52 protein-coding genes (1 of these 52 running past the window's edge) are annotated in these 57,671 nt (G+C 69.4%); 15 read left to right on the forward strand and 37 right to left on the reverse strand.

Annotated elements, in window-relative coordinates; all coding sequences use genetic code 11:
* Window positions 1–95: PHP domain-containing protein (locus AC1RIF_RS13520; protein ID WP_492602346.1), on the reverse strand; the 95-nt coding region annotated here is incomplete at its 3' end.
* A gap of 106 nt (window positions 96–201) precedes the next feature.
* Window positions 202–1,131 carry an EamA family transporter RarD gene (gene rarD, locus AC1RIF_RS13525; protein ID WP_492601895.1) on the reverse strand — a complete coding sequence of 310 codons (930 nt, stop codon included), beginning with the start codon at window positions 1,129–1,131 and terminating at the stop codon, window positions 202–204.
* A gap of 84 nt (window positions 1,132–1,215) precedes the next feature.
* On the opposite strand from rarD, the gene AC1RIF_RS13530 reads away from it, so the two are divergent.
* The gene (locus AC1RIF_RS13530) at window positions 1,216–2,292 is read left to right on the forward strand and encodes an alpha/beta hydrolase (protein ID WP_492601896.1); all 1,077 of its coding nucleotides are present in this window, start codon (window positions 1,216–1,218) and stop codon (window positions 2,290–2,292) included.
* A 79-nt stretch (window positions 2,293–2,371) separates the two neighbouring features.
* Here the strand turns inward: AC1RIF_RS13530 and AC1RIF_RS13535 are convergent, their stop codons facing one another.
* From AC1RIF_RS13535 to lspA, 3 genes are read right to left on the reverse strand one after another with little or no spacing between them, the layout of a single operon-like run.
* A complete protein-coding gene (locus tag AC1RIF_RS13535; RefSeq protein WP_492601897.1) occupies window positions 2,372–3,052 on the reverse strand; it encodes a hypothetical protein in 681 nt (226 codons plus the stop codon).
* Window position 3,053: 1 nt separating this feature from the next.
* Entirely contained in the window at window positions 3,054–3,980 is a 927-nt protein-coding gene (locus tag AC1RIF_RS13540; RefSeq protein WP_492601898.1) for an RluA family pseudouridine synthase, read from the reverse strand.
* The gene (lspA, locus tag AC1RIF_RS13545; RefSeq protein ID WP_492601899.1) at window positions 3,977–4,615 is read right to left on the reverse strand and encodes a signal peptidase II; all 639 of its coding nucleotides are present in this window, start codon (window positions 4,613–4,615) and stop codon (window positions 3,977–3,979) included. The genes AC1RIF_RS13540 and lspA overlap by 4 nt, the downstream gene beginning before the upstream one ends.
* Before the next feature lie 65 nt (window positions 4,616–4,680).
* Here lspA and AC1RIF_RS13550 point away from each other — a divergent pair, with 65 nt between their 5' ends.
* A complete protein-coding gene (locus tag AC1RIF_RS13550) occupies window positions 4,681–5,634 on the forward strand; it encodes a hypothetical protein (RefSeq protein ID WP_492601900.1) in 954 nt (317 codons plus the stop codon).
* A complete protein-coding gene (locus AC1RIF_RS13555) occupies window positions 5,631–6,389 on the forward strand; it encodes a hypothetical protein (protein WP_492601901.1) in 759 nt (252 codons plus the stop codon). The genes AC1RIF_RS13550 and AC1RIF_RS13555 overlap by 4 nt, the downstream gene beginning before the upstream one ends.
* Window positions 6,390–6,460: 71 nt before the next feature.
* Here AC1RIF_RS13555 and AC1RIF_RS13560 read toward each other — a convergent pair whose 3' ends face one another.
* The 4 genes from AC1RIF_RS13560 to AC1RIF_RS13575 form a co-directional block, all read right to left on the reverse strand.
* Window positions 6,461–6,949 (reverse strand): WKL family lipoprotein, encoded by a 489-nt coding sequence (locus AC1RIF_RS13560; RefSeq protein WP_492601902.1) that lies wholly within the window; start codon window positions 6,947–6,949, stop codon window positions 6,461–6,463.
* A gap of 113 nt (window positions 6,950–7,062) precedes the next feature.
* Window positions 7,063–8,409 carry a DNA polymerase IV gene (locus AC1RIF_RS13565; RefSeq protein ID WP_492601903.1) on the reverse strand — a complete coding sequence of 449 codons (1,347 nt, stop codon included), beginning with the start codon at window positions 8,407–8,409 and terminating at the stop codon, window positions 7,063–7,065.
* Between the two features lie 48 nt (window positions 8,410–8,457).
* On the reverse strand, window positions 8,458–9,618 hold the full coding sequence (locus tag AC1RIF_RS13570) for a hypothetical protein (protein ID WP_492601904.1): 1,161 nt from the start codon (window positions 9,616–9,618) through the stop codon (window positions 8,458–8,460).
* On the reverse strand, window positions 9,618–10,550 hold the full coding sequence (locus tag AC1RIF_RS13575; RefSeq protein ID WP_492601905.1) for a metal-dependent hydrolase: 933 nt from the start codon (window positions 10,548–10,550) through the stop codon (window positions 9,618–9,620). Before AC1RIF_RS13575 ends, AC1RIF_RS13570 begins: the two co-directional genes overlap by 1 nt.
* A 156-nt stretch (window positions 10,551–10,706) precedes the next feature.
* On the opposite strand from AC1RIF_RS13575, the gene AC1RIF_RS13580 reads away from it, so the two are divergent.
* Window positions 10,707–11,324, forward strand: coding sequence for a TetR/AcrR family transcriptional regulator (locus AC1RIF_RS13580; RefSeq protein WP_492601906.1), 618 nt, complete (start codon window positions 10,707–10,709; stop codon window positions 11,322–11,324).
* 47 nt (window positions 11,325–11,371) lie between these two features.
* Here the strand turns inward: AC1RIF_RS13580 and ileS are convergent, their stop codons facing one another.
* From ileS to AC1RIF_RS13690, 22 genes are all read right to left on the reverse strand, one after another.
* Window positions 11,372–14,560, reverse strand: coding sequence for an isoleucine--tRNA ligase (ileS, locus tag AC1RIF_RS13585; RefSeq protein ID WP_492601907.1), 3,189 nt, complete (start codon window positions 14,558–14,560; stop codon window positions 11,372–11,374).
* 254 nt (window positions 14,561–14,814) lie between these two features.
* Window positions 14,815–15,057: a hypothetical protein gene (locus AC1RIF_RS13590; protein WP_492601908.1), complete on the reverse strand. Its 243-nt coding sequence runs from the start codon at window positions 15,055–15,057 to the stop codon at window positions 14,815–14,817.
* Between the two features lie 41 nt (window positions 15,058–15,098).
* Complete coding sequence (gene wag31 / locus AC1RIF_RS13595; protein WP_492601909.1) at window positions 15,099–15,947, reverse strand: DivIVA-like cell division protein Wag31; 849 nt, start codon at window positions 15,945–15,947, stop codon at window positions 15,099–15,101.
* Between the two features lie 114 nt (window positions 15,948–16,061).
* Entirely contained in the window at window positions 16,062–16,364 is a 303-nt protein-coding gene (locus tag AC1RIF_RS13600) for a YggT family protein (RefSeq protein ID WP_174911002.1), read from the reverse strand.
* 123 nt (window positions 16,365–16,487) lie between these two features.
* The gene (locus AC1RIF_RS13605; RefSeq protein ID WP_492601910.1) at window positions 16,488–17,075 is read right to left on the reverse strand and encodes a cell division protein SepF; all 588 of its coding nucleotides are present in this window, start codon (window positions 17,073–17,075) and stop codon (window positions 16,488–16,490) included.
* A 91-nt stretch (window positions 17,076–17,166) separates the two neighbouring features.
* Window positions 17,167–17,895, reverse strand: coding sequence for a YggS family pyridoxal phosphate-dependent enzyme (locus AC1RIF_RS13610; protein ID WP_492601911.1), 729 nt, complete (start codon window positions 17,893–17,895; stop codon window positions 17,167–17,169).
* A 20-nt stretch (window positions 17,896–17,915) separates the two neighbouring features.
* Window positions 17,916–18,656, reverse strand: coding sequence for a peptidoglycan editing factor PgeF (gene pgeF, locus AC1RIF_RS13615; protein WP_492601912.1), 741 nt, complete (start codon window positions 18,654–18,656; stop codon window positions 17,916–17,918).
* Window positions 18,653–19,876 carry a cell division protein FtsZ gene (ftsZ, locus tag AC1RIF_RS13620; protein WP_492601913.1) on the reverse strand — a complete coding sequence of 408 codons (1,224 nt, stop codon included), beginning with the start codon at window positions 19,874–19,876 and terminating at the stop codon, window positions 18,653–18,655. The genes pgeF and ftsZ overlap by 4 nt, the downstream gene beginning before the upstream one ends.
* Window positions 19,877–20,096: 220 nt before the next feature.
* Window positions 20,097–20,939: a cell division protein FtsQ/DivIB gene (locus tag AC1RIF_RS13625; RefSeq protein ID WP_492601914.1), complete on the reverse strand. Its 843-nt coding sequence runs from the start codon at window positions 20,937–20,939 to the stop codon at window positions 20,097–20,099.
* On the reverse strand, window positions 20,936–22,426 hold the full coding sequence (gene murC / locus AC1RIF_RS13630) for a UDP-N-acetylmuramate--L-alanine ligase (RefSeq protein ID WP_492601915.1): 1,491 nt from the start codon (window positions 22,424–22,426) through the stop codon (window positions 20,936–20,938). The genes AC1RIF_RS13625 and murC overlap by 4 nt, the downstream gene beginning before the upstream one ends.
* Entirely contained in the window at window positions 22,423–23,559 is a 1,137-nt protein-coding gene (gene murG, locus AC1RIF_RS13635; RefSeq protein ID WP_492601916.1) for an undecaprenyldiphospho-muramoylpentapeptide beta-N-acetylglucosaminyltransferase, read from the reverse strand. Before murG ends, murC begins: the two co-directional genes overlap by 4 nt.
* The gene (gene ftsW / locus AC1RIF_RS13640; RefSeq protein WP_492601917.1) at window positions 23,556–25,022 is read right to left on the reverse strand and encodes a putative lipid II flippase FtsW; all 1,467 of its coding nucleotides are present in this window, start codon (window positions 25,020–25,022) and stop codon (window positions 23,556–23,558) included. The genes murG and ftsW overlap by 4 nt, the downstream gene beginning before the upstream one ends.
* On the reverse strand, window positions 25,019–26,548 hold the full coding sequence (murD, locus tag AC1RIF_RS13645; RefSeq protein WP_492601918.1) for a UDP-N-acetylmuramoyl-L-alanine--D-glutamate ligase: 1,530 nt from the start codon (window positions 26,546–26,548) through the stop codon (window positions 25,019–25,021). Before murD ends, ftsW begins: the two co-directional genes overlap by 4 nt.
* A gap of 3 nt (window positions 26,549–26,551) precedes the next feature.
* Window positions 26,552–27,643, reverse strand: a complete 1,092-nt coding sequence (gene mraY / locus AC1RIF_RS13650; protein ID WP_492601919.1) for a phospho-N-acetylmuramoyl-pentapeptide-transferase — start codon at window positions 27,641–27,643, stop codon at window positions 26,552–26,554.
* Window positions 27,640–29,166 carry a UDP-N-acetylmuramoyl-tripeptide--D-alanyl-D-alanine ligase gene (locus AC1RIF_RS13655; protein ID WP_492601920.1) on the reverse strand — a complete coding sequence of 509 codons (1,527 nt, stop codon included), beginning with the start codon at window positions 29,164–29,166 and terminating at the stop codon, window positions 27,640–27,642. The genes mraY and AC1RIF_RS13655 overlap by 4 nt, the downstream gene beginning before the upstream one ends.
* Entirely contained in the window at window positions 29,163–30,812 is a 1,650-nt protein-coding gene (locus AC1RIF_RS13660; protein ID WP_492601921.1) for a UDP-N-acetylmuramoyl-L-alanyl-D-glutamate--2,6-diaminopimelate ligase, read from the reverse strand. The genes AC1RIF_RS13655 and AC1RIF_RS13660 overlap by 4 nt, the downstream gene beginning before the upstream one ends.
* Window positions 30,813–31,022: 210 nt before the next feature.
* The gene (locus AC1RIF_RS13665; RefSeq protein ID WP_492601922.1) at window positions 31,023–32,834 is read right to left on the reverse strand and encodes a peptidoglycan D,D-transpeptidase FtsI family protein; all 1,812 of its coding nucleotides are present in this window, start codon (window positions 32,832–32,834) and stop codon (window positions 31,023–31,025) included.
* Window positions 32,835–32,914: 80 nt separating this feature from the next.
* Window positions 32,915–33,577, reverse strand: coding sequence for a cell division protein FtsL (gene ftsL, locus AC1RIF_RS13670; protein WP_492602347.1), 663 nt, complete (start codon window positions 33,575–33,577; stop codon window positions 32,915–32,917).
* Window positions 33,578–33,582: 5 nt separating this feature from the next.
* Entirely contained in the window at window positions 33,583–34,599 is a 1,017-nt protein-coding gene (rsmH, locus tag AC1RIF_RS13675; protein ID WP_492601923.1) for a 16S rRNA (cytosine(1402)-N(4))-methyltransferase RsmH, read from the reverse strand.
* A 275-nt stretch (window positions 34,600–34,874) separates the two neighbouring features.
* Window positions 34,875–35,306 (reverse strand): division/cell wall cluster transcriptional repressor MraZ, encoded by a 432-nt coding sequence (gene mraZ / locus AC1RIF_RS13680; RefSeq protein ID WP_492601924.1) that lies wholly within the window; start codon window positions 35,304–35,306, stop codon window positions 34,875–34,877.
* Window positions 35,307–35,778: 472 nt separating this feature from the next.
* Complete coding sequence (locus AC1RIF_RS13685; RefSeq protein WP_492601925.1) at window positions 35,779–36,219, reverse strand: SCO2097 family morphological protein; 441 nt, start codon at window positions 36,217–36,219, stop codon at window positions 35,779–35,781.
* A gap of 204 nt (window positions 36,220–36,423) precedes the next feature.
* Window positions 36,424–36,828 (reverse strand): SAV_6107 family HEPN domain-containing protein, encoded by a 405-nt coding sequence (locus tag AC1RIF_RS13690; protein WP_492602348.1) that lies wholly within the window; start codon window positions 36,826–36,828, stop codon window positions 36,424–36,426.
* 326 nt (window positions 36,829–37,154) lie between these two features.
* Between AC1RIF_RS13690 and AC1RIF_RS13695 the strand changes: the two genes are divergently transcribed.
* From AC1RIF_RS13695 to AC1RIF_RS13715, 5 genes are read left to right on the forward strand one after another with little or no spacing between them, the layout of a single operon-like run.
* The gene (locus AC1RIF_RS13695; RefSeq protein ID WP_492601926.1) at window positions 37,155–37,775 is read left to right on the forward strand and encodes a GNAT family N-acetyltransferase; all 621 of its coding nucleotides are present in this window, start codon (window positions 37,155–37,157) and stop codon (window positions 37,773–37,775) included.
* Window positions 37,775–39,400: a phytoene desaturase family protein gene (locus tag AC1RIF_RS13700; RefSeq protein ID WP_492601927.1), complete on the forward strand. Its 1,626-nt coding sequence runs from the start codon at window positions 37,775–37,777 to the stop codon at window positions 39,398–39,400. The genes AC1RIF_RS13695 and AC1RIF_RS13700 overlap by 1 nt, the downstream gene beginning before the upstream one ends.
* Window positions 39,397–40,236: a carotenoid biosynthesis protein gene (locus AC1RIF_RS13705; protein ID WP_492601928.1), complete on the forward strand. Its 840-nt coding sequence runs from the start codon at window positions 39,397–39,399 to the stop codon at window positions 40,234–40,236. The genes AC1RIF_RS13700 and AC1RIF_RS13705 overlap by 4 nt, the downstream gene beginning before the upstream one ends.
* Window positions 40,237–40,268: 32 nt before the next feature.
* Window positions 40,269–40,991 carry an LppM family (lipo)protein gene (locus AC1RIF_RS13710; protein ID WP_492601929.1) on the forward strand — a complete coding sequence of 241 codons (723 nt, stop codon included), beginning with the start codon at window positions 40,269–40,271 and terminating at the stop codon, window positions 40,989–40,991.
* 7 nt (window positions 40,992–40,998) lie between these two features.
* Window positions 40,999–42,171, forward strand: coding sequence for a glycosyltransferase family 2 protein (locus AC1RIF_RS13715; protein ID WP_492602349.1), 1,173 nt, complete (start codon window positions 40,999–41,001; stop codon window positions 42,169–42,171).
* Window positions 42,172–42,194: 23 nt separating this feature from the next.
* Here the strand turns inward: AC1RIF_RS13715 and AC1RIF_RS13720 are convergent, their stop codons facing one another.
* From AC1RIF_RS13720 to AC1RIF_RS13730, 3 genes are all read right to left on the reverse strand, one after another.
* The gene (locus AC1RIF_RS13720; protein WP_492601930.1) at window positions 42,195–43,079 is read right to left on the reverse strand and encodes an SGNH/GDSL hydrolase family protein; all 885 of its coding nucleotides are present in this window, start codon (window positions 43,077–43,079) and stop codon (window positions 42,195–42,197) included.
* Window positions 43,080–43,231: 152 nt separating this feature from the next.
* Window positions 43,232–45,673: a beta-glucosidase gene (locus AC1RIF_RS13725; protein WP_492601931.1), complete on the reverse strand. Its 2,442-nt coding sequence runs from the start codon at window positions 45,671–45,673 to the stop codon at window positions 43,232–43,234.
* Between the two features lie 242 nt (window positions 45,674–45,915).
* Window positions 45,916–46,533 carry a TetR/AcrR family transcriptional regulator gene (locus tag AC1RIF_RS13730; protein ID WP_492601932.1) on the reverse strand — a complete coding sequence of 206 codons (618 nt, stop codon included), beginning with the start codon at window positions 46,531–46,533 and terminating at the stop codon, window positions 45,916–45,918.
* Between the two features lie 119 nt (window positions 46,534–46,652).
* Here AC1RIF_RS13730 and AC1RIF_RS13735 point away from each other — a divergent pair, with 119 nt between their 5' ends.
* A complete protein-coding gene (locus AC1RIF_RS13735; protein WP_492601933.1) occupies window positions 46,653–47,657 on the forward strand; it encodes a poly(ethylene terephthalate) hydrolase family protein in 1,005 nt (334 codons plus the stop codon).
* Window positions 47,658–47,723: 66 nt separating this feature from the next.
* Here AC1RIF_RS13735 and metF read toward each other — a convergent pair whose 3' ends face one another.
* Window positions 47,724–48,704 (reverse strand): methylenetetrahydrofolate reductase [NAD(P)H], encoded by a 981-nt coding sequence (gene metF / locus AC1RIF_RS13740; protein ID WP_492601934.1) that lies wholly within the window; start codon window positions 48,702–48,704, stop codon window positions 47,724–47,726.
* Window positions 48,705–48,843: 139 nt separating this feature from the next.
* Here metF and AC1RIF_RS13745 point away from each other — a divergent pair, with 139 nt between their 5' ends.
* From AC1RIF_RS13745 to AC1RIF_RS13760, 4 genes are all read left to right on the forward strand, one after another.
* Entirely contained in the window at window positions 48,844–49,965 is a 1,122-nt protein-coding gene (locus AC1RIF_RS13745) for a polyprenyl synthetase family protein (protein WP_492602350.1), read from the forward strand.
* A gap of 11 nt (window positions 49,966–49,976) precedes the next feature.
* On the forward strand, window positions 49,977–51,524 hold the full coding sequence (crtI, locus tag AC1RIF_RS13750; protein WP_492601935.1) for a phytoene desaturase family protein: 1,548 nt from the start codon (window positions 49,977–49,979) through the stop codon (window positions 51,522–51,524).
* 103 nt (window positions 51,525–51,627) lie between these two features.
* Window positions 51,628–53,247, forward strand: a complete 1,620-nt coding sequence (locus tag AC1RIF_RS13755; protein WP_492601936.1) for an alpha-(1->6)-mannopyranosyltransferase A — start codon at window positions 51,628–51,630, stop codon at window positions 53,245–53,247.
* Window positions 53,248–53,263: 16 nt separating this feature from the next.
* Entirely contained in the window at window positions 53,264–54,199 is a 936-nt protein-coding gene (locus tag AC1RIF_RS13760; RefSeq protein WP_492602351.1) for a phytoene/squalene synthase family protein, read from the forward strand.
* A gap of 59 nt (window positions 54,200–54,258) precedes the next feature.
* On the opposite strand, the gene AC1RIF_RS13765 is transcribed toward AC1RIF_RS13760, so the two are convergent.
* Window positions 54,259–54,627 carry an Rv2175c family DNA-binding protein gene (locus AC1RIF_RS13765; RefSeq protein WP_492601937.1) on the reverse strand — a complete coding sequence of 123 codons (369 nt, stop codon included), beginning with the start codon at window positions 54,625–54,627 and terminating at the stop codon, window positions 54,259–54,261.
* A gap of 121 nt (window positions 54,628–54,748) precedes the next feature.
* Here AC1RIF_RS13765 and pknB point away from each other — a divergent pair, with 121 nt between their 5' ends.
* Entirely contained in the window at window positions 54,749–56,755 is a 2,007-nt protein-coding gene (gene pknB, locus AC1RIF_RS13770) for a Stk1 family PASTA domain-containing Ser/Thr kinase (RefSeq protein ID WP_492601938.1), read from the forward strand.
* 105 nt (window positions 56,756–56,860) lie between these two features.
* On the opposite strand, the gene AC1RIF_RS13775 is transcribed toward pknB, so the two are convergent.
* Window positions 56,861–57,671 carry the 3' portion of a class II 3-deoxy-7-phosphoheptulonate synthase gene (locus tag AC1RIF_RS13775; protein ID WP_114719430.1) on the reverse strand. 575 nt of this gene lie beyond the right edge of the window, so only the last 811 of its 1,386 coding nucleotides appear in the window; the start codon falls outside the window, past its right edge; the stop codon is at window positions 56,861–56,863.

Genomic DNA, 57,671 nt, shown 5'->3' on the forward strand with positions numbered 1-57,671 from the left:
CGCTCCGCCTCCTGGAACAGCGGGCCGACCTTTGCCGCACCGTCGAGCATCGAGTACTCGGTGTGATTGTGCAGGTGAACGAACGAGTCAGCCACGCGTGCCTCTCTGTCTACGGCCGGTGTGCGAGCACCGGCGGGTCCAGCAGCCCCTGAGTCTATGCCCTGGCACCGACGGCCCCGGACGGTCGCCGCCGAAGGTCCGTCACCGCACCGCGGCGGGCTCCCGCGCCGACCGGTCCGATCTGCGGGTCCGGCGCGCACGGGCCAACCCATCGGTGGTGAACACCACCAGCGCGGTCCAGATCAACGCGAAACCGATCCACCGCGACGGCGGCATCACCTCGTGCATGACGGCCACGCCCCAGGCCATCTGCAGGACCGGTGTGAGGTACTGCAGGATGCCGAGCGTCGTCAGCGGAATGCGATGCGCCGCGACCCCGAACAGGAGAAGTGGCACCGCGGTGACCGGCCCGGCCGCCATCAGCAGCAGGCTGTGGCCGACACCGTTGCCGAAGAACGAACCGGTCCCCGTGACCGCGAGCACCGTCAGATAGGCCACCGCGAACGGCGCCGCCACCACGCCCTCCGCAGTCAGGCTCGTGCGCGGATCGAGCGGGACCACCTTCTTGATCACGCCGTACAACGCGAACGACAGCGCCAGGCTGAGCGCGACGAGCGGCGGTCGACCGTAGTCGACGGTGATGATCACCACCGCGGCCGCCGCCAGCACCAACGCCACGATCTGCGCCCGGGACAGCTTCTCCCGGAAGATCAGGACACCCAGCAGGACACTGACCAGAGGATTGACGAAGTACCCGAGCGCCGCCTCGACGACGTGGCCCGACACCACCGCATAGATGTAGGTGGCCCAGTTGATCCCGATCGCGACGGTGGCCGCCGACACCAGCGCCCACGTCCGCACACCCAGCCCCCGCAGCGAACCCAGCTTGCCCAGCACGAGAAGCACACCGAGCATCAGCAGCACCGTCCACACCATGCGGTGGGCCAGCACCTCGAGCGAACCGGCGGGCGCGAGAAGCCCGAAGAAGATCGGGAACATGCCCCAGATCAGATAGGCGCCGACGCCCGACAGTAGTCCGGTGGAATCGTCGCTCGGGGCCCGCTGTGTCACGCCGTCCGACGATAGACTCCCGGCTAGTGTGACTCGTCACGCACCGGTTCCGACCGGCACCCGAGACGCAGGAGAAACGCCCCGGTGACGACGACCGCAGAGCCCGAGAACACGAATTCCGCGCGGCCGTCGGGTCATCCGTGGCGTCGACGCTCCGCGTGGGTCGCCGGCCTGCTGCTCGCCGTCGTCCTGATCTTCGGCGTCGCCTTCGTGACCACCCCGTGGCCCGGTTCGATGATCGTGCGTTTCGTCTTCGACAAGGGCGCGCAGAAGACGACGGAAGCTCTGGAGAAGCACGCCCCCACCGGCGTCACGTCGATCCCGAATCTGCAGTACCGGGCCGGCGACGACGACGCCTACCTCGACGTCTACTTCCCCGAGGAACTGGCGGGCACAACGCGGGTGCTGCCGACCGTGATCTGGACGCACGGCGGCGCCTGGATCTCGGGTCACCGCACCAACTATGCGCCGTACTTCCAACTGATCGCCGACGCCGGATTCACCGTCGTCTCGCTCGACTACTCGCTCGGACCCGAACACAAGTACCCGACCGCCGTCGAGCAACTGCGCGACGCCCACGCGTATGTCCTCGCGAACGCCGAACGCCTGCATGTCGATTCGAGTCGGATCGTGCTCGCCGGCGACTCGGCCGGCGCACAGCTGTCGAGCCAGCTCGCGACGATCGCGACCAATCCGGAGTATGCGCGGTCCCTCGGGATCGAGTCGGCACTGCAGCCCGAGCAGCTACGCGGTGTCGTACTCAACTGCGGCATCTACGACGTGCCGAACATGGTCGGCGGGCCCGGCATCATCGGATGGGGCACCACCGAGTCCATCTGGGCTTACACCGGCTCCAAGGATTTCGCGAACTCGGAGGCGGTGGCACAGATGTCCACGCTCCACCACGTCACCGACCTGTTCCCGCCGTCGTACATCTCCGGCGGCAACGCCGACGAGCTGACCGAGAAGCAGTCCAAGGCGCTCGCCGCGAAGCTGACCGGCCTCGGAGTGGACGTGACCACACTGTTCTACCCGGACGACCACGAGCCGGCGCTGGCGCACGAGTACCAGTTCGACCTCGACAACGCCGACGGCCTCAACGCGCTCGCGCAGACCATCGAGTTCATCCGCAAGCACACGGCGGACGCCCCCACGAACTAGGGCGCGAGCGGGACGCGTTGCGTGACCGCTTCGTTGTGCCCACTCCGGACGGTGTCGCTGCCGCCACGCCGCGTACCGGTCACGACAGCGCCGGCACCGGCCCGTCGTCCGGCCCCGGCACCACGACCGTGGTCTGGGACGGCAGGAGTGGGCTCACCGCGAACGCCCCGGCGACGGCATCTGCAGGCAGCGCCTCGACCGCGCGCGCGGGCGGTGTCGCAGCCAGTGCCCGCAGTTCCGCGAGCGAACCGCGGACGACTGCACCCACCACACACGTGCACCCGGTGGACAAGCGCGCCGCCGAGTACGCCATGACCTGCGACTGCCGGTCCGCGCCGGCCGCGGACATCGACAGGCGCGCCGACGCCACGGTCGACGCACGTTCGACGGCTTCCCGGTTCGCCGCGACCGGGATCGTGACGATCGGTGTCTGCACCCTCTCGACGGGCACCCGGAACAACACCTGCGACACCCGGAGGTCGCCCACGGTGTCGAGCAGGGCCGACGCCGTCACCGGCGCGTCCAACGACACCAGCGCCCAGTGCTCGGCATCGGCATCGGCATCGGCATCGAGCGCCACATCCGTGGCCAGAGACGCGGCCGCGCGGTCGAGATACTCGGCGACCTGCTCACCCGAGTCCGGGCCCAGCCTGTCGGTCGACACCCGGGCCGGCGGCACCGGGTTCGCCAACCCGAGTGCGACCACGGTCCCGGTGAGCGCGACCGCCGCGACGACGGTCGGCCACCTCCGCGAACTCATCTCACGTGCCCCGCAGAACTCCGAGCGCGTGCTGCAGATCCTTCGGGTACTCGCTGGTGATCTCCACCCAGTGACCGTCCGACGGATGGGCGAACCCGAGGGACCGCGCGTGCAGCCACTGACGTTCCAGACCCAGACGCTCGGCCAGACGCGGATCCGCGCCGTAGGTGAGATCGCCGCAGCACGGGTGCCGCAACGCCGAGAAGTGGACGCGGATCTGATGGGTCCGGCCCGTCTCGAGGTGGATGTCGAGCAGGCTGGCCGCCTGGAACGCCTCGACGGTGTCGTAGTGCGTGATGCTCGGCTTGCCGTCCGCGGTGACCGTGAACTTCCAGTCGTTGCTGCGATGCCGGCCGATCGGTGCGTCGATGGTGCCGCTCGACGGATCCGGATGGCCCTGCACGAGCGCGTGGTAGCGCTTGTCGATGGTGCGCTGCTTGAACGCCCGCTTGAGCACGGTGTACGCGCGCTCCGACGTCGCGACCACCATCACACCGGACGTGCCGACGTCGAGTCGGTGCACGATGCCCTGTCGCTCGTGCGCGCCGGACGTCGAGATCCGGAAGCCCGCCGCGGCGAGACCTCCGATCACCGTCGGGCCGGTCCAGCCGACACTCGCGTGCGCCGCGACCCCGACCGGCTTGTCGACCGCGACGATGTCGTCGTCGGCGTAGAGGATCTCCATCCCCTCGACCGGCTCCGCCTCGATCGTGAGCGGCCGCGGGGGCTCGGGCAACTCCACCTCGAGCCACGTGCCGGCCGAGAGCCGATCGGACTTCCCGACCGCGGCACCGTCGATCCGGACCGCGCCCTCCTCGGTGAGCAAGGCCACCGCGGTACGGGAGAGACCCAACAGGCGCGCCAGTCCGGCGTCGACCCGCATGCCCTCGAGTCCGTCGGGAACCGGCATCGATCGTGTCTCCCTCATGCCGCATCCCCCTTTCGCGAGGTCTCGTCGTCCGTTTCGGGTTTCGCCGGGTCGGGCTTGGTGCTGCTCGGTTCGATCCCGAACAGCGTGAGCGCCACCAGCAGGATCGCACCGCACACGATGGACGAGTCGGCGACGTTGAACACCGGCCACCAACCGACCGAGACGAAGTCGACGACGTGGCCCTGCAGCGGTCCCGGTGAACGGAAGAGCCGGTCGATCAGGTTGCCGAGCGCACCGCCGAGCACGAGGCCCAGGCCGAGTGCCCACCACGGCGAGCTGAGGGTGCGGCCGATCTTGATCACACCGATCACGACACCCACCGCGACCAGCGTGAGCAGCCACGTCATCCCGGTCGCCATCGAGAAGGCGGCGCCCGGGTTGCGGATCAGGGTCAGGGTCACCGTGTCGCCGATGATCCGGACCGGGTCCTTGGGATCGATCAGGGCGACGGCCAGGACCTTCGTCACAAGATCGAACGCGAAGATGCCGACCGCGACACTGATGAGCAGGCGCATCAGACGCGGGCCGCGCGGTGCAGCCTCGACGGGATTGTCGGGGTCCGGTACGGGCTGCTCGGGAATGGGTTTACCTTTCACGGCGCGGTCGTCGCTGTCGGTGCGGTCGTCACTCACCCCGCCATCATCCCCTACCCGGGAGACAGACCGGTCATGCCACCCGCGCCGACTAACCTGTTGGCGTGCCCTTGCCGTCGAAACTCCTTCGTCCCGGGACCGCGCTGATCGCGGCCACTCTCTCCCTCACCGTCCTCGTCAGCGGGTGTGGCAACGGTGGCGATGCCGCCCCCGTCAGCCCCGATGCGGTCGGTGCCGCTTCCGACGAGGTGACGGTCCCGGTGACGGCCGCCACCACGGAGGTCGTCGAAGCGGGAGCCGAGCCACGCAGCGTGGTGCAGATCCGTCCCGCACAGGGGACCCGGCAGGAGGCCCGCCTGGTCACCACCGGCACCGTCCAGCAGCAGATCGACGACCAGCCCGTCCAGGACTTCTCCAGCCCCGAGCTGACGATGCCGCTCACCGCCCTGGTGACGCAGAGCGCATCCGACGGCACGCCCGCCACCACCATCGATATGACGTTGGGCACGCTCACCACCGTGGACGACGCGACGAACGAACTCCTCGCGCCCGCAACCGATTCGCACGCAGGGTTCACCATGAACCCGTCGGGCGCGATCACCGCACTGCGGCTACGCCCCGACCCCGACGCCCAGAACAAGGCCCGGTCGATGATCGAGCAGGCGTTCTACCAGGCCGTCTACCGCACAGTCGTGTTTCCGGAGCAGCCGATCGGCGTGGGTGCGGTGTGGCAGATCCACCAGCAGGTGATGAGCGCCGTGGCCCTGAACCAGGTGACCACCGCGACCCTGACCGCACGGGACGGCGATCGACTCACGATCGAGGTCCGAGTAGAGCAGACTCCGCAGGCGCCCGTGTTCGAACTCCCGAACGGCGCGGGAACGCTGGACGTGGATTCGTACTCCCTGCAGGGCTCTGGCCGGGTGGTCGTCGACCTGAGCATGCCGCTCCCCGTCGACGGTTCGGTCGACATCGAGGGCACCCAGTCCTTCAGCGACCCCGCCGACTCGATGCGACTGCGGCAGAGCACCGGCGAGCGCGTCGAGTGGTCCGCGTGACGCGACGCCGCCACCTGTCCCGGACGGCCGCGACGATTGCGGCTGTCGCGACCGTCGGGGCCGCGCTGTCCGCGTGCGGATCACCGGACGATCCCGCGCCCGCACCGGTCGATCTGGGCCCCGTCGTGACCGCCCCGGCAGCGGCGCCCCCGTCCGCGCCGATCACGGACTCCACGGTGCTGCGGGCGGCGCTGCTCACGGCGGCGGATCTGCCGCCAGGATTCGCACCACTGCCCGATCCCGTCGAGGACCTCGGTCTCGAGCCCGACACCGACGACACGACCGATCGCTCACGGACCGATCCCACCGGGTGCGCGAACGTGCTCGACACCCTGTCCCGCCAGGTCGCCGGCGCTACCGCGTCCGCCGAGGAGAACTTCGCCGGCCCGGGATTCACCAGCGTCGACGTCGACGCGGCGGCCTACGCCGGCACGGGTGCCGCCGATGCCTTCGCGACCGTGCAGTCCACGTTCCGCGACTGCACGGCGTACACCGGTACGGACTTCGACGGCACCCCCGTCGAGTACCGGCTCGAGCCCCTGCAGCAGCCGACCGCCGGCGACGCGTCGGCCGCGGTCCGGCTCGTCACCACCAGCGAGGGGTTCACACTGGTGTCCGACGCAGTCGTCGCGGTGGTCGGCTCCACCGTCGTGCAGGTGGTCACGACCGGACCGGACGGCTCGGACGGCGACCTGCTCACCGCGACGGCACGCACGACGGCCGACCGCATTCGGGTGGCGTCGCAACCGAAGTAGGCACGCACGAACGCCGATGCCGGCGCCACCCGAGGAGGGTGACGCCGGCATCGGCGTGAGTGACGGAACTGCTACGCGGGGCAGGCCGGCGAGGTCAGGTTGGCCATCGTGACCAGCTGGCACGCGTACTGCTGCGACATCTTCCAGACACCGTCCTCGGCGACGAAGTCGACGGTGGCGGGGTTGGCCTGGCCGTTGACCGTCAACGTGACACCGGCAGTGACGGTCTCGTCACCGGTCGGCGTGACGTCGATGACCTCGATGCCCGCGTTGGCGTCCTTGGCGGCCTTCGCGACCTGGTTGATAAGTTCCGGATCCGCCTCGGCGCCCTGAACCAACTGGACCTTCTGGTCCAGCGGGACGCTCTCGTCGAACGCCTTCGCCAGAGCAGCATTGAGCTCGGCCGGCGTGGGCGGAGCCAACGTGGGCTCGGCGGAGGCGGTGGTCGTGGTGGCCTGAGCGGTGGTGCGCTCGCTGCTGCCGCCGTCGTCCGAGCACGCAGTCATGGTCAGGGCGGCCGCGATCGCCACACCCGCGATGGTCATCTTCCGAAGCTTCAAGTCTTCGTCCTTTTCTTCTCGGTCGAACATCGTTCACGGCTCAGCCGGGATGCACTTCCACTCTCCCAGCTATGACGCCGGTTCACAGCAAGCGTACCGGGATGAGGCGGAGCTCACCCGAGGCTGTCGAGCGGATCGGCCACAACCAAGTCCCCCGTGGTGTCTTCGAAGGTACGCGACGGACCAGGTCCGCTGCTACGCGTTTCGAATCGAACAGTCACCACACCGTGTCCTGCTCCCTGTACCCAGCCGTGGCCGTACTCCGGATGCGACACGTCCAGCCCGGGATGCCAGCGTGGCCGCGAGTCGGGCACCGCACGATCCGGCGACTCCTCCTCGACCCCAACACTTTCCGCCGACCCGCCGCCCTGGTCCAGCTCGGGGAACAGCGACCCCTGGACCACCGCGGACAGCCCACCGAATCCCACCCCCACCAGGCGAATCGGACCCAGTTCGAGCGGGTCGATCACCTGACGCTGCGCGGTCGCGGTGAGCGTCTGCAGATCGGTGGTCGCGTACGGCAGCGTGAGCGATCGGGTCACGATGCTCATGTCCGACTTGCGGAGCTTCAGGACGACCGTGCGTGCCGCGCGGCCGTCCCGCGCCAGCCGCCGATGCGCCGACGCGGCGCTCGCGTCGACGGCGCGTCGCAGTTCAGCCAGAGTGACGATGTCCTGAGCGAAAGTGGTTTCGGCACTGACTTGTTTGGCGTCGGCGCGTTCCGCGACGGGACGGTCGTCGATGCCCCGGGCCAGCCGCTGCAGACTCGGCCCGATCGTCGTCCCGAGAATGGATGCCACCTCGGCCTCCGGCAGAGCCGCGAGGGCACCGACGGTCTCGATGCCGAGCCGCTTGAGCTTCTCCTCCGCAACCGGCCCGATGCCCCACAGCTTCCGGACCGGCAGCGCCTCCAGCAACGCCTGCTGGACGTCCGGGGACACCACCGTGATCCCGTCCGGCTTCGCGAGGCCGGACGCGATCTTCGCGACCTGCTTCCCCGAGCCGGCGCCGATCGACGCCACCAGCCCCGTCTCGGAGAGGACCAACGCCCGCAACTCTTCGCAGTAGCGCTCCACCTCAGCGCGGCCGGCACCGGCGAGCTCGGCGGGTTCCCCGAACGCCTCGTCGAGCGAAAGCTGTTCCAGCACAGGCATCCGGACCCGCAGTGCCTCGAACACCTCCCGGCTCACGTGCCCGTACAGACCACCGCGGGGCGGCAACACGACGGCCGACGCCCCCACCAACCGCCGCGCCTGGTGCATCGGCATGGCCGAGCGCGCGCCGAAGACCCTCGCCTCGTAGCTGGCCCCCGCGACCACTCCCCGACCTCCGAGACCACCGACGAGCACCGGACGACCCCGCAACGTCGGACGGGTCAGCTGCTCGACGGACGCGAAGAACGCGTCCATGTCGAGATGCAGGACCCACCGGCGGCTGCGTGTGGGATCGGCGGTGTCCATGGATGAAAAGTACGCCGCACGGACGACCGCCTCCTCCGAGACCTCCGGCTATGCGGTGGACTCCGCCGGGCGCTGCCCTGCCGACGGCACGCCGCCCTCTCCCCCCGGGCCGCGCGGCACCGTGAACGTGGCGGTCACGCCCAAGATCGCGACGGCGAAACAGGCGATGGTGTACCAGAGGTTGCCGATGGGATCACCGTCCGTCGTGACACCGTCGACGGCACCGAAGAAGTCCGGCAGCGCCGTCACCCACAGCACTCCCATGACGACCAGATACACGACGCTGTAGATGCGGACGAAGTCGTTCGAGTACGCGGGAACCTCGGACGTCCCCCGACGCAGCCGGGACCACTGCTTGGCCAGGAGCGGAATCGCGACCACCGTGACGGCGACCAGTTCCGCCGCGTAGAGGATGCCACGGACCGTGTCGCTGCCCATGCCGAAGACCGTCGCCGGGAGCGGGAGGACGAACACACCGACCGACGCCGCGAGCCCGACCACGATTGTGCGCCAGACCAACTCGAGGCCCGCGAAATGGCGCCCGGCATCGACGTGGCGGCCGACGAAGAACTGGACGCACAGCGCCAGCGACATCGGCCACAGCGCGGCGAACACCACCACGCTCGGCAGCGGCACCGAGTCGAAGAACGGCAGGTTGACCTTGTTGTCGAGCGTCCACTCCCACCACCGCAGCTGCGGCCCGAGCTGGTCGAAGATCTCGTAGAACGCATGGTGGACGAAGCCCACGCACACCGCGCCGAGGAAAACCCCGTAGCGTCGGAACACGCCGAGCATCCGGACGATCTCGAACGCCAGCGTCGCCATCAGCGGATAGATCGCGATGATGTACAGGGGCAGTCTGCCCCAAAGGAATTCGACGGTGAACAGGTTGTGCGCGAACATCGTACCCAAGTATTCCTCGGTGCCGAACGTGGCCGGGAAGTAGATCGGCGGCTCGATCACGAACAGGAACGCGGTGGCGCCGAACCACAACACGAGGTTGGTGGGATCACCGTGCCGCCGCAACCGCAGAATCGCGTACACGAGCGCGAGCACCGAGCCGAGCACGATGGTGAGCTCGAGGACCGGCAGCGTCCAGTTCTCCAGCGCCGTCGGGCTGCGCAGCTCGAAGAGTCCGCCGGCCTCCTCGCACGAGAAGCCGAGCCGGGTCGCCAGATCCGCGAAGGTGGGCGTACACAGATCGGACATCAGTTCACCACCCCCGACGACACGGACGCGGCCGTGTACCAACGGGTGCAGTCGCGGCCGTCGTCGTAGCGGGTGAACCACTCGTCGGCGAGCACCGGCAGCTTCTCGTGGGTCGGGTTGTGACCGGGCATCTGGCTGCGGACGGCCCCGCGCAGCGCCGTGAGCTGCTCGCCGATCGGGAGGCCGTCGAACGCGCGCGGCATCGGCCCCTTGGTCAGATACGGCGCGAAGGTGGTGAGCACCTTCTGCTTGGCCCGGTGCCGGGCGAACATCGACAGCGAGTCGACCTTTCGCTCGGACAGTGGTACGTGCTGATTGAAGCCGGCGCACGCGATCCGGATCGACTTCATCACGTGCGCGAACACCGACGGCGCCATGCGCATCCGGTACAGCTCGTTGCCGACGATCGAGTTGTAGATGATCAGCGCGGAGCTGCGGTGCTCGACCTCTTCGACGAAGTGCCAGAGGAAGAGGGAGGCGACCCGGTCGTCGCCGGGCGCGAACAGGGTCGCCTCGTTGTCGAGCATCAGCTTGAACACCGGCGTGAAGGTCGCCTCGAGGTCGGCGGTGTACGCGAGCCGGTAGTCGATCGAGGTGCGCTCGGTGAGCAGGTCGAACTCGCCGATCACCGCGTCGAGCGTGTTCTGCAGTCCCGGGTAGCTCCGGATCAGACCGTTCACGTGCTGGCGGTGCGCGGTCGAGTGGTGACCCTCCTGCCGCATGAACGCCACCGCCTCCTCCGCCACCTCGGGGTCGGTGATGAGGGGCTTGGCCTGCAGGATCAGCTTCACGATCATCTTCTCGAAGCCGATGGCCAGGAACGACACTGCATTCGACATGCTCGACCATGCCGGGTTGTCGGGATTCCACAGGAACGGGACGTCCCCGTCGTCGAACCCGAAATCCATCTTTCGGGGCTTGAGATCCGTCATGCGCACTACCTCGTTCGTCGTCGGTGCGGGCCCCGTCAACGCAGGCCGGGGCCACGATCGCGGCAATCATACGATCGACGTCACAGTTGTATGATTACTTTCGCGAAATCGCCGCCACCTGCACGGAAAGCGCCGCGCTGCTGGTACCGTCCGCCCGTGGCACGCAGACGCGGATGGGGCGGCAAACCGCCGGCCGACGACGAAGAGGCCGTGCGGCGCATCGTTGCCGCCGCGGTCGAGACGATCTCCCGCACTGGATCGGCGGTCAGCATCGCCGATGTCGCCGAATCCCTCGGAGTGATCCGGCAGACGGTGTACCGCTACTTCCCCAGCTCCGACGCCCTCCTCCGCGCCGCGGCCATCGCCTCGGTCGACGGATTCCTCGACCGTCTGACCGCACACGTCCGGGGCCGAGCGGACCCGGCCGACGCACTGACCGAGGCCGTGGTCTACACGCTCGACGAACTCCCCCGCACCCCGCACCTGGGCATCATGCTGTCCGGCACGTACTCCCACGCCGAGGGAATCACGTCCGACGAGGCACTCGCCTTCGGCATGACGATGATCAGACGATTCGACGTCGACTGGGAACGGCACGGATACGACGAGACCTCCCTGCGCGAGCTCGTCGAGTACCTGCTGCGGACGATGCAGTCGTTCTTCGTCTCCCCCGGAAGCCCGCCGCGCAGCGAGGACGACCTGCGACGGTATCTGCGCCGCTGGATGGGCGCTTCGATCAGCGCCCAGGCGACCCCGCACACGACGAAGCCCTGAGAGACCCACGGTCCCTCAGGGCTTCGTCCGCGAGTGCGGCTACCCGATCACGCCTTGGTGACCGTAGCGCGCACACCCTCACCGAGATCGACGGCCGCGTCGCCGGCGACGGCACCGAGTTCGAGTGTCGTCGCGAGGATCTCACCCGCGATCAGCTCGCGGTGCCGCTGCGCCCAGGCGAGACGCTCGGCCGGAACCTGCAACGTCACCGAGATACGGTCGGAGACATCGAGGCCCGCGGCTCGGCGCGCGTCCTGCAGCTCACGGATGCGGTCCTTGGCCCAGCCCTCCGCCTCGAGTTCCTCGGTGACCTGCGAGTCGAGGACGACGAGTCCCGCACCGTCCGGGAGGGCCGCCGTGGACTCGGGCTCGGCGGCCACGAGCCGCTGCGTGTACTCCGTCGGCAGCAGGTCGATACCCGCGGCAGGAGCGGAGCCTGCGGAGCGACCCGGCCACACGGTGACCACGCCGTCCTTCTCGGACCAGTCGCCCGCCTTGACCGCCTTGATGACCGTCTGCACGTCCTTGCCCAGACGCGGACCCGCCGCACGCGCGTTGACGACCAGCTCGAAGCGCCCGTGCACGTCGACGTCCTCGGTGATGTCGACCTTCTTGACGTTCACCTCGTCGGCGATCAGGCCCAGGTACGGGCGCAGCCGCTCGGCGTCGGGGGCGGCGACGGTGACCTCGGGCAGCGGCAGCCGCACCCGGAGATTCTGCGCCTTGCGCAGTCCCAGCACCGTCGAACAGACACCACGGACGTCGTCCATCGCCGCGACCAGGTCGGCGTCGGCCGGCAGCTCGGATGCCGTCGGCCAGTCCGTCAGGTGCACCGAACGGCCGCCGGTCAGGCCCCGCCAGATCACCTCGGTCGCCATCGGCAACAACGGCGCCGCCAGACGACTGACGACCTCGAGCACGGTGTGCAGGGTGTCGATCGCGTCCCGGTCCTCGTCCCAGAACCGGCTGCGCGAACGACGCACGTACCAGTTGGTGAGCGCATCACAGAACGTGCGCAACTCGTCGCACGCGCCGGCGATGTCGGTGACCTCGAGCGCGTCCGTGATCGCGTCCCGCGTCGCCGCGAGCTTGGCGAGGATGTACCGGTCGAGCACGTTCGGCGAGTCGGTCCGCCACTGGCCGGGCTTCGACGCGTACAGCTGCAGGAAGCTCCACGCGTTCCACAGCGGCAGCAACGCCTGCCGGACACCCTCGCGGATGCCCTGCTCGGTGACGATCAGGTTGCCGCCGCGCAGGATCGGCGAGGACATGAGGAACCACCGCATGGCGTCCGAGCCGTCGCGGTCGAACACCTCCTTGACGTCCGGGTAGTTGCCCTTGGACTTGCTCATCTTCAGGCCGTCGTCGCCCAGCACGATGCCGTGTGCCGCAACGCACTTGAACGCCGGACGGTCGAACAGCGCAGTCGCCAGCACGTGCAGCGTGTAGAACCAGCCACGGGTCTGACCGTTGTACTCGACGATGAAGTCGCCCGGGTAGTGCGAGTCGAACCAGTCGCGGTTCTCGAACGGGTAGTGCACCTGCGCATACGGCATCGAGCCTGACTCGAACCAGCAGTCCAGCACCTCGGGGACACGGCGCATCATCGACTTGCCGGTCGGGTCGTCCGGATTCGGACGAACCAAATCGTCGATCATCGGACGGTGCAGGTCGGTCGGACGCACCCCGAAGTCACGCTCGAGCTCGTCGAGAGAGCCGTACACGTCCATCCGCGGGTACGACGGATCATCCGATACCCACACCGGGATCGGGCTGCCCCAGTAGCGGTTTCGGCTGATGTTCCAGTCGCGCGCACCCTCGAGCCACTTACCGAACTGGCCGTCCTTGATGTGCTCCGGCACCCAGGTGATCTCCTGGTTGAGCTCGACCATACGGTCGCGGAACTTGGTGACGGCGACGAACCACGACGGCACCGCCATGTAGATCAGCGGCTGGCCCGAGCGCCAGCTGTGCGGGTACGAGTGCTCGATCGTCTCGTGCCGCAACAGCTTTCCGGCAGCCTTGAGGTCCTTGATGATGACCGGGTTCGCATCGAAGACTTGCAGACCCTCGTACGGCGGCACCATCGACGTGAACTTGCCGCCAGGATCCAGCGGCTGCACGATCTCGATGCCGTTCGCCGTCGCGCAGTCCATGTCCTCCTCACCGAAGGCCGGTGCGAGGTGGACGACGCCGGTACCGGAATCGGTGGTGACGTAGTCGGCCGCGAGCACGCGGTGTGCTTCCTCGTGACCCTTGCCCGGACCGTGGAAGAAGTCGAACGGAGGCAGATACTTCAGGCCGACCAGGTCGGCACCCTTGTACTCACCGAGAACCTCGGGCGACTCACCGAGTTCACGCGCGTAATGCCCGACGCGGGCAGCGGCGAGCACGTAGCGCTTGCCGTCGGCGCCGAGCACCTGAACGTAATCGACATCGGGGTGCACCGCGATCGCCAGGTTGGACGGCAGCGTCCACGGTGTCGTGGTCCAGATCAGTGCGTTCGCGCCGTCGAGATCACTCCCGGGAGCTGTGAGGAGCATGTCGACGGTGACCGCCGGATCCTGACGCATCTTGTACGCGTCGTCGAGTCGGGTCTCCTGGTTCGACAGCGGCGTCTGCTCGTACCAGCTGTACGGCAGCACGCGGAAGCCCTGGTAGATCAGACCCTTGTCGTAGAGCTCCTTGAACGCCCACATGACGGACTCCATGAAGTCCAGATCCAGGGTCTTGTAGTCGTTGTCGAAGTCGACCCAGCGCGCCTGCCGGGTGACGTAGTCACGCCACTCGTCGGTGTAGCGCAGCACGGACTGCTTGCAGTAGGCATTGAACTCCGCGAGACCCATCGCATCGATCTGCGACTTGTCCTTGATCCCCAGCTGCTTCTCGGCCTCGAGTTCCGCGGGCAGACCGTGGCAGTCCCAGCCGAAGCGGCGGTCGACCTTCTTGCCGCGCATCGTCTGGAAACGCGGGACCAGATCCTTGACGTAGCCGGTGAGGAGGTGGCCGTAGTGCGGCAGGCCGTTCGCGAAGGGCGGGCCGTCGTAGAACACGAAGTCCTCGGCACCCTCACGGTTCTCGATGCTCGCCCGGAACGTGTCGTCCGCGTCCCACGCGGCGAGCACCTTCTGCTCGAGCTCCGGGAAGGAGACGGCCCCGGTGGCGCGGCCGCCGACGACATCGACGCGGGGATACCCGTCGTTCGTCTGGGGAGAGGTGGATTCGTTACTTGTCACCGCGTGGCTCCTCGTGCCCGACTTACCGGCACGGGGACGACACCGACGCCCTGTGCGCCGCTACCGCGGTACCACCCCGCTTGCTCGCCGCCACCTATGCGTGACGAGCCACTCGATCAAGGCTGTGACGGGCCCACCCGTTCGGTTCTACTGAGCCGGAACCGTTGTACGCGACCAACGCGAAACCTGAATCCCGACCGTTCTTCCGAAGACTCCCCGGTGATCGCCGGATCTGCGCCATGTGTGCGTTCAGTCTAACCCTGAGCCGAATTCCCGCCGGAATCACCGTGGTCGGACTCGATGTCGTCGGCCTGCCTGTCGGACGGACCGACGGCCGGTGCCGCCTTCCTGTTCGCCAGCGCACTGACGAGCAGGAGGACGGCACCCGCGACACAGACTGCGATGCATCCCCAGGCCCAGAGGACGGAACCCGTCATCAGGGCGATCACCAGCAGGGCGAAGCCCACTGCTGCGAGGACCAGCGTCATGACCAGCACGATTCACCCTCTACTCGAGAGCCGGCCGGGCGTCGGCTCAGTCAGTTGCTTCCCTTGGCGAACGACTGGCCGAAGCCGGACTGGTTGAATGCGTCCTGGCCACCGTCGACCGGCACGGCCGAGCCGCGCTGCTCCAGCTCCTCGAGCTGCGACTCCAGGTACGACTTGAGCCGCACCCGGTACTCGCGCTCGAACGTCTTCAGCTGCTCGATCCGGCCCTCGAGGACCGAACGCTGCTGGTTGATCGTCGCCATGATCTCGGTGTGCTTCTTCTCGGCATCCGCCTGCAGGGCGTCGGCCTTCTCCTTGGCCTGACGCAGCTGCGTCTCCGAGCGAGTCTGCGCGTCCGAGAGGAGCGACTCCGACTTCTGCTTCGCGTCCGAGACCATGGTCTCCGACTTCTGCTTCGCGTCCGAGACCATGGTCTCCGACTTGGTGCGCGCATCGGTGACCAGGCGCTCCGAGTTGGTGCGGGCATCGCTGAGCAGCTGCTCCGCCTCGACCTTGGCATCGCCCGTCAAGCGGTCGGCCATCTCCTGCGCGAGGCCGAGGACCTTCGCGGCCTGCATGTTGGCGTCCTCCGACGGACGCGGCGCTGCCGCGGGGGCCGGAGCAGGCTTGGGCTGCTCGACCACCCGAACCGGTTCCGGTGCGGGCGCCGGAGCCGGGGCCGGCGCGGCGGCCGAGCGCGGGGCCTTCTTCGCCTCGGCCAACTCCTGATCGAGCTCGCCTACGCGCTGACGGAGATCAGCATTCTCCTCGATGAGCCGGGACAGCTCCTGCTCGACCAGGTCGAGGAAGGCATCGACCTCGTCCTCGTTGTAGCCACGCTTCCCGATCGGAGGCTTGCTGAACGCGACGTTGTGCACATCAGCTGGAGTCAGCGGCATGGAAGGATCCCTTCACGCGTCAATTGTCGGTCTAGCACGCATTGAGTTCTAGGGCATTGCGCGTACTCGTTAACCATTTCGTTACCCGTCACACTGTAACTGCGGGCCATTCTGTCACACCAAACCCGAAGGTGACGCTAGTCCCGAGACCACCTGCATGAGGATGAAGAGCAGGAACAGCAGCACCATGATCGACAGGTCGAGTCGGACTCCGCCGAGCGAAATCGGTGGAATGAGCCGGCGAAGAAGCTTCACCGGTGGGTCTGTGACCGTGAAGATCGCTTCGAGCACGATCACGACGAAACCCGTCGGTCGCCAGTCACGGGCGAACACCCGGATGAACTCGACGATGATCCGTCCGATGAGCAACAACCAGAAGATGAACAGGATCACGTAGATCACCGAGAACACGGCCACACCTTCACTCTGCCTGACAACGACCGGCCGATCAAAACGATCTCGCTCCCCGAGTCACGCATCACACTCGCATGCGATCGACGACTCGGCCCCATGGACGGGATCGCCCGCTCGGACCGCGGACTACTTCTGGTTGTAGAACCCGGTCTCCGCGATGCGGCGACGCTCCTCCGCGGAAACATCGATGTCGGCGGGCGAGAGCAGGAACACCTTGGTCGCGACCTTGTCGAACGACCCCCGCAGCGCGAAGGCGAGCCCGGCAGCGAAGTCGACGAGTCGTTTGGCATCGGCGTTGCTCATCTCGACGAGATCCATGATCACCGGCGTGCCGTCACGGAAACGCTCACCGATGGTGCGGGCCTCGCCGTAGTCGCGCGGGCGCAGCGTCGTGATCTTGGACAACGGCCCGCCCTCGTCGACCACCGAGCGGCGGGGCTCGTGGCGCTCCATCCGCGGGTCGACGGCGAGCGCACCACGGGTGGTACCACGCGGCGCGGCACCCCGCGGCGCGATGGGCTCGACCCGCGCCGACGAGCGCGGAGCCGACTCGTAGCGATCGAAATCACTCTCGACCTCGTCACGGCGTGACGCCGCATAACCGGGCTCGGCGTACTCGCGGCGGCCCTGCCCGGGCTCGTCGATGTAGTCGTCCTCGAAATCCTCGAGGGGAACCATGCCGAAGTAAGCCTTGAACTTGTGCAGGCTGCTCATTGATCGACCTTCCTGGGCGCGGCGGACTGGTATGGACGAATCCTGCGGTCGACCGCAGAGATCATTTTTGTGTGACTGGTGTGACTGGTGATCATTTCGAGACTATCGGTCGGCGGCCGAGGAGGGCGGTTCCGACACGCACGCACGTCGACCCGTGCCGGACCGCGGCCTCGAGATCGCCCGTCATCCCGGCCGACAACGTCGTCGCCTCCGGGTACGTGCGCAGGAGGTTCTCGTGGATGGACGCGAGTTGCGCGAAGGCCTTGTCGGGATCCGCGCCCAGCGGCGGCACCCCCATGATTCCGCCGAGCACCAGATCCGACGACGCCGCGACGCGATCGGCCAGCTCGCCCAGATCCCCGACCGACACCCCGCCGCGGTCCGGATCGGCATCCAGGCTCACCTGGAGGAGGACCTCGAGCGGATCGGATCGGGCGCCGTCGTCGAGCGCACCGGCCACCGCGCGGTCGAGAGCGTCTGCGAGACGGACGCTGTCGAGCGAGTGGACCGTGTCGGCCCACCGGACGACCGACTTCACCTTGTTTCGCTGCAGCCGGCCGATCAGGTGCCAGCGCACCGGCTCGTCGGCACCCGGGGCGGACCTGAAGTCGGTCACCTTGCTGCCGGCCTCGGGCTCCCGCGACTCCCCGAACGCCCGGCAACCCAGGTCGTAGAGAATGCGGACATCCGTCACCGGGTAGAACTTCGTCACCGGGAGCAGCGCCACGTCGGAGCCTGCACGCCCGGCTTCCCGGCAGGCCGCGTCGAGTCTGGCCCGGACCGCCGCCAGCGCCGATGCGATTTCGTCGTGCCTACTCATCGGCCCTCAACTCGATCCCGTCACTCTTCTCCGAGTGGATCCATCCAGATCACCGCTGCCAGGCGGCCCGTGGGCGCTTCCCGGCGGTGGCTGAACAGCGTCGCATCCTCGATCGTGCACCGCGGATCCTCGGCAACACCCGAGATCCCCGCGGCCAGCAACTGCCGGCGGAGGCCGGCACGCAGATCGAGCCCCGGCGTGCCCTTCACTGTGCGGGTGGCACTGCCGGGCAGGAACTTCTCCACGTCGGCCTGCATCGCGGCCGGAACCTCGTACTGACGACCACTGGCCGCGGGGCCGAGGAACGCACCGATCCGCTCCGGCCGGGCGCCCTGCTCGATCATCGCGCCGATCACCCTGGGCACGATCCCGATCCGGGCACCGATCCGGCCCGCATGTACAGCGGCGATGACGCCGGCCTCGTCATCGGACAGCAGGATCGGGACGCAATCCGCGCTCAACGTCACCAGCGCGAGGCCGGGCACCTTGGTCACCAGTGCGTCCGTCGCGGGCACCGGACCATCCACCGGACCGTCGACGACCGTCACATTGCGGCTGTGGATCTGCTCCATCCACACCAGACGCTCGAAGGGCAGCCCGATGCCGTCGGCGAGCCGGCGGCGGTTGGTCTCCACCGCGGCCGGATCGTCGCCGACATGATCACCGAGATTGAACGACTCGTACGGCGCCGCGGACACACCACCGGACCGGGTCGTGACGACCCGCCGGACCCGGACACCCGTCACGGAGAGCCCGCTCAACGGCGCATGAAGGAAGGCACGTCGACGTCGTCGTCCTCGGCTTCCTCGTTGCTGACCGGTACTGCGCGGGAAGCACTGCTGCCCAGCGGCGGCAGCGTCGACCCCGTGGGCGCGCCGACCGGCTCGCGGGGGGTCGTCGGCGCCGTCGTCGTCGGTGCGGGCTCGCCGGCTGCGGCCGCGGTGCGCTCGGACTGACCGACCTCCCCGGCGCGTCCCGCGCCGATGTTCCCGCGACCGATGGCCGACTGGACCTCGAGCGGGCGCTTGGCCGGCGCCCCGCCGTCGAAGCCCGCCGCGATCACCGTCACGCGCACCTCGTCGCCGAGCGAATCGTCGATCACCGTGCCGAAGATGATGTTCGCGTCGATGTGCGCAGCCTCCTGGACCAGCGACGCCGCCTCGTTGATCTCGAACAGGCCGAGATCCGAACCACCGGCGATCGACAGCAGCACGCCGCGAGCGCCCTCCATCGACGCCTCCAGCAGCGGCGAGTTGATCGCGGTCTCGGCCGCCTTGATCGAGCGGCCCTCCCCGCGGGAGGAGCCGATTCCCATGAGCGCGCTGCCGGCACCGGACATGACGCTCTTCACGTCGGCGAAGTCCACGTTGATCAGGCCCGGCGTGGTGATGAGGTCGGTGATGCCCTGGACACCGTTGAGGAGCACCTCGTCGGCGCTGCGGAACGCGTCCATGAGGCTGACTGCGGCGTCGCCGAGCTGCAGCAGCCGATCGTTGGGGATCACGATCAGCGTGTCGCAGGACTCACGCAGGGCGGAGATCCCGGACTCGGCCTGCGATCCGCGGCGCTTGCCCTCGAAGGAGAACGGACGCGTGACGACACCGATGGTGAGGGCACCGAGCTTGCGGGCGATGCTCGCGACGACGGGGGCACCACCGGTACCGGTGCCACCTCCCTCGCCCGCGGTGACGAAGACCATGTCGGCCCCCTTCAGGACCTCCTCGATCTCGTCCTTGTGATCCTCGGCGGCCTTGCGGCCGACCTCCGGGTCGGCGCCGGCGCCGAGACCACGGGTCAGTTCACGGCCGACGTCGAGCTTGACGTCGGCGTCGGACATCAGCAGCGCCTGCGCGTCGGTGTTGACCGCGATGAACTCGACTCCCTTGAGTCCCTGCTCGATCATGCGGTTGACCGCGTTGACGCCGCCGCCGCCGATACCGACGACCTTGATTACGGCGAGGTAGTTGTGCGGGGGCGTCATGGGCTCTCGCCTTCCGTGAGTGGATTTCGCGCTCGTACTAGGGGTGAGTGTGGAAAACCCTCAACCTCAACCACAGGGTTAAGGTTATGTCAAGTAGTCCCTTGGAGCGAAACGCTATGCAGTGCCACAGCGATCCGCCAGCAGGCGCGCCGACACGCGCCAAGTTTTTGCGGGGCCGGAGCCCCCGATCCGCTCGTGGCGTGAGCCTCCGGACCACCCATCACTTTACTGTGGGCAGTTCGGGACTCGACACATCGAAGATCCGACCGGGCTGAGTCAACAGTGCGGAAACCACCGCCGACTTCCTCTCGGAATCGTCGACACCGCCCCACACCACGACACGGCCGTCCACCAGAGTAACCGAGACACTCGAAATCGTCGGTGCGGCAACCTCGGACACCTGGACCCGCAGCGCCTCCGGAAGCGACCCGAGCACCTCCAGCGCTGCCTGGGTGGCGTGGTCGGTCTCGGTCGGCGTCGGCGTCACGAGCCGAACCACACCGAACGGCGGCGGCTCGATCGCGTAGTCCACCCCGGTCTCGTCCATCAAGTGCGTTCCGTCCGGGGAATCGAAGAACACCACCGGAATCCGCTCCCGCACGGTCACCCGCACGGTCGACGGATACTCCCGTTGCACGCGCGCTTCGGCCACCCTGGGGATACCCGCCACCCGCCGGGCCGCGGCCGCCGTGTCGACACGCAACAGAGGAGTACCGTTCTCGATCCCCGCGACCGGGAGGACCTCCTCCGCGGTGAGAAACCCGTCACCGACGTACTCGACCTGGCGGACCGACATCAGCGGACTGAACCACAGCGCCGCACCAAGTCCGCCGAGCACCACCACGACGGCGGTCGCGATCAGGAAAACCTTGCGCCGCAACGAACGGGCGCGCGCCCGCTCCTCCGAGCCGCGGTCCGTGTTCTTCGCATCCGGATCCGCTCCACCGTCGTCACGCCGACCGGGCGGCGCCTGGCGCGAGGAACTCCGGCGTGTCCGGTCACTGCGCGACCGCCGCGCGTCGGGCCGGCCGCTGCGGGTTCGACCCCGACCATCCGCCGTCACTGCGGCTCCGAACCCGATCCCGTCGAACGATCACCGTGATTGGGCCGCGACCGCAGCGCATCGAGTATTTGCCCGCCGAGCATCGTCACATCGCCCGCGCCCATCGTGATCAGGACATCTCCCGGTTCGGCGAGTCCGGCAACCTGGCGCGGCACCTGCGACCGATCGGGCTGGTAGTGAACAGGTTTCGTGAGAGCCTGCGCGACCAGCGCACCACTGACCCCGGGGATCGGCTCCTCGCGAGCGCCGTACACGTCGAGCACCACCACCTCGTCCGCCAGGTCCAGCGCCTCACCGAACTCCTGCGCGAACGTCACCGTCCGCGAGTACAGGTGCGGCTGGAACACCACGACGACACGACCCTTCCGGCCGTCGTTGTCGACCAGTTCCCGTGCAGCGCCGAGCACGGCCCGGACCTCGGTCGGATGATGCGCGTAGTCGTCGAACACCCGCACCCCACGCTCGCGACCGGTGAGCTGGAACCGGCGGTGGACCCCGCCGAACCCGGCCAGCCCCTCGAGCAGTTCGTCCACCGATGCGCCGGCGTCCGCGCCCGCGAGCAACGCGGCAAGCGCGTTGAGCGCCATGTGCTTTCCGGGCACACCCAAACGCAACGTGCGCGTCTCGGATTCGCCGGCGAAGCGGATGTGCGCCACTCCCCCGACATCACGCGCCTCCCAGGACAGCAACTCCACACCCGCCGGAACCGGGCCGGCGGCCGCGGCCGCCTCCGCAGTTCCGTAGCCGACGACCCGCACGGCGCTGCCGGACTCCACCGTCCGCCGGGCGAGCGCCGCCGAACCGGGATCGTCGAGACACGCCACGAGCAGTCCGTCCGGCGCGATCCGTGCGATGAAATCGTCGAAGACCTGGACGTACGCCTCACTGGTGCCGAAGAAGTCGAGATGGTCGGCCTCGATGTTGGTGACCACCACGACGTCCGGGTCGTACTGCAGCAACGAGCCGTCGCTCTCGTCGGCCTCGGCGACGAAGACCTCGCCCGAGCCGTGATGGGCGTTGGTCCCGGCCTCGTTCAGCTCGCCGCCGACCGCGAAGGACGGGTCGAATCCGCAGTGCTGCAACGCGACCACGAGCATCGACGTCGTCGAGGTCTTGCCGTGTGTGCCCGACACCAGGAGCGTGCGATGCCCGTGCATCAGCGACGCGAGGACCGCGGGGCGCAGGATCACCGGAATGCCGCGCCTCGCGGCCTCGACGAGCTCCGGGTTGTCCTTCGGGATCGCGGCGTGGGTGGTGACGACGGCCGTCGGCCCGCCGGGCAACAGGTCGAGTGCAGTGGCATCGTGACCGATCCGGACGACCGCGCCGCGAGCCCGCAGCGCAAGCACACCGCGGCTCTCCTTGGCATCCGAGCCGGACACCTGCCCACCTCGGGAGAGCAGGATGCGCGCGATGCCGGACATTCCGGCACCTCCGATGCCGACCATGTGCACCCGCTCGAGACCCGCGGGTAGCTGCTCGTTCATCGGTTTCCCCTTGCTACATCGACAACGATCTGTGCGACGGTCGCCGCCGCACTGCGGTGGCCTGCACCGGCCGCGGCGCGGCCCATCTCGTCGAGCCGCTCCCGGTCGGCTAGCAGCGGCACCACGGTCTCCGACACGTAGTGCGGCGTCAGCTCCGCATCCGGAACGATCATCCCACCCCCGGCCGCGACGACGGGCCGGGCATTGAGTTCCTGCTCGCCGTTTCCATGTGGCAACGGCACGTACACGGCGGGCAGTCCGACCGCGGAGACCTCGGCGACGGTCAACGCGCCCGAACGACAGATCACGGCGTCGGCCGCCGAGTACGCCAGGTCCATGCGCGTCAGGTACGGAACCGCCACGTAGGGGGCGTCCGGATTCGACTCGACATCCACCGAATTCTTGGGCCCGTACGCGTGCAGCACCGAGATACCGGCCGCCGCCAACTGCGGGGCCGCGCCGACGACGGCCTCGTTGAGCGACCGCGCGCCCTGCGATCCGCCGAACACCAACAGCACCGGACCCTCCGCCGGCAGACCGAAATGCTCACGCGCCTGGGCGCGCAAGGCCGCCCGGTCGAGTCCGGTGATGGACGAGCGGACCGGGATACCCACGATCTCGGCATCCGCGGTGCCGCGTGCGGCCACCCCGGAACCCGGGACCGCGGCCAGGACGCGGCGGGCGGCACGAGCGCCGACCTTGTTCGCGATGCCCGCGCTCGCGTTGGCCTCGTGGATCACGATCGGGATCTTCCGGCGTCGTCTCGACAGACCCGCACCGGCAGCGAGATACGCGGGCAGCGCGACGTAGCCACCGAAGCCGACGATCACGTCCGCGTCGGTGCGATCGAGTACCGCGCGGGCAGCGGCGACGGAGCGGCGGATGCGGCCCGGCAGCCGGAACAGATCCATCGTGGGCTTGCGGGGCAACGGAACCGGCGGGATCAGCTCGAGCGGGTACCCCCGCTCTGGAACCAGTGTGGTCTCGAGACCTCGCTCGGTCCCGAGCGCCGTCACCACGGCCGACGGGTCGAGCGCACGGATCGCGTCCGCGACAGCCAATGCCGGCTCGATGTGCCCGGCCGTGCCACCGCCGGCCACCACCACGGACAGGCGTCTCTTGTCGCCGCTCACCTACGCGTTCCTCGCTCTCCTGCACGGGGGTCGCGCGGAATGCCCGCGCGGCCCCGATCTCTCGTGGGGCTGTCGAGCCCCCGCTTCTCGTTGTGTCGTCGACCGTCGTCCGCCGGCCGGCGTCGGGATCGGCCCTGTTGCAGGGCACGCGTGTCCTCGGCCCCCGGCCGTCCGCCACGGACGGGCTGGACCTTCCGGGCCTCCGTCCGGCGGACCACCGCCGCTCCGCGCGGGCGCGGCGGGATGTACGCCGCCGGCTTGGGCAGCCGCAGCAGTCGTGACATCCGTCCGTCCTGCCCGCTGTGCAGTGCGGCGACCGCCTCCGGCTCGTGCCGTGCCGCGTTCGCGACCAGACCGAACATCAACAGCGTGGTCGCCGTGGACGTGCCACCCGCCGAGACCAACGGTAACTGCAAACCGGTCACCGGCAGGATGCCCACGACATAGCCGATGTTGATGAACGCCTGACCGGTGATCCACGCGGTCGCGGTCGCGGTCAGCAACTGCAGGAACGGATCCGCCGAGCGCCGCGCGATGCGCAGGCCGGTGTACACGAACAGCGCGAACAGCCCGATCACCGCGCCCGCACCGATGAATCCGAGTTCCTCGCCGATGATCGCGAAGATGAAGTCGTTGTGGGCGTTCGGCAGGTAACTCCACTTGGCCCGGCTCTGACCGAGCCCCCCACCGAACACGCCGCCGTCGGCGAGCGCGTACTTGGCCTGCCGCGCCTGATAACCCGCCCCCTGGGCGTCGTCGCCCGGGTTCAGGAAGGACTGGACGCGCGCGGACCGGTAGCCCGCGGTCAGCGCGAGGGTGACAGCCGCCGCACCACCGGCCAGAAGCATGGTGAGGAAGATCTTCAGCGGCAGACCCGCGAACCACAGCAGCGCCAGCAGGATGATCGCGAGCGAGATGGTGGTTCCGAGGTCGGGCTGCAGCACGATCAGGACGAAGACCAGCAGCGCCGCCGGCACCAGCGGGATCAGCATCTCCTTGAGCGATGCGCCCTCCCGCCGCCGCGTGGCGAGCAGATGCGCACCCCACACGGCGAAGGCGATCTTCGCGAGTTCGGAGGGCTGCAACGAGATCGGCCCGATCACGAACCAACCGCGAGTTCCCTGCGACTTGGTGCCGATGCCGGGAATCAGCACCAGCGCCAACATCACGACCGTCACACCGAACGCCGGCAACGACCACGTCCGCAGCACCCGGATCGGGATCAGCAGCGCGACGTAGAAGATCACCAGACCCAGCGTCGCGAAGATCAGCTGCGAGACGAACTTCCCGTACGCGGATCCGTCCCGAGCCACCGACTCGACACTCGACGACGACAACACCATCACCAGCCCGAGCACGGTCAACAGCACCGCGATCGTGACGACGAGATGGAACGACGTCAGCGGTCGAGCCAGCCACGCACCGATCCGGGTGCGCGGCGCGCGCTCGGGGGCTCCGGTCATCCGTGGGTCCCGGACTCCGGCTCGATGTCGGCCAGTGCCGTGACCGCCACCGCGAAGCTACGTCCGCGGTGACCGTAGGAGTCGAACATGTCCAGCGACGCGGCGGCGGGTGCGAGCAGCACGGTGTCGCCGGGAGCGGCCATGGCCGCAGCGGCGCGCACGGCCTCCGCCATCACGGTGTCCGCGTCGGCCGCGGGAAGATCGAGGTGGAGCACGTCCGCTCCGGCGATCGGTTCGACCACCGGCCCATCGTCTCCCGCGCGCACGTGAACGACCGGGACGTCGGGGGCGTGTCGCGCGAGCGCGTCCGCGATCTGAGCGGCGTCACGGCCGATGAGCACCGCCCCTGCGAGCAGGTGCGCGACGTCGGCGACCAGGTCGTCGATGCGGGCGCCCTTGAGTAGACCACCGGCGATCCACACCACCGAGTCGTGCGCGACGATCGACGACCGCGCCGCGTGCGGATTGGTCGCCTTGGAGTCGTCGATGAACGTGACGTCGGTGAGCCGGCGGACGACCTCCGCCCGGTGCGGTCCCACCCGATGCGCGCGCAGCCCCGCATCCACCGCCGCCGGGGAGACACCGATCGCGCGGGCCAACGCGGCCGCGGCCAGCGCGTCGCACAGTCCCGCCGGTCCCGGCGGGCTGATCTCGTCGGCCGCGACCAGCGGAACCGAGTCCGCGAAGGCCCGGTCGATCAGCATCCCGCCGCGCACACCCAACTCGCCGACGTCGGGCGCGTCGAGCCGGAACCCGACGGTGCGCCCGTCACGCGGTCGACCGACCAACGTGGCCGCGACCGCGTCGTCGAGGCCGACGACCGCGACACCGCCGGTGAGAGCCTGCGCCTTGGCGTCCGTGTAGCCGGCCATGCCGCCGTGCCAGTCGAGATGATCTTCCGCGATGTTGAGGACGACACCGGCCGTGGGACGCACGGACGGCGCCCAGTGCAGCTGGAACGACGACAGCTCGACGGCGAGAACATCCACGCGGGGTTCCTGCGCTCGCAGTGCATCGAGCACCGGCAGGCCGATGTTGCCGCAGGCCGCCGACGACACGCCCGCGGCATCGAGGATCGAGTGCAGCATCGACGTCGTGGTGGTCTTGCCGTTGGTGCCGGTCACCACCAGCCACTGTCGCGGCGGGCCGTACACCCCGGCCCGATCGACATGCCACGTGAACTCGATGTCGCCCCAGACCGGGACGCCCGCGCCCGTGGCCGCGGCCAGAACCGGAGCGTCGGGCCGGAAGCCCGGGCTCGTGATCACCAGCGCGAACTCGGCCACCCGCTGCGGGTCGGCGACCAGGTCGTCGAGCGGGACCGTGGCGGCCCCGAGCTCGCCGCAGCGCGCGAGGGCGTCCGCATTGGTGTCGGTCACCGTCACCCGGGCACCGAGGTCGTGCAGCGGCGCGATGACCGCCCGGCCGGAGATGCCGGCACCGGTCACGAGGACGTTCGCGCCGCGCAGTCGCTCCAGATCCCCCGCGTCCACTCCCGCGCCGTGCCCGGTCCCGTCGAACTGCATGCGTCAGCCCCCGATCGCCGCGAGATACTCGCTGTAGAACAGGGCCAGACCGATCGCGGACGCGATCGCGGCCAGCAACCAGAATCTGATGATCACCTGGGTTTCGGCCCAGCCACCCAGCTCGAAGTGATGGTGGAACGGCGCCATCCGGAACACCCGCCGTCGACTCGACCGGAACACCGCCACCTGGATGACCACCGAGGCGGCCTCCGCCACGAACAGCGCGCCGATGACGACCATCAGCAGTTCGGTGCGGGTGGTGATCGACAGACCGGCCAGCATGCCACCGAGCGCGAGCGAACCGGTGTCGCCCATGAAGATCTTCGCGGGCGCGGCATTCCACCACAGGAAGCCGATGCACGCCGCGGCGCCGGCGGCGCACAGCAGCGCGAGGTCCAGCGGATCGCGGACGTCGTAGCAGCCCTTCGACGGGCCGAGGCTGCCCGGCCCGCTGCACGCGTTGCGGTACTGCCAGAACGTGATGATCACGTACGCGCCGAGCACGAGGCTCATCGAACCGGCCGCGAGACCGTCCAGACCGTCGGTGAGGTTCACCGCGTTCGACCACGCGCTGACGAGCAGATAGCAGAAGAGGATGAAGACGATCGATCCCATGCTGACGGTCGCGATGTCGCGCACGTAGGACAGGTGCACGCTGCCGGGCGTCAGCCCGTTGCCGCCCCGGAACTGCAGCGCCAGGATGCCGAACACGACCGCGGCCACCAATTGGCCGACCAGCTTGGCCGTCTTGTTCAGACCGAGGTTGCGCTGCTTGCGGATCTTGATGAAGTCGTCGAGGAACCCGACACCACCGAGCGCCGTGGTCAGGCCGAGCACCAGCAGACCCGACGCGGTCGGCCCCTCGGCGTCGTATCCGATGCCGATGAGATGCGAACCCCAGTAGCCGGCCCAGATTCCCGCAAGGATCGCGACGCCGCCCATCGTGGGTGTACCGCGCTTGGCCTGATGGCTCGCCGGGCCCTCGACCCGGATCTCCTGCCCGAAACCCTGCCTCGAGAAGACCTTGATCAGGACCGGCGTCAGAAGTATCGAAACCGCGAGCGCGATACCTGCGGCGAAGAGAATCTGCCTCACTGCGGCGCCTCCGAATCGGAGATCTGCGCAGCGTCCGTGACCGGTGCCGCCAGAACCGCGTCCGCAACCTCCCACAGGCCGATCGACTGAGAAGCCTTCACCAGCACGAGATCACCGGCCTCGAGTTCCCGCTCCAACAGCGCGATCGCGCTCGCACCGTCGGGTACGTGGACTGCCTCGTCACCCCAAGAACCTTCCATCACCGCTCCCTGGTACATCGCGCGGACGGGCCGGCCCGCTCCGACGAGGATCAGCTTGGTCACGTCCAGGCGCACCGCGAACCGTCCGATCGCGTCGTGCTCGACCACTGATTCTGGTCCGAGTTCCGCCATTTCGCCGAGGACTGCCCAACTCCGGCGTGCCGGGCCACGCCCGGACCGTGCCATCGACACGAGCGCCTTGATCGCCGCACGCATCGAATCCGGGTTCGCGTTGTACGAGTCGTTGACGACGGTGACGCCGTCGGCCCGGTCGCGGACCTCCATCCGGCGCGCCGAGACCGGGCGCGCGGAGCCGAGTGCAGCTGCGACCTGGTCGAGCGTCGCGCCGCACTCGAGCGCGACGGCAGCCGCCGCGAGCGCGTTTCCGACCTGGTGTTCGCCGTGCACCGCGAGTGTGACCGGAATGCTGCCGGCCGCGCAGGTCAGGGTGAAACTGGCACGCGCGTGATCGTCGAGGCGGATGTCGGTCGCGCGGACGTCGGCAGTGCCGGCCTGACCCACCAGGACGACCCGCGCCCGCGTCCGCTGCGCCATCGCTGCAACCAGCGGATCGTCGGCGTTGAGCACCGCGACGCCACCCTCGGCGGCCGACGGCAACGACGCCGGCAGCTCGCCCTTGGTGTCCGCGATGGCCTCGCGGGAACCGAACTCGCCGAGGTGCGCGGTGCCCACGTTGAGGACCACCCCGATGCGCGGCGGGGCGGACCTCGCGAGCGCCGCGATGTGCCCGCGGCCGCGGGCAGACAATTCCAGGACGAGGAAGCGGGTGTCGGCGTCGGCCCGCAGCGCCGTCCACGGGTGCCCGAGCTCGTTGTTGAACGAACCGGGCGGTGCCACGACGGAGCCGAGCGGCGAGAGCACCGCCGCCAGCAGATCCTTCGTGGAGGTCTTGCCCGACGATCCCGTCACCCCGACGACGGTCAGATCCGAGTCTGCGGTGAGCCGGTCGATGCTCGCGCGCGCCAGCTTCGCCAGCGCCTCGAGCACCGCGGCGCCGGAGCCGTCGGTGTCGTGTTCGAGGGCCAACGCCCCGCTGTCCGACGCCCCGAGCGGCTCGACCACGATGGCCGGGACACCGACCGGGCGGGCCGCGAGCACGGCCGCCGCGCCCGCCGCCACCGCGGCAGCCGCATGGTCGTGCCCGTCGGTCGTCGCGCCCGGCAGCGCCAGGAACAGCCCGCCCGGCGTGACCTTGCGGGAATCGAACTCCACCGTTCCCGAAACGGTCGCCGACGGATCGTCGACATCGTGGAGCGTCCCGCCGACCGCCTGGGCGATCTGGGCGAGCGTCATCGGGATCATGCGTTTCCTCCGTGTGCCGGGTCGTCGGAGGCGATCCGATCGATCGCCTCTCCCAGAACCTCGCGGTCGTCGAATGGGTACTTCACCCCGTGGATCTCCTGGCCGATCTCGTGTCCCTTGCCGGCCACCAGGACCACGTCGCCGGAGCGGGCCCAGTGGACCGCAGCCGCAATGGCCTCCCCGCGGTCCCCGATCTCGAGCACCTCACCGCGCTCGGTCTCGGGTACCGACAGCGCGCCCTGCATCAGCGCGGCCCGGATCGTCGCCGGATCCTCGGTGCGGGGATTGTCATCGGTGATCACCAGCAGGTCCGCTCCGCGGGCCCCGGCCTCGCCCATCAGCGCCCGCTTGCCGGTGTCGCGGTCTCCGCCGGCGCCGACGACGACCGCGATCCGGCCGTCCGTCTGCCCCCGCAGCGTCGCGATCACGGCCTCGACGGCAGCCGGCTTGTGGGCGTAGTCGACGACGGCCAGGAAGTCCTGCCCCCGTTCGACCCGCTGCACCCGGCCCGGCACGTCGACCCCGCCGATCCCGGCGATCGCCGCGTCCACGTCCGCGCCCGCCGCGGCACAGACCGCGACCGCCAGTACCGCGTTCGCAACGTTGTACTGCCCGGGCAGACGCAACGACACGGTGCGCGTCGCCCCGTCCGGACCGGTGAGTGCGAAATCCTGGCTGCCAGACGGCACCACCTCCGCCGGCCCCGCGGTCCAGTCGCCGGGCCCGCGGGTGGCGACCGTGGTGACGGCGTCCGGCCTGTCCGGGTGCGCCCGGTGGGCGATGTCCGCCATCCGAGCGCCCCACTCGTCGTCGGTGCAGATCACCGCGCGCTCCGCACGAACCGTCGAATCGGCCGCGAACAGGCGGCTCTTCGCGCTGAAGTAGTCGTCGAAGTCCCGGTGGAAGTCGAGATGGTCCTGGGACAGGTTGGTGAACGCGCCGATCGAGAACCGGACGCCGTCGACACGACCGAGCGCCAGCGCATGACTCGACACCTCCATCACGACGGTGTCGATTCCCCGCTCGAGCATCGCCGCGAACAGGGCATGCAACTGCGGCGCCTCCGGCGTCGTGAGCGCGCTCGGCACCCGATCCCCCGCGACGCGGGTCTCGATCGTGCCCACCAACCCGATACTGCGACCGGCTGCTGCCAGGCCCGCCTCGACCAGATATGCGGTCGTCGTCTTGCCCGAGGTTCCGGTGATGCCGACGACCTGCATCCGATCCGACGGACGGCCGTAGATCGTGGCCGACACCTCGCCGAGCACCCGCCGCGGTTCGGGGTGCACCAGAACCGGCAACGCGGGGACGTCGGTGGACGCACGGAAGTGTCCGACGACCAGCGCGAGACCGGCGTCGTCGGTGAACACCGCCGTCGCGCCGGCGTCCAGCGCCGAGCCCACGAACTCGGCACCGTGATTGCGGGCTCCCGGCAGCGCGGCGAACAGATCGCCCGGCAGTACCGCCTGCGCCCGCAATTCGACACCGGTGACGGAGCTCGGCCCGGGGGCCTCCACCCCGTCCCGATCCGCTCGATCGGATCCGAGCCATTCGATCCGGGCGCCGACCTTGTCGGCCAGGTCCGCCAGGTCGGTCAGCGGCGGGTTCGTCGGGCGAAGACCGCTCCCCGGCGCCGCACCCGGCATGGATGGCTGCGGACTCGGATGCACAGGCAGTGGGTCCTCTCGGAATCAGGAATCGGTTCGGTGTCTCGTTCGGTCGTATCCATCCTCGCGGACGGAGACCGACGTGTCAGATTACCGGCGGCGGCACCCCGGGCACGACCCACCACGTCCGGTACACACCGGTTACGTGGGAATCGTCACCCCGACAGGCAGAACGCGGCCCGGTCGGTGTCAATCGGCCTGCAACACCAACCGCCGACCCGGGTCCGGCGACAGCGGAACACTGTCCCGCTGCAGGAGCCACGACGCGATGTTGTGGAACAGCGGCGCGGCCGACTGCCCACCGCCGCCGTCGATGCCGCGGACGGGCGCGTCGAGCATGATCCCGATGACATAACGCGGATCGTCCGAGGGCGCGATGCCCGCGAAGGTGATCCAGTAGTTGGAGTTCGAGTAGCACCCGCAGGCCGGGTCGACCTGCTGCGCGGTGCCGGTCTTGCCACTGATCTGGTAGCCTTCGACACCCGCCTGCGGCCCGGTGCCCTGCTGATATCCCATCGGATCCTTCTGGGTGACCGACCGGAACATGTCACGGGTGGTGCGGGCAGTCTCCTCGCTCACGACCCGCACCGGCTCCGGGCGTTCGGTCTCGATCCGGGAACCGTCCGGCGCGAGGGTCGACTTGACGATTCGTGGGGCGATCCGCTCGCCGTCGTTGGCGATGGCCTGGTACATACCGGTCATCTGCAGGAGCGTCATCGACAGGCCCTGACCGATCGGCAGGTTCGCGAACGTGCCGCCCGACCAGTCGTCGATGTGCGGGACGTTGCCGGCGCTCTCGCCCGGCAACCCGACATCGGTGCGCTGACCGAGACCGAACTTGTGCAGCATCTCGGCGAAGCGCTCCTCCCCGACCCGCTCCGCGAGCATCAGCGTGCCCACGTTCGACGACTTACCGAAGACGCCGGTCGAGGTGAACGGCACGACGCCGTGCGCCCACGCGTCCTTGACCGACACTCCGGCCATCTGGATCGACCCGGGAACCTGGAGCACCTCTTCGGGCGTGGTCAGCCCGTACTCGAGCGCCGCGGCCGCGGTCACGATCTTGTTGACCGATCCCGGTTCGAACGGCGAACTCACCGGCAGATTGCCCATCTGCGCGGTCCGCGGGTTGTTCCCGACACCGATCGCCGGGTTGAACGTGCCGTCGTTGGTCATCGCGAGAACCTCGGACGTCTTCGCGTCGAGCACCACGACGGACGCGTTCTTCGCACCCGACAGGTCCTTCGCCTGCTGTGTCTGCTGCTGCACGTAGTACTGCAGGTCGGAATCGATGGTCAGTTCCACGTTGGAGCCGTCCACCGCCGGCTGCAGATCCCGACGGCTGCCGGGGATGACGGCACCGTCGGACCCACGGTCGTGGGTCTCGGAACCGTCGGTACCCGCCAGCGTGGAATCCATCGACGCCTCGAGCCCGAGCAGTCCGTGCCCGTCCCACCCGGTGGCACCGACGATGTTCGCCGCGAGCGAACCACCGGGATACTCGCGAATGTCCTGCCGCTCGAGTCCCACTTCCTCGAACTCGTCGGCGATGTCCGCGGCCACGGCGGGATCGACGCTGCGCGCCAGGTAGACGAATGTCTCGTTGCTGCGCAGCTTCTCGAGCAGGGCACTCTCGGAGACCGTGTCACCCAAGTGCTCGTGGATCCCCTTCGCGATCTCCTTCACCCGGGTGTCGGGATCGGGAGCGGTCTCGTCCTTGGCACGCTCCTCCTCCATCCTCTTGCGTTCGCGCACCGGCTGGAAGGTCAACGCCTTGGCATCGAGGGTGTAGGCGAGCTTGTCGCCGTTCCTGTCGAGGATCGCGCCCCGAACGGCCGGAAGGGTGACAGTCGTGGTGCGCTGATTTGCGGCCTCGGCCGACAACCTCGGCGCGTCGATTCCCTGAACCCACAGCAGCTGCACCGCGGCGACCCCGAGTGCAACCAGCATCGTCGCCCGGCCGTACTTGAGACGGAACCCGAATCCGTCGGTACGCCTCACCGGGGACTTACGCCCCCGCGATCGCCGCGGCGGCGCGGGCCGACGCGGCCGCGAGGCGGGAGTGCGTCCACCCACCGGTGTCACTGCCGAGCACCCGCCGGGGGTTGGGTGATCACCGTCACAGGCGTCAATTGTTCACCACGGGCCTGGATCCGGCCGTCATTGACGGGCGGCGGCGTGGCTGCGGGTGGGGCGGTGGTGGGAGCGGGCTGCGTCGCCCGGGACGGAGCCGGCTCGGCCACAGGCGGCGGCGTCCGATCCAGCGGAGCGACCGGCTTGCCCTCAGCGGGCTTCGGAGTACCGATCACCTCGACGCTGCCGTCCGCGGACACGACCAGTCGCGCAGGATCCTTCGCGGGGATCAGCCCCTGCTCGGCCGCCTTCTCGGCGAGAACCGGCGCCGAGTTGCCCGCCGCGACATCCCGCTGCAACGCGGCCGTCCGCTCGCGCAGACTCTGGTTGTGGGCGCGCGCGTCCGCGAGCTGGTACGAGTCCTCCGCGGCCCGCGTCGTGAGCAGCAGAGTCGTCGCAAGGCCGAGGCAGAGCAGGCCGATGATGGTGGCCACGAACGGGATCCGGGCCACGATCCTCCGCGGCGACGCCGAAGTCGACGCCGTCGAGGACGGTCGGGTTCCGCCGCCGACCGAAGCCCGCTGCTGGCGGCGCTCGTAGGCCTTCTGCGCCGCACTGGACCGCCGGACACGCGCGGACCCGATACCGGTGGACGTCATCCGAACCGTCATGTCAGTCACGCTCCAGCCCTCCTGGCGATTCGTTCGGCTGCTCGCAGACGCACGGGCGCCGCTCTCGGGTTGTCTTCGATCTCCTGTTCGGACGCACGTTCCGCACCTCGCGTGAGGATCCGGAACTCCGGCCCCATGCCCGGCAGCTCCACCGGCAGGCCCTCGGGCGTCTTCGACTTCGACAGTGGCGTCAGCTCCTGCTTGACCACGCGGTCCTCGAGCGACTGGTACGACATGAACACGACCCGCCCGCCGACCGCGAGCGCGTCGAGGGCAGCGGGGATTGCGTCACGCAGCGAATCGAGCTCGCCGTTGACCTCGACCCGCAGCGCCTGGAACGTGCGCTTCGCGGGATGGCCGCCCGTGCGACGCGTCGCTGCCGGAATGGCGTCGTAGATGAGTTCGACCAGGGCGGCACTGGTGGTGAACGGCTGCTTCTGACGACGGCGGACCACCTCGGAGGCGATCCGCCCCGCGAAGCGCTCCTCGCCGTACGTGCTCAGAATCCGCGCCAGCTCGCCGTGGCTGTAGGTGTTGAGCACCTCGGCCGCGGTGATCCCGGTCGTCGGGTTCATCCGCATGTCCAACGGCGCGTCGATCGAGTAGGCGAATCCGCGCTCGGCCTCATCCAGCTGCATCGACGAGACACCCAGATCGAACAGGATGCCGTGCACGGTTCCGATCGAGTCCAGACCGGCCTGCTCGAGCGCGTGGACGATGCCGTCGTAGCGCGTGTGCACGAAGGTGGTGCGGTCCGCGTAGGCGGCCAGGCGCTCGGACGCGATCCGCAACGCCTCGGGGTCGCGATCCAGCCCGATGAGGTGCAGACCGGGATAGGTCCGGAGGAAGTGCTCCGAATGCCCGCCGAGACCGAGGGTCGCGTCGATCATGACCGCGCCCTCGCCGTGCGGGTCGTGGGCGGTCAGTGCCGGCCCGAGAAGGTCGTCCGCTCGGTGCAGCAGCACCGGGACATGACCGAACTCGCCGGGGACCGACCGGGTGTCGTCCTCGCCGTCGACCATGATTCCTCCGGCTCCTGCTCGATGCTGTGGGGCTTGCACGTGGTTGGGGCTCCGAAGAGGTGATTCGGCGGGCTCTCGTCGATCGATCTGCGCTGCAACGAAACTCGCGAACGTCCACTCTCCGGGAGAGCGAATGCCTCGAGGTCCCTGTCCGATCGAGGAACCTGGCGCTGGGGAAGTGCGTCAGGGTCCCGCCGTGAACCTGGCGCTGGGGAAGTGCGTCAGGGTCACACTCGGGCAGAGGCCTCGCGGCACTCGCCTGTGGCGTCGGTGGGCTAGAAGATCCCCTCGAGCGCCTCGTCTCTGGCTTGTGAGTAGCTTTCCTCGTGCTCCGCGACGTAGGACTCCCATGCCTGGGCGTCCCAAATCTCGAGGAAGTCGACCGATCCGATCACCACGCACTCCTTCGACAACCCCGCATAGCGACGATGGTCGGAGGACAGCGTGATCCGTCCCTGGGCATCGGGATGCTGCTCGTCGGTTCCCGACGCAAGCGCACGCACGAACGCGCGGGCCTGCGGATTGCTTCGGGAAGCCGCTGCCGCACGACGCGCAAGCGCGGTGAACTCCTCACGGGGGTACACCGCAAGGCTGTGGTCCTGCCCTTTCGTGACCATCAACCCTCCCGCCAACGCGTCCCGGAACTTCGCAGGCAACGTGAGTCGCCCCTTGTCGTCGAGCTTCGGCGTATAGGTACCGAGAAACATCTCGACACCTCCCGCCGGGGCCCTGTGGCGAACGTGTGGCCGATACCGGCCGGTATCGCCCTGCATTCTGGCGGGTCACTCACGTGATCCGCTGCGCACCACATTACCCCACTTTCCTCCACTTCGAATCCGATCGGGGGGCCGATTTGACAAGTGGCCGTGAATAACCGCAGATCATCGGGCATGGCCCGAAGTGGGGCGTTTTCGTCGGCGTGACCCCGAACACGACCACCCCGGCCGCGCCGACGCTCCCCCGACCGAGGAATCTCCAGTTCAAGGCCCTGGCACCACACGACAACAAACCCCCGGCTCACGCCCGTTACCGGCGGGAGCCGGCAGTGGGGACATGTGGGGACAGCGGTGGGGACAGGTGGGGAGGGCCTGAGAGTGGCGACACGAAAACGGCGATGGCGCGACCGTGGTGGTCGCGCCATCGCCGTTTCGAGAGCGTCGGTGTTTCGAACGCCGGAAGCTACTCCTGTTCGAACCTCCTGCGGAAACGGTCCTCCATCCGGGACGAGAATCCGCCCCCGGACTTCTTACCTCCATGGGGCTTGCGCGGATGCGATCCACGCGCGCCCGACCCTTCACCGGACGGGGTGTCCCCGTCGGGTACCGCTGCCAGATGGCCCTTCCCTCCACCGAAGAGGAAGAGCACGCCGGCACCGAACATCACGACGAATCCGATCACACTGACGATCGGGAATCCGCCCAACCACAACACGTCCAGAGCTACGCCCGCGATGAGAAGGACGAGACCCAACGCGAAGAGGGCCACCGCCTGCAATCGACGTTTTCCAGCGGGGGCACGCATTCGCCCGCCCCTCACCGTGGACGCGAACTTGGGATCCTCGGCGTAGAGAGCGCTCTCGATTTGATCGAGCATGCGCTGCTCGTGCTCGGAGAGTGGCACGGTACCTCCCCCGGCACTAAGAGTTGGCACCTCGCCGCGGTGCGGAGAGGTGGGTAACTGACTGGCGGTTACCTGAATTCAATAATACGAGGAGAGTCCTCCCCTGACCACCTAGTCCGTCGACAAGTTGCCACCGAATCGGCGACAATCCGGTATGCCCCACCAGAAGGGGCGGCGAACGTGTCCGGAATCACCGGGCCGGCGCTACGCCGAGAGCCCCGAGCCGGCACCCCGACCCGCCGCTCCGAGGCGATCCTCGACCGCCGTCAGGAACCGTCCCACCTCGAAGTAGAACGCATCCGCATCGACGTCGGTCACCGTCCGAGTCACGCCGGCTTCGATCGAGGCCCGGAGCGCGGAGTGCTGCGCGAAGTAGTCGGCCCACTCCACGAAATCCGGTGCCGCGCGTGCCATGAGGACCCAGGCACTGCGGGAACGAGTCCGCCTCGCCCGACCGCCGTCCGCTTTCCCCTCCGTGTCGGCGAGGACGGCCGCGGCCCCGCGAAGGGCTCCGAGGTACGCACAGCGGAATCGCTCGGCGGCCTCGACGGCACCCGCCGCCTCCGACAACAGGCCGTCGGCGCGACGCAGCAACATGACCGCGGACATCGGCGACGACGACGGGCCCGACAGCACCTCCGCTCCAGCAGCACGACCGGGCGATCCGCAACCGGACGTCGCGATCCGCGACGGTCCGGACATCGACCGCCGCGTCGGCACCGCCTCGCGTGCGACAGCGACACCCTGCACACCTTCAGGCACGACCTTCGACATGCTTCGAGCACCTCCCAACGCTCCGAGGTTCGGGACCACCGATCCGGCGATGTTCGCTTCCCTCGAACATCGCCGGATCGGCCATATCGAACATGCGTTCGACCTATTCAATATAACTGGCCCCACCGACATGTCGTCAAGAGAGAAGGGTGAGCCCGCGCATGGATGCGAGCACCGGCGAGAGCCCCGACCCGAATCCGGAGTCCGCTCCGGCCGTCGTGGACCTGTCGGTATCCGATATGCGGGCCCGGCTCCCCGAAGCACTGTCGATCTACGTGGCGGCCATGGGGTACCCCCGCGGAACCGAGTACCACCGCGCACCCATGTGGACCGAGCACATGCAGCGACCGGGCTGGCGCGCCGTCGGCGCTGTACAGGCCGATCCCGGACACGCCGACCACCCGGCGCCGCTGGTCGCGATCGCATACGGGTACCGCGGCGCCCCCGACCAGTGGTGGCAGCAGCAGGTGCGGCACGGGATGCAGGCAACCGGATGGAGCCGGGACCAGATCACCTATGTCCTCGGTAGCTACTTCGAGCTGACCGAACTGCACGTCCACCCGGACGCGCAGGGGCACCGCCTGGGCGAGCAACTGCTCCGCCGTCTACTCGACGGCCGTCCGGAACGGGGCGTACTGCTGTCCACCCCCGAGGTGGACGACGAGGACAACCGAGCATGGCGCCTGTACCGGCGCACCGGATTCCGGGACGTCGTCCGTCACTTCACCTTCGCGGGCGATCGCCGCCCGTTCGCCGTTCTCGGACGGGGGTTGCCGCTGTGATGCCGGAGTTCACGAGAGCCGCTGACGCCCGACTCGACGCGGTCGTGGTCGGTTCGGGCCACAACGCCCTGGTATCGGCCTGCTACCTCGCCCGGTCGGGATGGTCGGTGGAGGTTCTCGAGCGGGACACGGTCCTGGGTGGCGCGGTCTCGACGGTCGAGCGGTTCCCCGGACACAAGGTGGATCGTGGGTCGTCGGCGCACATCATGATCCGGCACACCGGAATCATCGAAGAGCTCGATCTCGCCGCGCACGGACTGCGCTACATCGACTGCGACCCGTGGGCGTTCGCCCCGGCGCCGGCGGGATCGGACCGACCGGGCATCGTCTTCCACCGCAGCCTCGAACGGACGTGCCGGTCCATCGAGGAGTCGTGCGGTGCGGCCGATGCGGACGCCTACCGGCGCTTCGTCGAGACGTGGGGGCCGCGGACCGAGCGCGTGATGCGCGCGTTCTCGGCGCCACCCACCGGAGGCCATCTGCTGCGGTCGTTCTGGGGCCTCGACACGTCCGGCGGCGCCGGCGAGATCTCCCGGGAGTTCCTGACGACGGGCGACGCCCTGCTCGACGAGTACTTCGACAGCGAACCGCTCAAGGCGGCGCTCGCGTGGTTCGGTGCACAGTCCGGTCCGCCGATGTCGGAGCCGGGAACCGCGCCGATGGTCGGGTTCGCGGCGCTGATGCACACGCTGCCGCCGGGGCGTGCGGTCGGCGGCAGCGGCGCGCTCACCGCGGCGCTCGCCGCCCGGCTCACCTCCGACGGCGGCGCGGTCACCCTCGGCGACGGCGCAACCGAGCTGCGCCGGGATGCCGACGGCTGGACCGTGGTGACGGAGTCCGGACGCCGGGTGCGCGCGCGCCGCGTCATCGCCGGCTGTCACGTGCTGACCACTCTCGATCTGCTCGAACGCGGCGGCTACGACCGCCCCACCCTCGACCGTTGGCGTCGTCGGATCCGCGTCGGACCCGGCATCGGCATGGTGCTGCGTCTCGGCACCGACGCACTGCCGTCGTACCCGAGCGCCCCCACGGATGCGACCGACGCGACCACGACGTCGGGGCTGCAACTCCTCGTCTCCGACCGCGCCCAGCTGCGGACGGCGCACGGCGCCGCCCTCGCCGGCGAGTTGCCGCCCGAACCGGCGGTCCTCGCGATGAGCTTCAGCGGCATCGACCCGACAATCGCCCCCGCCGGCGAACACCAGGTGACGCTGTGGTCGCAGTGGCATCCGTACACGTTGTCCGGCGGCCGCAACTGGGCGGACCTGGGCACGAGCGAAGCCGATCGCATCGTCGCGAGTGTCGACGCGCTGGCACCCGGCTTCGCGGACAGTGTCCGTCACCGGCACATCCAGACACCCGCCGACATCGAGCGCGAGATGGGCCTGATCGGTGGCAACGTGATGCACGTCGAGATGTCGCTGGACCAGATGTTCATGTGGCGCCCGATTCCGGAACTGTCCGCGCATCGGGTGCCGGGCGCGGACAACCTGTACCTCACCGGCGCGTCGACCCATCCGGGTGGTGGCGTGTCCGGCTCGAGCGGGCGGAGCGCGGCGCGGATCGCGCTGTCCGACGCGCGCGGTGGTCCGATCCGACGGACGCTGCGCAAGACCGTCCGATGAGCGCACTGCCTCGGACGAGATTCCCGAGCGCCGTCCTGTTGCGGGTCTCGGTCGGGCTCGCCGTGGCCGCGGTCGCCGCGCAGATCGTATATCCGCTGGTGGACGGCCGTTCCCGGGACGTGGTGACGGTCGCGGTGGTGGCACTGCTGGCCGCCGCCTCGATCGTGCACGCCGTGGCCGTGCGCGGCGGGCGTTGGGCCGGCGCGATGGTCGCGGCGACCGCCGGGATCGGTCTGTTGTCCGAGGTGGTCGGGACCGCGACGGGCATCCCCTACGGCTGCTACGAGTACGCCACCGGACGGCTCGGCTGGGACGTCGCCGACGTGCCGTTGGTGGTGCCGTTCGCGTGGACGGCGGGCTTCTACCCGGTGTGGTGCGTCGCGTCGCTGCTGACCCGCTCCCGTGTGCTCCGCATCGTCCTCGCGACGATCGGCGTCGTCGGCTGGGACCTGTACCTGGATCCGCAGATGGTCGCCGACGGCCAGTGGAGCTGGTGCGTCACCGATGCCGGGCTGCCCGGCGTCGAGCACATTCCGCTCACCAACTACGCGGGCTGGGTCGTCGTCGCCCTCGCGATGGCGGTTGTCGTCACCCGCTTCGACCGGCTCGACCGCCGTCCCGGCTCGACGTCACTCCGCCACGACGCGGTGCCCATCGCGCTGTTCCTGTGGACCTGGCTGGGGTCGGCGCTGGCCCACGCGGTGTTTCTCGACGCCCCCGAACTGCGGTACTCGGCCGTCTACGGTGCTGTCGCGATGGGTGTGCTGGGTGTGCCGCTGCTCGTGGTGCTGGCACGCACACGCCGGGCCGAGCTGGACAACACCCCTACCGCCTGACACGAATACCCGTGCCTGGCACGATGACCCCTGTGCAGCCGCCCACGCCATCGCCGTCACGTACCCGGTTCCGTCGTCTGGTTTCGACCGTGGCCCTGGCACTGATCACCGTGCCGCTGCTGGCGGGCTGCCTGCGTGTGCAGGTGTCGATGGGAGTTTCGGCCGACGACAAGGTGTCGGGGCAGATCGTGGCGGCCACCGTCCCCAAGGACGAGAACGACAAGGGTCCGCAGCTCACCCCGCCGCCGTCGCTCGCCAACCGGGTCCGGGTGCAGGAGTACCAGAAGGACGGGTACGTCGGCACCGAGGCGTTCTTCAGCGGGCTGTCGTTCGGCGACGTCCAGGATCTCGGCGGGATGTCCGGGCAGACCGACGGGGCACTGCAGTTGTCGCTGCAGCGGGCCGGCGATCTGGTGAGTCTCAGCGGGCGCATCGATCTCGAGAATGTTCCGGCCCAGGGCACCGACGTGCAGTTCACGATCGCGTTCCCGGCCCGGGTCGCGACGACCAACGGCACGCGCGAGGGCGATTCGACCATCACGTGGAAGCTCCCCGCCGGCGAGGTCAGCACACTGCGCGCCGAGGTGCGCTACGCCGATCCCAAGACCCGCAGTTTCGCCGGATGGGCGGGTATGGCGGCCGGCGTCACGATCGCCGTCGCGGCGATCGTGGGTGCGATGGCGTGGGCCACCCGCAACCGCAACACCTCGTCCGGGCCTCGCCGCGAGAATCATCTCGAGACGTCGACACGGTGAGCCCTCGATAGTGGCTCGACCGATCGAACCGCTCGCCGCCGCGACCCGCGCGGGCACCGGACTCGCTCTCGCCGCCGCCGCCGTCACCGTCGCGAACGTGGCCGGGCTGCCCCGACTTCACGCCGACCCGGTGACCGAATCAGTGACGGTCCTCGTGCCGGCCCGGAACGAGGCGCACCGGATCTCCGGGCTCATCGCGGATCTGCGCGGCCAGACCCTGCTCGCCACGCTGCGCGTGATCGTCCTCGACGACGACTCGACCGATGCGACGGCACAGGTCGCCGAACGCGCCATCGACGGCGACAGCAGATTCACGCTGATCCGGTCCACACAGCCCCCGCCTCCCGGATGGTCGGGCAAGACCGCCGCCTGCCGAACCGCCGCCGAGCACGCGGCCCGACTGGTCGATCCCACCAGGCCGGGCGCGCTGGTCTTCCTCGACGCCGACGTGCGACTGGCCCCGGACGCCCTCGCGGCCGCCGTGACCGAGCTGCGCCGCACCGGCGCCGACCTCGTCTCCCCGTGGCCCGGTCAGGACGCGGTGACGGCCGCCGAACGTATCATCCAGCCGCTGCTGTGCTGGTCGTGGTTCTCGACGCTGCCGGTCCGCGTCGCCAACGGCAGCCGCCGCCCGTCGACGGCGGTGGCCTGCGGGCAGTTCCTCGTGTTCGACGCCGCGGCCTACTTCCGGATCGGCGGGCACGCCGTCGTTGCCGACAGCCTCACCGAGGATCTCGACATCGCCCGGGAACTGCGACGCCGGGGCGGACGGACCACGGTCGTGGCCGCCCAGGACCGGGCGAGGTGCCGGATGTACGACGGTCCCACCGCGCTGCGGGCCGGATACACCCGCTGGTTGTGGACGGCGTACGGCTCTGCTGCCGGGTCGACGGCGGTCGCCGCCGCGGCTGCGCTGACCTACCTGGTGCCCCCGGCCGCGATGCTGTTCGGGCGGGGCGGGACCCGCGTCTGGGGCGCAGCAGGCTATGGCGCGGCGACCGCCTCGAGACTGGCGGCCCGGACGGTCGAGATGGGACACCGCCCCCGAGCGGGCGACCTTCTGGACGCTGCCGCCCACCCGGCGTCGATCGTCGGACTGATCGGCCTCACCGTCGCGTCCCATCGCGACCGCCGGCGCGGCGGCCTGCGGTGGAAGGGCCGGGCAATCGACCGGCCCTGAACGGTTCCGTCGCCGGACGAGAGCTATCCGTTCGCGATCGCCGCGGCGACCTCACGGGCCAGGGCGCGTTCACCGTCCGCATTCGGATGAACCGGTACCGGTTGCGTGGAGTCGATCAGCGGCTCGATCCACCGCTCCCCCACCGGCTTACAGCCGTCATGGCCTTCCGACACCCGGGACATGTCGACGAACGACGTGCCCGTCTCGGCGGCCGCTCGCGCGATCGCGTCGTTGAGTGTGGCCTGCAGGTCACGCAGGTACGGAACGTCGCCCGGCGCGATCGGGAACTGCGGAAAGCAACCTCCGGTCGCGGGCAGCAACCACGGGTACCCGACGACGACGACGTGGGCTCGCGGGGCGCGGGCATGTACGTCCTCGAGAACTTCGACGAGCGCCGGGTAGGTCTGGCTGGTGATCGGCTCGAACAGGCTCGCGCCGTATCGCGACTTGCACGGGTCGAAGGCGCCGGGACTCACCGCCCAGGCACCGATGCAGGTTGCGACGGCGCCGGCAAAGGTGTCGTTGTTGTTTCCGCCGATCATGACCGTCACGAGTTCGGTCGACGGCGACAGCGCGTCGAGTTGGGCTCGGACGCCCGGATACCGCTCCTGGTAAAAGTCCTCGGTCTTGGCGCCACCACAGCTGACATCGGTGAGCCGATAGCCCGATTCGGCGGCAACGATGTGCGCGAAGTTCTGTTCGGACTGCCAGCACTGGGGCGGTTGTCCGGGTGCGATCGGAGCGACGCCCGATCCCGCGCTGAAGCTGTCGCCGAGATTCACGTACTCGATGCCGCCGGGCAGCGCCGCGGCCGGTGCGGCGAGGGCGACGGCGGACGCCGCGATTGCCGACGCGGCCGCGAGCGCCGCCCCAGTCTTCCATCGTCTACCTGTGAAACTCGATGCCATCGTGCATCTCCCCCACTCGGTGGGATCGGCCGGGAACGGCCGATCGGACGGACCCGCGATGCGCCGACCGCCTCACCGGAGGACGGCCGACGCATCACACCTTTCGATCATGAACGCGGAGCAACGATTCGATCGAGACTATGCCCCGACAGCTACTCGACCGCCTCGATCCGCACACCGACAGGGCACTCTGCGGACGACGGGCCGACCCGCACGTCGTACGCCCCGGATCGGTAGGTCCAGGCTCCACGGTTCTCGTCCCAGACCTCGAACGCCCGGCGGGGCAGCGCGATCGTGGCGGTCACGGTCTCGCCGGGTGCCGCCTCGACCGTGGTGAATCCTGCGAGCGCCCGGGCCGGCCGCTGTGCGTCGGGTTCGACCGGCGCGAGGTAGGCCTGCACGACGTCGCGCCCACGCCGAGAGCCGGTGTTACGGACCCGCACGGTGACGGTGTCTCCGTCCCGCTCGATGCTCTCGTACTCCCAGGTGGTGTAGCCGAGGCCGTGCCCGAACGGATAGGCGGGCGCGACGTCGGACCGGTCCCACGCGCGGTAGCCGATGAACAGCCCCTCGTCGTAGGAGAGCTTGCCGTCGACGGGGGTGACGGCGGTGACCGGGCAGTCCGCGAGCGTCGCGGGCCAGGTGGTGGGCAGCCGGCCACCGGGCTCGGCCACGCCGATGAGTACCTCGGCCAGCGCCGCGCCGGCCTCCTGGCCGGGGAACCAGCTCAGCAGCACCGCTGCGACGTCGTCGCGCCACGGCATCTCGACGGGCGCGCCGGAATTGACGATCACAACAGTGCGCGGGTTGGCGGCGACGACGCGGGAGACCAACTCGTCCTGACGTCCGGGCAGCTCGAGGGTGGTGCGGTCGAAGCCCTCGGACTCCACCTTGTCGGTGGTCGCCACGACGACGACGGCCACATCGGCCTCGGCGGCGGCGGCCTCGGCCTCGGCCATGAGTTCCTCGGGATCGCGCTGCGGCTCGAGGTGCCCGAGACCGAAGCTGACGATGGCGATGGGAGAGCCCTCCATCTTCATCGGGTCGTACCGCAGGGCGACCTCGACGGGGCGGCCCGCCTCGAGCTCGACGACGGCGCGGTCCTTCGGGGAGCCGAAGAGCATCTCGAACGGGTCGAAGCTCTCGAGGGTCTGCTCGCCCTCGAACACCGTCTCGCCGTCGACGGTCAGGGTGAACCGGCCGATGCCCTTGGTGCCGAAGCGGTGCGGGCCGGACAGCTCCGGCGTATAGGTGCCGAGGATCTCGATGGTCTGCAGCGACGGGTAGTCGATGCCTTCGGGGAGGTCGCCCATCCACATGATGTTGCCGTCCGCCAGCGGGAGCTCGCGCTGCAGCGAGCCGTCGGCAGCGAGGCAGCGGGCACGCAGGGTGAACCCGCGGTCGGCGATACCCATCTCCTCGCTCAGCAACGTGCCGACGTTGTAGCTCAGCGTGCCCTCGGGCAGCGCGTCGGTCAGTCCGTCGAGCGGGGAGACGACGGTCTGGGGGAACACCATGGCGGAGCCCCCGCCGAGCACCCGGGCATCACGCGCGGCCAGGCCGATGAGGGCGACCGAAGTCCCGGCAGGGGCGATCGGCAGGACGGGAGCGCCGTCGACCTCGGCATTGCGGGCGAGCACGAAGGAGCACCGGGCGACCTCGCGCGCGATCTCGCGGCCGTCGACCGGAGCGGGGAACTCCGCGACGGCGGCTGGGGCGCCCTCGAGCTGTCCGACGCGCGCCGCGAGGTGCAGGACGTGGCGGACGGCGTCGTCGACGACGGACTCGTCGACCTCGCCGTTCCGGACCGCCTTGACGAGGAGCTCACCGTAGACGGACACCGGGCCGGGCATCGCGACGTCGAGGCCGCCGAGGATCGCGCCCACCGTCGAGCGGGTGCCCATCCAGTCGGAGACCACGATGCCGTCGAAGCCCCACTCGTCGCGGAGCACGCCGCGGAGCAGCTCGGTGTGCTCGCTCATCGTGGTGCCGTTGACGCTGTTGTAGGCAGACATGACGGCCCACGGGCCGGCGTCACGCGCGATCGCCTCGAACGGGGCGAGGTAGATCTCCCGCAAGGCCTCAGGGGAGACGATGTTGTCGACGCTCATCCGGTCGGTCTCGGCGTCGTTGGCCACGAAGTGCTTGACGGTGGCGCCGACGCCCCCGGACTGCACGCCGCGGACGAAGCCGGAGCCGATCGCGCCGGTGAGCAGCGGGTCCTCGGAGTAAGCCTCGAAGTGCCGGCCGCCGACCGGGGTGCGGTGCATGTTCACGGTGGGGGCCAGTAGCAGGTGGACGCCCTTGCGGCGCGCCTCCTGCGCGAGCAGCGTCCCCGCGCGCGCGATCAGCTCGGGGTCCCAGGACGCGGCCATCGCAGTCGGCGAAGGCAGCAGGACGGACGGATCCTCGGGGCCCCAGCTGGCCCCCCGCACGCCGACGGGGCCGTCGGACATCACGATCGAGCCGAGTCCGATCTCGGGGAGCGGCGGCAGCGTCCAGATGTCCTGGCCCTGCAACAGCCGCGCCTTCGTGTCCAGATCCAGCTTGGCGAGCGCCGCTTCGACTGCCTCGCGTACGGCTTCGTTCTCCATCGTGAATTCCTTTGCCATCGAACGGTTTCAGCAACCGACGAACCGATTCAACCAGCGTCGAACTGGTTGACGAACAGGTCGATTCGCCGATCCCGGCGAGGATGCAGCCGACTGGGCAGCTGGGTGATGCCGCAGCACTTCGATACTGACACCTTCACCTAGCAGGAGATAGGCGTTGATATGCAACCGTTACCTCCCCCCGAGGAGGCGGCGCCGATGAACAGCCACGACAGAGGTACGCGTCAGCCTCGGCCGGCGCCGTCCTCGGAACGATCACCCAGGCCCAGCAGGGCGACGAAGTTGCGGAAGGCGCCGGGCATATCGACGTCCTCGGGGGCCAGCAGCCACTGGATCTGCATGCCGTCCATGACCGCGATCAGCAGCGGCGACGCCTGCTCGGGCGTGAGGCCACCGGGCAGTCGGTCGCCGAACTCCCGCCGCAGCAACTCGGTGAAGACCTCACGGGCACCGGCGTAACGCTCGGTGAAGAACTCTCGCGCCGGATGCTCACCGATCGCACTCTCCGCCGCCAGCGCAGTGAAGGTCTGGACGACACCCGGACGCTCGGCATTGAACTCGACGACCTGCTCGAGGTGCGACAGTCGCGCATCCGCGGCCCCCGCGAGGAAGGCCGCGACGTCCCACCGGTCACGAGCCTCGAGCACCCCGATCAGGAGGTGCTCCTTGCTGGGGAAGTAGTGCAGAACGCCGGGCTGGGTCAGCCCGACGCGTTCCGCCACCGCAGCGAGCGTCGTTCCCCGATAACCACGCTCGGCGATCACCGTCATCGCCGCGTCGAGGATGGCCTCACGTCGCGCTTCCGCCCTGGCTGCCCTCCCACCCCGCTGTCGCTCAGTCACCACCCGAGCCTAACGACGAAAGCACCCACCTCACCGCGCGGCCGACGCCGACACCAACTTGTAACGATACTGTCACAACCCCTAACTCACGCTAGGCGTCGTGCCTACCCTTCCGACCTATGACAAGTCGCGTGCGAAAAGGTCTCGTCGTCCTCCTCACGGCGACCACGACAATGGTCGCGGCCGGCGCCGCAGCACAGGCGGGTGGGATACCCACCTCGGCCGCCGGGCCCACGAGGACCGTCGAATCGACGTTCTCCGAACGCGGGCCGTGGGAGGTGACCAAGCAGAAGGGCATCGGCTGCTGCGACTCCACCGGCGCCGAATTCGACGTCTGGTACCCCACCGACCTCGGCGCGAACGGCGACCGGCACCCGATCATCACCTGGGGCAACGGCACCTTCGCGCATCCGCACCAGTACGACTACCTGCTCTCGCACCTGGCGTCCTGGGGCTTCGTGGTGATCGCGGTCGACAACACCAACACGGGCTCCGGCCGGGAGATGCTCGAAGCTGTGGACTTCCTCCGGCGCCAGGACAGCGATCCGTCCAGCATCTTCCATCAGAAACTGGACACCGACGCCGTCGGCGCGATGGGGCACTCCCAGGGCGCGGTCGGCACCCTCAACGCGACCGCGCACTCCGGCGGTGCCGTCAAGACCGCGGTCCCCATCGAACTGCCCGGCCAGTACATGTGCACGCTCGGGTTGCCGAAACCGGAGGGGATGACGACCTGCACGGACCCCCGGGAACTCACCTCGGGCTCGGTCTTCTACGTCAACGGCTCCGACAGCCCGATCTCACCGTCCTCCCAGCCGCTTCCGTGGCAGGTGATCGGTATCCAGTCTGCGCAGGCCTACTACGAGGCGACCCCGGATTCGGCGGCCAAGGCGCGGGCAACCCTGAACGGCCCGAACCACAACGACATTCAGGGCCGGCCGGGTTGCACTCCGGACAACCTGGGCTGCGTGGACGGTGTCACCGGTTTCCTCGGCTACCTCACGGCCTGGGTCATGGACCGACTGCAGGGCGACGCCCAGGCACACAGCGCCTTCGTCACGGGAAACGGGGAACTCTTCGGCGACCCCGACTGGAGCAATCAGACGAGCAACATCACCGGATGAACGGACGGGTGAGTGCCGGGCAACTCCGTGCCCGGCACTGACCCGTGCGCGGACGCGCCCGGCTCGTCACACCGACGTCGAAGCAGACATTCCCAGGTTCGCCAGCACCTCGCCGGTCGCCCGCGCGAAATTGAGCGTGATGAAGTGCAGGCACGGCGCGCCCTCGGCGATCAGCCGCTCACTCATCTCCGTCGCAACCTCGATGCCGATCTCGCGCACCGCGGCGCGGTTCTCCTCCGGACCGTCGCCCGCAGCGCGGGTGAGCCGCTCCTCCAACGCCGTCGGCAGGCTCGAGCCGGACAACTCCAGGCTGCGGCGGGCCGAGCGCAGCGACGTGATCGGCATGATCTCGGGGATGATCGGCTTCTCGCCCTGCTCGGGGTCGAACGCCACGACCCGGTCGCGCAGTCGCAGATAGTCGTCGACGTCGAAGAACATCTGGGTGATCGAGTATTCGGCGCCGGCCCGCAGCTTGGACACCAGGTACTTCGTGTCGTGTTCGAGGTCGGGCGCCCGGTAGTGGCCTTCCGGGAACGACGCCACACCGACGTGGAAGTCGCCCATGTCGCGGACCAGACGGACCAGTTCCTCGGCGTACTCGACACCGTCGGGGTGCTTGACCCACTCACCGAGCGGATCGCCGGGCGGGTCCCCACGGAGCACGAGGATGTTGCTGATGCCGCGGTCGGCGTAGGCGCCGCACATCGCGCGCAGTTCGTCGATGCTGTGTCCGACGGCGGTCAGGTGCGCCACCGGGAGCAGCGTGGTGTCCTCGGCGAGTTGGCCGGTGACACGAACGGTGCGGTCGCGCGTCGAGCCGCCCGCGCCGTAGGTCATGGACACGAACGCCGGACCGAGCCGCTCGAACTCGCGGACCGCGCGCCACAGCCGCGCCTCGGCAGCCTCGTCGCGCGGCGGCGAGAACTCTACGGAGAAGGGGATCCGGCCGCTCCTGGAAGATTCCGACGAGCTGATCCGGTCCACGATCGATGGGGTCTGGGTCTCCCAACCCGCGCTGTTGCGCCCCCGAACGGCATCGAATGTCACCGATCCAGCATAGGTTGGCCTCCCTGTTTCCCCCGCATCGAGTCGCGCCCGTACCGGCGACCCTGCCTTCCGGGCGACCACTATGGTGGTGTCGAGGCTTTGCGCGTCGGTCGCCGCCGCGCGCCGGTCCGTACTCAACTTGGAGGCTGTCCTGTCCGCTGGAGCCGGCGAGTCCACTCGCCCTTCCCGGTCCACCCCACCGCTCACCGATCGCGTCGAGGGTGCCCTCCGCGAGTTCTTCGCTTCGCGGGCCGACACGATCCGGTCGGTCGGTGGCGGCTACGAGAACGCTGTCGCGACCCTCGAGAGTTTCGTACTGCGCGGCGGCAAGCGGGTGCGTCCGGCCTTCGCGTGGACGGGCTGGCTCGGTGCCGGTGGCGACCCCGAAGGCCCGCAGGCGGACGCGGTGCTGCGCAGCGCCTCGGCGCTCGAACTGGTCCAGGCGTGTGCCCTGGTCCACGACGACATCATCGACGCGTCGACCACGCGCCGGGGGTTCCCCACCGTGCACGTCGAGTTCGCCGACCAGCACAGCGCCCAGCAGTGGAGCGGCGGCAGCGCGGAATTCGGCCGGGCCGTCGCCATCCTCCTGGGCGATCTGGCCCTGGCCTGGGCCGACGACATGGTCCGGGAGGCCGGGCTCGCGCCGGAGACCCTCGCCCGCATCTCGCCCGTGTGGTCGGCGATGCGGACCGAGGTCCTCGGCGGTCAGTTCCTCGACATCAGCGGCGAGGTGCGCGCGGACGAGTCGATCGAGGCCGCGCTGCGCGTCAATCGCTTCAAGACGGCCGCGTACACGATCGAACGCCCACTCCACCTGGGTGCAGCACTGGCGGGGGCAGACGACACCCTGGTCGAGGCCTACCGACGGTTCGGCACCGACATCGGCATCGCGTTCCAGCTCCGTGACGATCTGCTCGGGGTCTTCGGCGATCCGGATGTCACCGGCAAGCCGTCCGGCGACGACCTGCGGGCGGGTAAGCGGACCGTGTTGTTCGCGGAGGCCCTGCAGCGAGCCGATCGGTCCGACCCCTCGGCCGCGGCGCTGCTGCGGGAGTCCATCGGCACCGATCTGTCGGACGCGCAGGTCGCACGGCTACGCACCGTGATCACCGATCTGGGCGCCGTCGACGACGCCGAACGCCGCATTGCCGAGCTCACCGCCAGCGCATTCGCCGCGCTCGACGGCAGCACGGCCAGCGACGAGGGCAAACGGCGTCTACGGGAGATGGGAATCGCCGTCACCCGCCGGGACGCCTGAGCGTCGTGGGTGTGCGCACCGTTCTCGGCGCCACCGACCGGATCGTGGTGGTCGGCGCCGGGCTGGCCGGACTGTCGGCGGCCCTCCATCTGCGGGGCCGGGGCCGGGACGTGACACTGCTCGAGCGCGACGACCGTCCGGGCGGGCGCGTCGGAACGTACCGGGGTCCCGGATACGTGATCGACAGCGGTGCCACCGTGCTGACGATGCCCGAGCTGGTGCGCGACGCACTGGCCGCCGTCGGCGCGGATTTTGACACGACGACGCCGCCACTGCGGTTGCGCCGGTTGGCTCCCGCATACCACGCGCGTTTCGCGGACGGCTCGACGATCGACGTGCACTCCGACCCGGAACTGATGGCCGCGGAGGTTGCCCGGGTCTGTGGACCGGACGAGGCCCGCCGGTACCTGGACCTGCGTCGATGGCTGGCCCGGGTGTTCGACGCCGAGTTCGACACGTTCATCGATGCCAATTTCGACTCGCCGCTGGACCTGCTCTCGACCCGGAAGTCGGCAACGAACCTGGCGCGACTGCTTGCGGCGGGCGGCTTCGGGCGACTCGGCGGTCAGGTGGCCCGGCGGGTGACCGATCCTCGGCTGCAGCGGATCTTCACGTTCCAGGCGCTGTACGCGGGCGTGCCACCGGCGAAGGCGCTGGCGGTGTACGGCGCGATCGCGCACATGGACACCTCGCTCGGGGTGTCGTTCCCCGAGGGCGGGATGCGCACGATCGCCGAGTCGATGGCGGACGCCTTCACCTCGGCCGGCGGCACCCTGCACCTGGGTACCGAGGTGACCCGTATCGAGCGGTCCGGTGACCGCGTCCGTGCCGTGCACACCGCCGACGGCCGTTCGTTCGCGTGCGATGCCCTCGTCCTCACCCCCGACCTGCCGATCGTGGACGATCTGCTCGCGACCCGGCGCGTCCGCCGGCAGCGGATCTCGCCGTCGGCCGTCGTGCTGCACGGCACGGTCCCGCGCGCCACCAGTGCATTGTGGGGCGCCGCGCACCACCACACGATCGATTTCGGTGCGGAGTGGGAGCGCACGTTCGCCGAGATCGCGGCCCGGCCCGGACGCGGCCGCTTGATGAGCGATCCGTCGCTGTTGATCACCCGCCCCGCGGTGACCGACCCCGGGCTGGTCCTCGCCCGTGACGGTGTCGAACACGAACCGCTGTCGGTGCTGGCGCCGTGCCCGAATCTCGACAGCGCCCCGCTCGACTGGTCGGCACTGGCCCCCGCGTACACGCGCGAACTCCTGCGAACCCTGGAACACCGCGGATACCACGACATCGGCACCGACTATGCCGTTGATCACATCGATACGCCGCTCACATGGGCCCGTCAGGGGATGGCGGCCGGGAGCCCGTTCGCTCCCGCCCACATTTTCCGGCAGACAGGGCCGTTCCGGCGCCGCAACCTGGTCGGACGGCCGGCGAACGTCGTTCTCGCCGGATCGGGGACCACGCCCGGTGTCGGCGTCCCGACGGTCCTGATCTCCGGCAAACTGGCCGCCGAGCGCGTGTGCGGACCGTCGGGGCCGGGGCTTGCCGGATAATTGCCGACGACACACTAAACTAACTACCCGTCCCATGCTGTCCGGCCGTCACGACGCGGCCGCACATCACCGAACGATCCTTCCGGGGGAGGAACCTGCACCGATGTCGGCCTCTTCCGGAATCCACGACGCTGCCGTTACCGAGCGGTCCTGGCTGCGTTCGAGCGCCGACTTTCTGCGCACCCCCGAGGGACATTCGACGATCCTCGGATTCGTCGGCGCCGTGATGATCACGTTCGGCGGCTTCGGCGCCGGTAGTGTGCGCCGCCACGACCCGCTGCTCGAGGAACTGAGCCTGTCGTGGCTGCGGTTCGGCCACGGCTACGCACTGTCCACCATCGTCATCTGGGGCGGCGTCCTGGCGATGATCGCCGCGTGGGTGCGCCTCGGCCGAGCCACGATCAAGGGCCGTGTCGGCCTCCGCGCGCTGACGTGGACGGTCCCGGTGTGGACCGCGCCGATGCTGCTCGCGGTCCCCATGTTCAGCCGGGACGCGTACTCCTACCTGGCGCAGGGAGCCCTGCTGCGGGACGGCTTCGATCCGTACGCGGTGGGACCCGTCGTCAACCCCGGCATCCTGCTCGACAACGTCAGCAACGTGTGGACCACCACCACGGCACCGTACGGCCCGATCTCACTGCTGCTCGGCCAGGGCATCACGACGATCACCGGTGACAACGTCATCGCGGGCACGATGATGCTGCGGCTGACGATGCTGCCGGGTCTGGCTCTGATGGTATGGGCGCTGCCCCGGCTCGCCCGCCGGCTCGGCGGCAACCCGGCGATCGCGCTGTGGCTCGCCGTGCTCAATCCCCTGGTCCTGATCCACCTCATCGGTGGCGTGCACAACGAACTTCTGATGGTCGGCCTCATGGTCGCCGGCATCACGCTGGCCCTCGACCGCCGGCACGTCGCGGCGGTCGCGATCATCGCTCTGGGCGTGGCGGTAAAGGCCATGGCCGGCATCGCGCTGCCGTTCATCGTGTGGATCTGGATGATCCACGAACGCGACAAGGCGCTGGCCGAGGGCCGAGAGCCGGCGACACCCCTGGCATCCTTCTTCAAGACCGCGGGTACCGGTGTGGCGGTGTTCGTCGCGATCTTCACCGCGGCCTCGGCCGCCGCCGGTGTCGGGATCGGGTGGCTGACCGCGCTGTCGGGCTCCGCGAAGATCATCAATTGGCTGTCGCTGCCGACGATCATGGCGCACATCGTCACCGTGAGCACCGAGCTGCACGCCGGTCAACCTGCCCTCGACGTCACCCGCATGATCTGTGCGGTCGCGCTCGTTGCGATCCTCGTCGCGGTGTGGTGGCGGTTCCGCAGGACCGAGCGGGACGCAGTGATGGGCATCCTCGTCGCCCTCGTCGCGATCGTCGTCCTCTCCCCGGCTGCCCTGCCGTGGTACTACTCGTGGCCGCTCTCGATCGCCGCCGGGTTCGCGATGTCGACCCGGACGCTGCAGATACTCGTCGGCCTGTCGACGTGGCTCATGCTCGTGTTCCAGCCGGACGGGTCGATCGGGCTCTACACGTTCTTCCACGTCGCGCTCGCCACCTTCGCCGCAGTCGTGGCGGCGGTGTCACTCAAGACCGTCGACCCGCTGCGACTGCGAGCGGTGTCCGACAAACCTCGTGCCGCGACCACCGCCGCCGCAGTGGCGGTCGACGAGATGGCCGAGGCCGCCGAGCAGCGCTCGCCGGTGACCCGACCAGCGGTGTGACCCGACCAGCGCTGTGATCCGAGCAACCCCCACGGACGACCTCGCCGCTGCGTACCGGCACTGTCGTCGGCTCGCTGCCGAGCACGGCCGTACCTACTACCTCGCGACGCGTCTGCTGCCGCCGGAGCGACGGCCCGCCGTCCACGCCCTGTACGGGTTCGCGCGCACGGTCGACGACGTCGTCGACGTCGACTGCGCGGGCCGACCACCGGCCGAGCGCGCGGCGGCAGTCGACCTCGTCGAGTCCCGACTCGACGACGCTCTCGCCGGACGGCCCGTGGACGATCCCCGCACCGGCGCGGTCGTCGCCGCCCTCGCAGACACGATCCACCGCTACGACATACCGATCGCCTACTTCCGCGCGTTCCTCGACTCGATGCGGATGGACATCCCGGGCACGCCGAAGTATCGCGCGAGCTATCCCGACATGGATGCGCTGCGGCAGTACATGCACGGGTCGGCTGCTGTGATCGGGCTGCAGATGCTGCCCGTCCTGGGCACCACGACGCCCCTCGCCGAGGCCGCGCCCCGGGCGGCGGCGCTGGGCGAGGCCTTCCAGATGACCAATTTCATCCGCGATGTCGGCGAGGACCTCGACCGTGGCCGGGTGTACCTACCCGCCGACACCTGGACCGCGTTCGGAGTGGACGAGGAATTGCTGTATCGCGGTCGGCGTGGCGGAAAGGTCGACCCGCGACTGCGGCGGGCGCTCGCCCACTTCACCGCCGTGACGCGTGCGCTCTACCGGCAGGCAGAGCCGGGACTGGACATGCTCGAACCCCGCGTCCGTCCGGGGATGCGCGCCGCGTTCGTTCTGTACTCCGAGATCCTCGACGAGGTGGAGAACAGCGGATTCCGGGTGTTCGACCGGCGCGCGACGGTTCCTCGGCGGCGCCGGCTGGCGGTAGCGGTACCGCTGCTCGCGCGAACCCTGACCGTCCGGGACCGCTGACTACCCGGCGCACCGCGTCCGGGCCGCGGACCTGACCGCGACCCGGACCGGCCGGAAACTCAGAACGCCATCGACTGTGCCCGGCGGACGACCTCGCGCGCCAGGTCGCCGTGCATCGCGTCGATGGGCGTGCCGGGCAGCGACTCGTCCTCGGCGAACAGCCACCGCATGATTTCCTCGTCCTCGTAGCCACCGTCCTTCAGCACGCGGATCAGTCCGGGCAGCAGCCGGACCGGCTGTCCGTCGTCACCGAAGAACGCCTCCGGAATGCCGAGGACGCTGTCCCGGCGAACCGCGATCAGCGCATGGTCGCGCAGCAACTGGTGCACGTGGGTGACGACGAGACCCATCTGCTTCGACACGTCTGCCAACTGCAGCAGAGGGATCGATCGGTCCAACACGTCATCGCAGTAAGGGATAGCACTCACTCCCGTAACGTTATCGGGTCTGCACCGCGCCTTCGACCACGGTCCCGTCGTGGGGCTGGGACGGTGACGCGGGCTGACTACGATCGAACTGAATCTGTGGCAGGAACGAGGGGGCGCAAGCTTGAATCCCGGAGGTCGACGACTGATCGGCGTGGTGCTCGATCGGCGCTACCGCATCGATGCACCGATCGCGCGCGGCGGCATGTCCACCGTGTACCGAGGCATGGACCTGCGTCTGGACCGACCGGTCGCGATCAAGGTGATGGACCCGCAGTTCGCCGCCGACCCGCAGTTCCTCGCGCGTTTCGAGTTCGAGGCCCGCGCGGTGGCCCGGCTCAACCATCCCGGGCTGGTCGGCGTCCACGATCAGGGCAGCGACGGCGAGCACGCGTTCCTGGTGATGGAGCTCGTCGAGGGCGGCACGCTGCGGGAGCTGCTTCGCGAGCGTGGCCCCATGCCGCCGCACGCGGCCGCGGCCGTCGCCCGGCCCGTCCTCGAGGCTCTCGCGGTCGCACACCGTGCGGGACTGGTGCACCGGGACGTCAAGCCCGAGAACGTGCTGATCTCGCACTCCGGAGACGTCAAGATCGCCGACTTCGGTCTGGTACGGGCCATCGCCGCGTCGAACACGACGTCGCGCAGCGTCATTCTCGGCACCGCCGCCTACCTGTCGCCCGAGCAGGTCACCACCGGCACCGCGGACGCGCGCAGCGACGTCTACGCGGCCGGGGTGCTGATGTACGAGATGCTGACGGGCACCACGCCCTTCACCGGCGACACGTCGCTGTCGATCGCGTACCAGCGCATCGACAACGACGTCCCCGAGCCCAGCACTGTCATCGACGGGGTTCCGGCGGAGTTCGACGACCTCGTCGTCCGCGCCACCGAGCGCGATCCGGAGGAGCGTTTCTCCGACGCCGGCGCGATGGCGGCCGAGTTACGTTCGGTGAGCACACGGCTGCAGCTGCCGTCGTACCGGGTTCCGGCCCCGCGGCGGGCCGCGCAGCAATCCGCCGTCCCCACCGCCACGACCACGCGCACCCCGCACGATGCCGCCGGGCCACCAGTTCCGGCTCCCACGCCGCCCGAGAACGCGACCACGGTGATGTCCGCGCCGACGGCGGCGCCACAGCCGGGCGTCCAGCACACCAAGGTCGTCACGACCGCGACGCCGCGGCTCCCGGAGGGCGCGCCCGACCACGAACCGCCGGCCGAGCACGGGTTCGGGGACCTCGATGCGCAGCGCCGCAGATCCCGCCGCACGGTCCTGGTGTGGCTGCTGGTGATCCTCCTGATTGCGGCCGGACTCGGGTTCGGCGGCTGGTGGCTGGGCTCGGGTCGGTACGCGGCGATACCGGCGATCGACGGCCTCGACACCTCGGGCGCCACCGCCGCGATCGAGGCGGCCGGGCTGTCCGCGCAGACGCGGGGCGAGTACTCGAACACCGTGGCGGTCGATTCGCTGGTCGGCACCGATCCGACCGCCGGCGCCAAGGTGCCGCGCGGATCGGACGTGACGCTGTTGGTGTCGCTGGGCCGTCCCACCGTCCCCGAGGTCAGCGGCCGCGGCGACGTCGCCGCGGTCGAGACCTCACTGCGCGAGCGCACGTTCGCCCCGGTCGACGGTGGCGAGGCGTTCAGCGCGCGTGTCCCGATCGGCGGCATCGCCGCGCTCGAACCGGCCCCCGGCACGATGCTCGACGTCGGCTCCCAGGTCCGGATGATCCGGAGCAAGGGCGCCCCACCGGTGGACGTCCCGAACGTCGCCGGGATGTCGGAGGACGCCGCCCGCCGGGCGCTGGACTCGGTCGGCATCACCGTCCGCGACGTACGGCAGGTGTTCGATGCGAACGTCGACGCCGGCGACGCGATCGGCACCGAGCCCGCGGTGGGAACGAGCGTCAAGGCCGGGTCGAGCGTCACCCTGCTCGTCTCCAACGCCGTGAAGGTGCCGTCGATGCTCGGCCGCAGCGTCGGGTCCGCGAAGTCGGAACTGGACCGGCTGGGCCTGCAGTACGAGGTCCGCCAGGTGGCCGGGTCGGACCGCTCGCTGGTGATCTCGCAGAATCCGGGATCGGGTGACCGGGTGGCCCCAGGGGGCACCGTCACGCTGATCTCGTTCCCCTGACCGCGACTCCCCCGGTCGGTGAACCACCCCGAGAGCGGCTGAAGGGCCCCTGCGTGCGCTCGGAGCGCGCGAAGGGACCCTTCAGGTCGGGCCGGGCGGTGGGTGTCAGCCGCGCAGCATCTCCGCGACCAGGAAGGCCAGTTCCAGCGACTGCTGGGTGTTCAGGCGCGGGTCGCACGCGGTCTCGTAGCGGCCGGACAGATCCAGGTCGGAGATGTCCTGTGCACCGCCGAGGCACTCGGTGACGTTCTCACCGGTGAGTTCGACGTGGATGCCGCCCGGGTGGGTGCCGAGGCCGTTGTGGACCTCGAAGAAGCCCTGCACCTCGTCGACGATGCGGTCGAAGTGGCGGGTCTTGTAGCCGGTGGACGCCTCGTGGGTGTTGCCGTGCATCGGATCGCACTGCCAGATCACCTGGTGACCGGTGGCCTGCACCTTCTCGATGATCGCGGGCAGCAGATCGCGCACCTTGCCGTTGCCCATGCGCGAGATCAGCGTGAGCCGGCCGGGCTTGTTCGTCGGGTCGAGCCGCTCGACGTACTCGACCGCCATCTCGGGGGTGGTGCTCGGGCCGATCTTGAGGCCGATCGGGTTGGCGAGCAACTCGGCGAACGCGATGTGCGCACCGTCGAGCTGGCGGGTCCGGTCGCCGATCCACAGGAAGTGCGCCGACAGGTCGTACAGCTTGGGGTGATCGTCGTCGTTGTCGAGGCGCAGCATGGCGCGCTCGTAGTCCAGGACGAGCGCCTCGTGGCTGGCGAAGATCTGCGCGTGGTGCAGGCTCGGGTCGGTGACCCCGCACGCGTTCATGAACTGCAGGCCGCGGTCGATCTCGGCGGCGAGGGCTTCGTAGCGGGCGCCGGCCGGCGACGACGTCACGAACTCGCGGTTCCAGTCGTGCACCTTGTGCAGGTCG

The organism is Prescottella sp. GW823-FHT02E09 (assembly GCF_058797375.1).

Coding starts and splice junctions, on each gene's coding strand:
- AC1RIF_RS13535 (WP_492601897.1), bottom strand. CDS start 3,052: ATGAGTTCGCGGAGGTGGCCGACCGTCGTCGCGGCGGTCGCGCTCACC.
- AC1RIF_RS13540 (WP_492601898.1), bottom strand. CDS start 3,980: ATGAGGGAGACACGATCGATGCCGGTTCCCGACGGACTCGAGGGCATG.
- AC1RIF_RS13565 (WP_492601903.1), bottom strand. CDS start 8,409: ATGGACACCGCCGATCCCACACGCAGCCGCCGGTGGGTCCTGCATCTC.
- AC1RIF_RS13570 (WP_492601904.1), bottom strand. CDS start 9,618: ATGTCCGATCTGTGTACGCCCACCTTCGCGGATCTGGCGACCCGGCTC.
- AC1RIF_RS13575 (WP_492601905.1), bottom strand. CDS start 10,550: ATGACGGATCTCAAGCCCCGAAAGATGGATTTCGGGTTCGACGACGGG.
- wag31 (WP_492601909.1), bottom strand. CDS start 15,947: ATGCCGCTGACTCCAGCTGATGTGCACAACGTCGCGTTCAGCAAGCCT.
- AC1RIF_RS13605 (WP_492601910.1), bottom strand. CDS start 17,075: ATGAGCAGCCTGCACAAGTTCAAGGCTTACTTCGGCATGGTTCCCCTC.
- AC1RIF_RS13610 (WP_492601911.1), bottom strand. CDS start 17,895: ATGAGTAGGCACGACGAAATCGCATCGGCGCTGGCGGCGGTCCGGGCC.
- ftsZ (WP_492601913.1), bottom strand. CDS start 19,876: ATGACGCCCCCGCACAACTACCTCGCCGTAATCAAGGTCGTCGGTATC.
- murC (WP_492601915.1), bottom strand. CDS start 22,426: ATGAACGAGCAGCTACCCGCGGGTCTCGAGCGGGTGCACATGGTCGGC.
- ftsW (WP_492601917.1), bottom strand. CDS start 25,022: ATGACCGGAGCCCCCGAGCGCGCGCCGCGCACCCGGATCGGTGCGTGG.
- murD (WP_492601918.1), bottom strand. CDS start 26,548: ATGCAGTTCGACGGGACCGGGCACGGCGCGGGAGTGGACGCGGGGGAT.
- AC1RIF_RS13655 (WP_492601920.1), bottom strand. CDS start 29,166: ATGATCCCGATGACGCTCGCCCAGATCGCCCAGGCGGTCGGCGGGACG.
- AC1RIF_RS13660 (WP_492601921.1), bottom strand. CDS start 30,812: ATGCCGGGTGCGGCGCCGGGGAGCGGTCTTCGCCCGACGAACCCGCCG.
- ftsL (WP_492602347.1), bottom strand. CDS start 33,577: ATGACGGTTCGGATGACGTCCACCGGTATCGGGTCCGCGCGTGTCCGG.
- rsmH (WP_492601923.1), bottom strand. CDS start 34,599: ATGGTCGACGGCGAGGACGACACCCGGTCGGTCCCCGGCGAGTTCGGT.
- mraZ (WP_492601924.1), bottom strand. CDS start 35,306: ATGTTTCTCGGTACCTATACGCCGAAGCTCGACGACAAGGGGCGACTC.
- AC1RIF_RS13690 (WP_492602348.1), bottom strand. CDS start 36,828: ATGTCCGCGGTCATGTTGCTGCGTCGCGCCGACGGCCTGTTGTCGGAG.
- AC1RIF_RS13695 (WP_492601926.1), top strand. CDS start 37,155: ATGGATGCGAGCACCGGCGAGAGCCCCGACCCGAATCCGGAGTCCGCT.
- AC1RIF_RS13700 (WP_492601927.1), top strand. CDS start 37,775: ATGCCGGAGTTCACGAGAGCCGCTGACGCCCGACTCGACGCGGTCGTG.
- AC1RIF_RS13705 (WP_492601928.1), top strand. CDS start 39,397: ATGAGCGCACTGCCTCGGACGAGATTCCCGAGCGCCGTCCTGTTGCGG.
- AC1RIF_RS13720 (WP_492601930.1), bottom strand. CDS start 43,079: ATGGCATCGAGTTTCACAGGTAGACGATGGAAGACTGGGGCGGCGCTC.
- AC1RIF_RS13725 (WP_492601931.1), bottom strand. CDS start 45,673: ATGGAGAACGAAGCCGTACGCGAGGCAGTCGAAGCGGCGCTCGCCAAG.
- AC1RIF_RS13735 (WP_492601933.1), top strand. CDS start 46,653: ATGACAAGTCGCGTGCGAAAAGGTCTCGTCGTCCTCCTCACGGCGACC.
- AC1RIF_RS13755 (WP_492601936.1), top strand. CDS start 51,628: ATGTCGGCCTCTTCCGGAATCCACGACGCTGCCGTTACCGAGCGGTCC.